Origin of the sequence: Streptomyces sp. NPDC050988, from assembly GCF_044456225.1 — a bacterium.
In the GTDB taxonomy this organism is placed as follows: domain Bacteria; phylum Actinomycetota; class Actinomycetes; order Streptomycetales; family Streptomycetaceae; genus Streptomyces.
The window spans coordinates 1-57,671 of the sequence record NZ_JBITFQ010000024.1; the positions used below are offsets into that span (position 1 = coordinate 1).

General features: G+C 70.3%; 47 protein-coding genes and 1 pseudogene (1 of these 48 running past the window's edge). 24 read left to right on the plus strand and 24 right to left on the minus strand.

The annotated features are described in order from the left end of the window. The 3 genes from ACIBEI_RS35415 to glgB all read left to right on the plus strand — a co-directional run. Positions 1 to 1,122 (plus strand): alpha-glucosidase C-terminal domain-containing protein (locus tag ACIBEI_RS35415; RefSeq protein WP_398894488.1); only part of this gene is annotated, 1,122 nt, incomplete at its 5' end. A gap of 127 nt (positions 1,123 to 1,249) precedes the next feature. Next, positions 1,250 to 2,653, plus strand: coding sequence for a phosphotransferase (locus tag ACIBEI_RS35420; RefSeq protein ID WP_398894489.1), 1,404 nt, complete (start codon positions 1,250 to 1,252; stop codon positions 2,651 to 2,653). A 61-nt stretch (positions 2,654 to 2,714) separates the two neighbouring features. Next, positions 2,715 to 5,153, plus strand: a complete 2,439-nt coding sequence (gene glgB, locus ACIBEI_RS35425; protein WP_398894491.1) for a 1,4-alpha-glucan branching enzyme — start codon at positions 2,715 to 2,717, stop codon at positions 5,151 to 5,153. Positions 5,154 to 5,512: 359 nt separating this feature from the next. Here the strand turns inward: glgB and ACIBEI_RS35430 are convergent, their stop codons facing one another. The 4 genes from ACIBEI_RS35430 to ACIBEI_RS35445 form a co-directional block, all read right to left on the minus strand. Further along, positions 5,513 to 7,756, minus strand: coding sequence for a HelD family protein (locus tag ACIBEI_RS35430; protein WP_398894492.1), 2,244 nt, complete (start codon positions 7,754 to 7,756; stop codon positions 5,513 to 5,515). A 176-nt stretch (positions 7,757 to 7,932) separates the two neighbouring features. Next, positions 7,933 to 8,268, minus strand: coding sequence for a thioredoxin (gene trxA / locus ACIBEI_RS35435; protein ID WP_398894493.1), 336 nt, complete (start codon positions 8,266 to 8,268; stop codon positions 7,933 to 7,935). Continuing rightward, a complete protein-coding gene (locus tag ACIBEI_RS35440) occupies positions 8,265 to 8,693 on the minus strand; it encodes a MerR family transcriptional regulator (protein ID WP_398894494.1) in 429 nt (142 codons plus the stop codon). Before ACIBEI_RS35440 ends, trxA begins: the two co-directional genes overlap by 4 nt. A gap of 29 nt (positions 8,694 to 8,722) precedes the next feature. Continuing rightward, positions 8,723 to 9,244: an Lrp/AsnC family transcriptional regulator gene (locus tag ACIBEI_RS35445; protein WP_398894495.1), complete on the minus strand. Its 522-nt coding sequence runs from the start codon at positions 9,242 to 9,244 to the stop codon at positions 8,723 to 8,725. 96 nt (positions 9,245 to 9,340) lie between these two features. Between ACIBEI_RS35445 and ACIBEI_RS35450 the strand changes: the two genes are divergently transcribed. Beyond that, positions 9,341 to 10,255, plus strand: coding sequence for an NAD-dependent epimerase/dehydratase family protein (locus ACIBEI_RS35450; RefSeq protein WP_398894496.1), 915 nt, complete (start codon positions 9,341 to 9,343; stop codon positions 10,253 to 10,255). A 1-nt stretch (position 10,256) separates the two neighbouring features. Then, the gene (locus ACIBEI_RS35455) at positions 10,257 to 11,204 is read left to right on the plus strand and encodes an aldo/keto reductase (RefSeq protein WP_398894497.1); all 948 of its coding nucleotides are present in this window, start codon (positions 10,257 to 10,259) and stop codon (positions 11,202 to 11,204) included. A 505-nt stretch (positions 11,205 to 11,709) separates the two neighbouring features. Here the strand turns inward: ACIBEI_RS35455 and ACIBEI_RS35460 are convergent. Continuing rightward, positions 11,710 to 13,095 carry a cation:dicarboxylate symporter family transporter gene (locus tag ACIBEI_RS35460; RefSeq protein WP_398894498.1) on the minus strand — a complete coding sequence of 462 codons (1,386 nt, stop codon included), beginning with the start codon at positions 13,093 to 13,095 and terminating at the stop codon, positions 11,710 to 11,712. Positions 13,096 to 13,239: 144 nt separating this feature from the next. Between ACIBEI_RS35460 and ACIBEI_RS35465 the strand changes: the two genes are divergently transcribed. The 5 genes from ACIBEI_RS35465 to ACIBEI_RS35485 all read left to right on the plus strand — a co-directional run bounded on the left by ACIBEI_RS35465 (position 13,240) and on the right by ACIBEI_RS35485 (position 19,217). Continuing rightward, complete coding sequence (locus tag ACIBEI_RS35465) at positions 13,240 to 14,976, plus strand: ATP-binding protein (RefSeq protein ID WP_398894499.1); 1,737 nt, start codon at positions 13,240 to 13,242, stop codon at positions 14,974 to 14,976. Beyond that, entirely contained in the window at positions 14,973 to 15,665 is a 693-nt protein-coding gene (locus ACIBEI_RS35470) for a response regulator (RefSeq protein ID WP_398894501.1), read from the plus strand. Before ACIBEI_RS35465 ends, ACIBEI_RS35470 begins: the two co-directional genes overlap by 4 nt. 293 nt (positions 15,666 to 15,958) lie before the next feature. Next, on the plus strand, positions 15,959 to 17,326 hold the full coding sequence (locus ACIBEI_RS35475; RefSeq protein ID WP_398894502.1) for an extracellular solute-binding protein: 1,368 nt from the start codon (positions 15,959 to 15,961) through the stop codon (positions 17,324 to 17,326). Between the two features lie 96 nt (positions 17,327 to 17,422). Next, the gene (locus tag ACIBEI_RS35480; protein WP_398894503.1) at positions 17,423 to 18,370 is read left to right on the plus strand and encodes a carbohydrate ABC transporter permease; all 948 of its coding nucleotides are present in this window, start codon (positions 17,423 to 17,425) and stop codon (positions 18,368 to 18,370) included. A gap of 1 nt (position 18,371) precedes the next feature. Next, the gene (locus ACIBEI_RS35485) at positions 18,372 to 19,217 is read left to right on the plus strand and encodes a carbohydrate ABC transporter permease (protein ID WP_398894504.1); all 846 of its coding nucleotides are present in this window, start codon (positions 18,372 to 18,374) and stop codon (positions 19,215 to 19,217) included. A 6-nt stretch (positions 19,218 to 19,223) separates the two neighbouring features. On the opposite strand, the gene ACIBEI_RS35490 is transcribed toward ACIBEI_RS35485, so the two are convergent. Then, positions 19,224 to 19,676, minus strand: coding sequence for a PPOX class F420-dependent oxidoreductase (locus ACIBEI_RS35490; protein ID WP_398894506.1), 453 nt, complete (start codon positions 19,674 to 19,676; stop codon positions 19,224 to 19,226). 202 nt (positions 19,677 to 19,878) lie between these two features. On the opposite strand from ACIBEI_RS35490, the gene ACIBEI_RS35495 reads away from it, so the two are divergent. Further along, complete coding sequence (locus tag ACIBEI_RS35495; protein ID WP_398894508.1) at positions 19,879 to 20,592, plus strand: helix-turn-helix domain-containing protein; 714 nt, start codon at positions 19,879 to 19,881, stop codon at positions 20,590 to 20,592. 178 nt (positions 20,593 to 20,770) lie between these two features. Here the strand turns inward: ACIBEI_RS35495 and ACIBEI_RS35500 are convergent, their stop codons facing one another. After that, positions 20,771 to 21,796 (minus strand): ATP-dependent 6-phosphofructokinase, encoded by a 1,026-nt coding sequence (locus tag ACIBEI_RS35500; RefSeq protein ID WP_055614533.1) that lies wholly within the window; start codon positions 21,794 to 21,796, stop codon positions 20,771 to 20,773. A 275-nt stretch (positions 21,797 to 22,071) separates the two neighbouring features. On the opposite strand from ACIBEI_RS35500, the gene pta reads away from it, so the two are divergent. The 3 genes from pta (at position 22,072) to pyk (ending at position 26,982) form a co-directional block, all read left to right on the plus strand. Continuing rightward, on the plus strand, positions 22,072 to 24,201 hold the full coding sequence (gene pta / locus ACIBEI_RS35505) for a phosphate acetyltransferase (RefSeq protein ID WP_398894509.1): 2,130 nt from the start codon (positions 22,072 to 22,074) through the stop codon (positions 24,199 to 24,201). Beyond that, positions 24,198 to 25,418 carry an acetate kinase gene (locus ACIBEI_RS35510; protein ID WP_398894510.1) on the plus strand — a complete coding sequence of 407 codons (1,221 nt, stop codon included), beginning with the start codon at positions 24,198 to 24,200 and terminating at the stop codon, positions 25,416 to 25,418. The genes pta and ACIBEI_RS35510 overlap by 4 nt, the downstream gene beginning before the upstream one ends. A 145-nt stretch (positions 25,419 to 25,563) precedes the next feature. After that, a complete protein-coding gene (gene pyk, locus ACIBEI_RS35515; protein WP_398894511.1) occupies positions 25,564 to 26,982 on the plus strand; it encodes a pyruvate kinase in 1,419 nt (472 codons plus the stop codon). A 230-nt stretch (positions 26,983 to 27,212) separates the two neighbouring features. Here pyk and ACIBEI_RS35520 read toward each other — a convergent pair whose 3' ends face one another. From ACIBEI_RS35520 to ACIBEI_RS35535, 4 genes are all read right to left on the minus strand, one after another. Then, a complete protein-coding gene (locus ACIBEI_RS35520) occupies positions 27,213 to 28,520 on the minus strand; it encodes a hypothetical protein (protein WP_398894513.1) in 1,308 nt (435 codons plus the stop codon). Next, complete coding sequence (locus ACIBEI_RS35525; RefSeq protein WP_307521349.1) at positions 28,510 to 29,049, minus strand: DUF6114 domain-containing protein; 540 nt, start codon at positions 29,047 to 29,049, stop codon at positions 28,510 to 28,512. Before ACIBEI_RS35525 ends, ACIBEI_RS35520 begins: the two co-directional genes overlap by 11 nt. A gap of 102 nt (positions 29,050 to 29,151) precedes the next feature. Beyond that, positions 29,152 to 29,787, minus strand: coding sequence for a DUF6230 family protein (locus tag ACIBEI_RS35530; protein ID WP_398894515.1), 636 nt, complete (start codon positions 29,785 to 29,787; stop codon positions 29,152 to 29,154). 620 nt (positions 29,788 to 30,407) lie between these two features. Beyond that, positions 30,408 to 31,397 (minus strand): tetratricopeptide repeat protein, encoded by a 990-nt coding sequence (locus ACIBEI_RS35535; RefSeq protein ID WP_398894516.1) that lies wholly within the window; start codon positions 31,395 to 31,397, stop codon positions 30,408 to 30,410. A gap of 257 nt (positions 31,398 to 31,654) precedes the next feature. Here ACIBEI_RS35535 and ACIBEI_RS35540 point away from each other — a divergent pair, with 257 nt between their 5' ends. Further along, on the plus strand, positions 31,655 to 32,284 hold the full coding sequence (locus ACIBEI_RS35540) for a TetR/AcrR family transcriptional regulator (RefSeq protein WP_398894517.1): 630 nt from the start codon (positions 31,655 to 31,657) through the stop codon (positions 32,282 to 32,284). Positions 32,285 to 32,519: 235 nt separating this feature from the next. Here the strand turns inward: ACIBEI_RS35540 and ACIBEI_RS35545 are convergent, their stop codons facing one another. The 4 genes from ACIBEI_RS35545 to ACIBEI_RS35560 form a co-directional block, all read right to left on the minus strand. Beyond that, entirely contained in the window at positions 32,520 to 34,220 is a 1,701-nt protein-coding gene (locus tag ACIBEI_RS35545; RefSeq protein WP_398894519.1) for a methylmalonyl-CoA mutase, read from the minus strand. A gap of 96 nt (positions 34,221 to 34,316) precedes the next feature. Further along, a complete protein-coding gene (locus ACIBEI_RS35550) occupies positions 34,317 to 34,655 on the minus strand; it encodes a DUF3817 domain-containing protein (RefSeq protein WP_189845567.1) in 339 nt (112 codons plus the stop codon). 86 nt (positions 34,656 to 34,741) lie between these two features. Next, the gene (locus ACIBEI_RS35555; protein ID WP_398894521.1) at positions 34,742 to 35,251 is read right to left on the minus strand and encodes a MarR family winged helix-turn-helix transcriptional regulator; all 510 of its coding nucleotides are present in this window, start codon (positions 35,249 to 35,251) and stop codon (positions 34,742 to 34,744) included. Positions 35,252 to 35,261: 10 nt separating this feature from the next. Next, positions 35,262 to 36,623, minus strand: coding sequence for an MFS transporter (locus ACIBEI_RS35560; RefSeq protein WP_398894523.1), 1,362 nt, complete (start codon positions 36,621 to 36,623; stop codon positions 35,262 to 35,264). An 86-nt stretch (positions 36,624 to 36,709) separates the two neighbouring features. Here ACIBEI_RS35560 and ACIBEI_RS35565 point away from each other — a divergent pair, with 86 nt between their 5' ends. After that, on the plus strand, positions 36,710 to 37,693 hold the full coding sequence (locus tag ACIBEI_RS35565; RefSeq protein WP_398894525.1) for a DUF5937 family protein: 984 nt from the start codon (positions 36,710 to 36,712) through the stop codon (positions 37,691 to 37,693). Between the two features lie 133 nt (positions 37,694 to 37,826). Beyond that, positions 37,827 to 38,843 (plus strand): glycoside hydrolase family 6 protein, encoded by a 1,017-nt coding sequence (locus ACIBEI_RS35570; protein WP_398894526.1) that lies wholly within the window; start codon positions 37,827 to 37,829, stop codon positions 38,841 to 38,843. 102 nt (positions 38,844 to 38,945) lie between these two features. Here the strand turns inward: ACIBEI_RS35570 and ACIBEI_RS35575 are convergent, their stop codons facing one another. The 4 genes and pseudogenes from ACIBEI_RS35575 to ACIBEI_RS35590 all read right to left on the minus strand — a co-directional run bounded on the left by ACIBEI_RS35575 (position 38,946) and on the right by ACIBEI_RS35590 (position 43,796). Beyond that, on the minus strand, positions 38,946 to 40,901 hold the full coding sequence (locus tag ACIBEI_RS35575; protein WP_398894528.1) for a galactose oxidase-like domain-containing protein: 1,956 nt from the start codon (positions 40,899 to 40,901) through the stop codon (positions 38,946 to 38,948). Positions 40,902 to 40,904: 3 nt separating this feature from the next. Continuing rightward, positions 40,905 to 42,746 (minus strand): glycosyltransferase family 2 protein, encoded by a 1,842-nt coding sequence (locus ACIBEI_RS35580; RefSeq protein ID WP_398894530.1) that lies wholly within the window; start codon positions 42,744 to 42,746, stop codon positions 40,905 to 40,907. A gap of 413 nt (positions 42,747 to 43,159) precedes the next feature. Next, complete coding sequence (locus tag ACIBEI_RS35585) at positions 43,160 to 43,453, minus strand: MTH1187 family thiamine-binding protein (RefSeq protein ID WP_398894532.1); 294 nt, start codon at positions 43,451 to 43,453, stop codon at positions 43,160 to 43,162. Continuing rightward, positions 43,450 to 43,796: pseudogene (locus tag ACIBEI_RS35590) on the minus strand (DUF3817 domain-containing protein). The gene ACIBEI_RS35585 and the pseudogene ACIBEI_RS35590 overlap by 4 nt, the downstream one beginning before the upstream one ends. Before the next feature lie 239 nt (positions 43,797 to 44,035). Here ACIBEI_RS35590 and ACIBEI_RS35595 point away from each other — a divergent pair. The 4 genes from ACIBEI_RS35595 (at position 44,036) to ACIBEI_RS35610 (ending at position 46,683) form a co-directional block, all read left to right on the plus strand. Further along, a complete protein-coding gene (locus ACIBEI_RS35595) occupies positions 44,036 to 44,668 on the plus strand; it encodes an AIM24 family protein (RefSeq protein ID WP_398894674.1) in 633 nt (210 codons plus the stop codon). 1 nt (position 44,669) lies between these two features. Then, the gene (locus ACIBEI_RS35600) at positions 44,670 to 45,320 is read left to right on the plus strand and encodes an AIM24 family protein (RefSeq protein WP_398894534.1); all 651 of its coding nucleotides are present in this window, start codon (positions 44,670 to 44,672) and stop codon (positions 45,318 to 45,320) included. Next, positions 45,317 to 46,114, plus strand: coding sequence for an AIM24 family protein (locus ACIBEI_RS35605; protein WP_360769019.1), 798 nt, complete (start codon positions 45,317 to 45,319; stop codon positions 46,112 to 46,114). Before ACIBEI_RS35600 ends, ACIBEI_RS35605 begins: the two co-directional genes overlap by 4 nt. Before the next feature lie 92 nt (positions 46,115 to 46,206). Beyond that, positions 46,207 to 46,683 (plus strand): MarR family winged helix-turn-helix transcriptional regulator, encoded by a 477-nt coding sequence (locus tag ACIBEI_RS35610; protein WP_398894536.1) that lies wholly within the window; start codon positions 46,207 to 46,209, stop codon positions 46,681 to 46,683. Between the two features lie 122 nt (positions 46,684 to 46,805). Here the strand turns inward: ACIBEI_RS35610 and ACIBEI_RS35615 are convergent, their stop codons facing one another. Then, a complete protein-coding gene (locus ACIBEI_RS35615) occupies positions 46,806 to 48,242 on the minus strand; it encodes an ATP-binding protein (RefSeq protein WP_398894537.1) in 1,437 nt (478 codons plus the stop codon). Continuing rightward, a complete protein-coding gene (locus ACIBEI_RS35620) occupies positions 48,239 to 48,907 on the minus strand; it encodes a response regulator transcription factor (RefSeq protein WP_398894539.1) in 669 nt (222 codons plus the stop codon). The genes ACIBEI_RS35615 and ACIBEI_RS35620 overlap by 4 nt, the downstream gene beginning before the upstream one ends. Positions 48,908 to 49,079: 172 nt before the next feature. Between ACIBEI_RS35620 and ACIBEI_RS35625 the strand changes: the two genes are divergently transcribed. Further along, entirely contained in the window at positions 49,080 to 49,781 is a 702-nt protein-coding gene (locus ACIBEI_RS35625) for a PepSY domain-containing protein (RefSeq protein WP_398894540.1), read from the plus strand. Positions 49,782 to 49,872: 91 nt separating this feature from the next. Here ACIBEI_RS35625 and ACIBEI_RS35630 read toward each other — a convergent pair whose 3' ends face one another. The 3 genes from ACIBEI_RS35630 to ACIBEI_RS35640 form a co-directional block, all read right to left on the minus strand. Continuing rightward, the gene (locus tag ACIBEI_RS35630) at positions 49,873 to 51,168 is read right to left on the minus strand and encodes an MFS transporter (protein WP_398894541.1); all 1,296 of its coding nucleotides are present in this window, start codon (positions 51,166 to 51,168) and stop codon (positions 49,873 to 49,875) included. 411 nt (positions 51,169 to 51,579) lie between these two features. After that, positions 51,580 to 52,536 (minus strand): methylmalonyl Co-A mutase-associated GTPase MeaB, encoded by a 957-nt coding sequence (gene meaB, locus ACIBEI_RS35635; protein ID WP_398894543.1) that lies wholly within the window; start codon positions 52,534 to 52,536, stop codon positions 51,580 to 51,582. A gap of 31 nt (positions 52,537 to 52,567) precedes the next feature. Continuing rightward, positions 52,568 to 53,770 carry an acetyl-CoA C-acetyltransferase gene (locus ACIBEI_RS35640; protein ID WP_398894545.1) on the minus strand — a complete coding sequence of 401 codons (1,203 nt, stop codon included), beginning with the start codon at positions 53,768 to 53,770 and terminating at the stop codon, positions 52,568 to 52,570. A 180-nt stretch (positions 53,771 to 53,950) separates the two neighbouring features. On the opposite strand from ACIBEI_RS35640, the gene mce reads away from it, so the two are divergent. After that, positions 53,951 to 54,391 (plus strand): methylmalonyl-CoA epimerase, encoded by a 441-nt coding sequence (gene mce, locus ACIBEI_RS35645; RefSeq protein ID WP_398894547.1) that lies wholly within the window; start codon positions 53,951 to 53,953, stop codon positions 54,389 to 54,391. 230 nt (positions 54,392 to 54,621) lie between these two features. Continuing rightward, positions 54,622 to 57,671 carry the 5' portion of a polarized growth protein Scy gene (gene scy, locus ACIBEI_RS35650; protein ID WP_398894549.1) on the plus strand. Its footprint extends 799 nt past the window's final position, so the window shows 3,050 of its 3,849 coding nt (coding positions 1–3,050); its start codon is at positions 54,622 to 54,624; its stop codon lies off the right edge, out of view.

Genomic DNA, 57,671 nt, shown 5'->3' on the forward strand with positions numbered 1-57,671 from the left:
CCCGCCGTCCAGGAAGAGATCGTCTCCGCGCTGCGGTTCTGGCTCGACCTGGGCATCGACGGCTTCCGCCTCGACGCCGTCCCCTACCTCTTCGCGGAGGAGGGCACCGACTGCGAAAACCTGCCCGCCACGCATGAGGTGCTGAAGCGGGTCCGGGCGGAGATCGACGCCCACTACCCCGACACCGTCCTGCTCGCCGAGGCCAACCAATGGCCCGAAGACGTCGTCGACTACTTCGGCGACTACAGCGCCGGCGGCGACGAATGCCACATGGCCTTCCACTTCCCGGTCATGCCGCGCATCTTCATGGCCGTGCGCCGCGAGTCCCGCTACCCGGTCTCCGAAATCCTCGCGAAAACCCCGGCGATCCCGTCCGGCTGCCAGTGGGGCATCTTCCTGCGCAACCACGACGAGCTGACCCTCGAAATGGTCACCGACGAAGAACGCGACTACATGTACGCGGAGTACGCCAAAGACCCGCGCATGCGCGCCAACATCGGCATCCGACGCCGGCTCGCCACCCTCCTGGACAACGACCGCAACCAGATCGAACTCTTCACCGCCCTGCTGCTCTCCCTGCCCGGCAGCCCGATCCTCTACTACGGCGACGAGATCGGCATGGGCGACAACATCTGGCTCGGCGACCGCGACGCGGTGCGCACCCCCATGCAGTGGACCCCGGACCGCAACGCCGGCTTCTCCTCCTGCGACCCCGGACGGCTGTACCTGCCGACGATCATGGATCCGGTCTACGGCTACCAGGTCACCAACGTCGAGGCGTCGATGTCGTCCCCCTCCAGTCTGCTGCACTGGACGCGGCGGATGATCGAGATCCGCAAGCAGAACCCCGCCTTCGGCCTGGGCTCCTACACCGAACTGCCCTCCTCCAACCCCGCCGTCATCGCCTTCCTGCGCGAACACGGCGACGACCTCGTCCTGTGCGTCCACAACTTCTCCCGCTTCGCCCAGCCCACCGAACTCGACCTCCAGGCCTTCAACGGACGCCACCCCGTCGAACTCATCGGCGGCGTCCGCTTCCCCGCCATCGGCGAACTCCCCTACCTCCTCACCCTCGCCGGACACGGCTTCTACTGGTTCCGACTCCGCAAGGACATGGCCTAGAAACAGGGAGAAGAAGCAGGTAGGAGTAGAACGGGGGCGGGGCGGTTTCCCCCGCCCCGCCTTGGGCACGCATCAGTAACACCCCGACTCACCCGGTTTCCGGGTCCTGGGGAAAGGACGCGACGCCATGTCGGAAGCCGTCACCCGTTCCGTGCACTCAGCTTCGACGAGTCCAGGCCTCCTTGCGTCCCTCGATCCGCTGCTTCGCGAGTGGCTGCCACGGCAGCGGTGGTTCGCGGGTAAGGGCCGTCCCGTCACCGGGTTCTCGCTGGTGGCGGCCACAGAAGTGCTGCCATGGGACTCGAAGCTGGGGCTGCTGCATCTGCTCGTGCGGGCGCACCAGCCGCTCGTACCGACGCAGAATGCCGCCACGCATCCGGCCGACTGCTACCAGCTCCTGATCGGTGTGCGCGAGACGCTGCCGCCACGGCTGGCGCCCGCGCTGATCGGTCGTCCGACCGAGGGACCGCTGGCGGGACGGACCGTGTACGAGGCTCTGTACGACGCACGGCCCGCCGATGTGCTCCTGGAGGCGTTGCGGTCGCGGGCGCGCGTCGGCGACCTGCGTTTCGAGCGGAACATGCGGCAGGAGATCCGGGACGGTCTGGTGCCGCGGCTGGTGACGGCAGAGCAGTCGAACTCCTCGATCGTCTACGGAGATACGTTCATCCTGAAGCTGTTGCGGCGGATCGTGCCGGGGGACAACCCCGACCTGGAGCTGCCGCTGGTGCTGTCCCGCGAGGGCTGCCCCCGGGTTCCGGCGCCCGCCGGGTGGCTGCTCGCGGACCTGGCCGACGAGACGTACGTACTGGGTGTGCTGCAGCCCTTCGTCCAGGGTGCGGCGGACGGCTGGGAGCTCGCGCTGCGGGAGCTCGCCAAGGGCGAGGACTTCAGCGGTGAGGCGCGGGCGCTGGGGCGGGCCACCGCCGAGGTGCACACGGCGCTGGCGCGGGCGCTGCCCACGATGACCATGGGTCGCGGGCAGCTGGAACTGCTCGTGGACGGTATGACCGAGCGGCTGGAGGCGGCCGCGCAGGCGGTGCCCGCGCTGCGGCCGTACGCACCCGGGCTGCACACCGCCTTCGAGGCGCTCGCCGATCTGGCGGGCGAGGGCGAGACGTGGACGGCCCAGCGGATCCACGGAGATCTGCACCTCGGGCAGTGTCTGCGGTCCCCGTCCGGTGAATGGTCGCTGATCGACTTCGAGGGCGAACCCTCCAAGCCGCTCGCCGAGCGGCGGATGCCGCAGCCGACCGCGCGGGACGTGGCCGGGATGCTCCGCTCCTTCGACTACGCGGCGCACTCGCACACGCCCGTCGTGCCCGGCTGGGCCGATGCCTGCCGGGCGGCCTACTGCTCGGGGTACGCCGAGGCGGGCGGGCGCGATCCGCGTACGGATCCGGTGCTGCTGCGCGCGTACGAGACCGACAAGGCGATCTACGAGGTCGTGTACGAGGCGCGGCACCGGCCCGACTGGCTGCCCGTGCCGATGGAGGCGGTCCGGCGCCTGGCCCTCTCTGGATCGTCGTAGGCGCCCGTACCTCCTTGCCCTCCCCCTCATCACCGTCGACTCCGCCGAGGAGGCTCCACCCGTGACGCCCCGCCCGAACCCGCCCGCCAAGAAGCCGAAGAGCGCGAAGGACAAGGCCGGCAACGGCAAGGCCGCCGCCAAGGCCAAGGCGAAGGCGAAGACCGAGCCCGCGGTCGCGGACCCCGCGGAGCCTGCACGCGATGTGGAGCCGACAGTGCAGGACGCGGAGCCCGTACGCGATGTGGAACCCGTAGAGGTAGAGGCTGCCGCGCCCGTACGTGACGTGGAGCCGCCCGTGCAGGATGTGCGGCCGCTGGCCGTGCTGGACCGGGGTGACCGGGAGCGGCTGCTCGGGGGCGCGCATCACGAGCCGCACTCCGTGCTCGGGGCCCATCCCGTGCCCGGTGGTGTGGTCTTCCGGGTGCTGCGGCCGTACGCGCTGTCCGTGACGGTCGTCACCGGGGAGCTGCGGGCCGAACTGCAGGACGACGGCGAGGGGTTCTTCTCGGCCGTGCTGCCGTTGCGGGAGGTGCCGGCGTACCGGCTGCTCGTGGAGTACGAGGGGACGGTTCAGGAGACCGAGGACGCGTACCGGTTCCTGCCCACGATCGGTGAGTTCGATCTGCATCTGTTCGGCGAGGGGCGGCACGAACAGCTGTGGAAGGCGCTCGGTGCCGAGCCGATGGTGCACGAGGGGGTGAGCGGCACCCGTTTCACCGTGTGGGCGCCCAATGCCCGTGGCGTACGGGTGGCCGGGACCTTCAACTTCTGGGACGCCACGGCCTTCCCTATGCGGTCGCTCGGCTCCTCCGGGGTGTGGGAGCTGTTCATTCCCGGGATCGGGGAGGGCGAGCTCTACAAGTTCGAGATCACCCGGCCCGACGGTTCCAAGACGATGCGGGCCGACCCGATGGCGCGGCGTACGGAGATCCCGCCCGCCACCTCCTCCATCGTGCACGCCTCGCGTCACGAGTGGCAGGACGGGGAGTGGATGGCACGGCGGGCCTCCGACCCGCCGGCCCATGAGGCGCCGTTCTCGGTGTACGAGGTCCATCTGGCGTCCTGGCGACCGGGGTTGACGTACCGTCAGCTGGCCGAGCAACTGCCGGTGTACGTCTCGGACCTGGGCTTCACGCACGTGGAACTGATGCCGGTGGCGGAGCACCCCTTCGGCGGCTCATGGGGCTACCAGGTCACGGGTTTCTACGCGCCCACGGCTCGGCTCGGCACGCCGGACGACTTCAAGTACCTCGTCGACGCGCTGCACCGGGCCGGGATCGGCGTGATCATGGACTGGGTGCCCGCGCACTTCCCGCGGGACGACTGGGCGCTGGCCGAGTTCGACGGCCGGCCGCTGTACGAGCACGAGGATCCGCTGCGGGCGGCGCACCCCGACTGGGGAACCCTGGAGTTCGACTACGGGCGCCGGGAGGTGCGCAACTTCCTGGTCGCCAACGCGGTGTACTGGTGCGAGGAGTTCCACATCGACGGCCTGCGGGTCGACGCGGTGGCGTCCATGCTGTATCTGGACTACTCGCGCGAGCCGGGCCAGTGGACGCCGAACGTCCACGGCGGCCGGGAGAACCTCGACGCGGTCGCCTTCCTCCAGGAGATGAACGCCACGCTGTACCGGCGTGAGCCGGGGGTCGTCACGATCGCCGAGGAGTCGACGGCGTGGGACGGCGTCACTCGGGCCACCCACCACATCGGGCCGGGCGGCTTCGGGGGGCTCGGCTTCGGGCTGAAGTGGAACATGGGCTGGATGCACGACTCGCTCGGCTATGTCTCGCACGAGCCGGTCCATCGCAAGTACCACCACCACGAGATGACGTTCTCCATGGTGTACGCGTACAGCGAGAACTACGTGCTGCCGATCTCCCACGACGAAGTCGTCCACGGGAAGCGGTCGTTGGTGTCGAAGATGCCGGGTGACTGGTGGCAGCAGCGGGCCACTCTGCGGGCGTATCTGGGCTTCATGTGGGCGCATCCCGGCAAGCAACTCCTCTTCATGGGGCAGGAGTTCGCGCAGGGCGCCGAGTGGTCCGAGGCGCACGGGCCCGACTGGTGGCTGCTCGATCCGTCGTACGGGGCAGCCGCCGACCATCAGGGGGTGCGTGATCTCGTCCGGGACCTGAACACCGTGTACCGGCATGCTCCTGCGCTCTGGGAGCGGGACATCGATCCCTCCGGGTTCGCCTGGATCGCGGGGGACGCGGTCGAGGACAACGTCTTCGCGTTCCTCCGCCACGCGGCGGACGGCTCGCCGTTGCTGTCTGTCTCCAACTTCTCTCCGGTGGTGCGGCACGAGTACCGGCTCGGGGTTCCGGATGACGTGCCTGCCTGGCACGAGGTCCTGAACACGGACGTCGGCCGCTACGGCGGGGCCGACGTGACGAACCCCGACCCCGTCAAGCCCGACGCCCAGCCCTGGCACGGCCGCCCGGCCAGCATCCGCCTCACGCTGCCGCCCCTGGCAACGGTGTGGCTCCGCCCGGCATAGCTTTTCTCGCCCCCGCCGCCCCTACCCATTCCCGTCCCAGACTCAGGGGCTCCGCCCCCGAACCCCCGCTCCTCACACGCCGGAGGGGCTGGGGGGAGGGGCTGATGGGGGTGGGTGGGTTGACCGTGGGTGGGTGGGGATCGGCCTGGCGGCCTCGTCCTCAGACGCCGGACGGGCTGATTCGTACGTGTGCGGATGCGCTGTGGCTGGTCGCGCAGTTCCCCGCGCCCCTAGGTCTTTAGGGGCGCGGGGAACTGCGCAATCTTTTAGCCCCTCCGGCGTTTGAGGAGCGGGGGTTCGGGGGCAGCGCCCCCGAGTAGTGACGGGAATGGGTAGGGGCGGCGGGGGCGAAAAGAGTTTTAGCTGCTCAGGGCCTTCGCCAGCGGCAGCGGCAGCGCACCCGTGTGCACGATCCCCAGCGCCTGGGTGGCCCGCGTCAGGGCCACATACAGGTCGCTCGTGCCATAGCGGGCCGGCTCGACCACAAGGACCGCGTCGAATTCCAGACCCTTCGATTGGCGAGGGTCCAGCAGCACGACCGCACGGGTCAGGTCGGGCGCCGCCCCGGCCGTGACCCCGTCGAGCCGAGCGGCCAGAGCCGCATGCAGGTCGCGCGGCGCGATCACCGCGAGCCGCCCCTCCGCGGGAGCCAGCTCCGCGACGGCCTTCTCCACGGCGCCGGGCAGCTCGGCGGCGTCGGCGGCCTCGCGAACCAAGGGACGTACGCCCGTCGAGCGGACCGAACTCGGCGGCTCGAAGTCCGGGTGCTCAGCACGCGGGACGGCCGCCGCCACGTCCATGATCTCGGACGGGGTGCGGTAGTTGACCGCGAGACGGGTGTGCTCCCAGCGGTCCTCGACGTAGGGGTGGAGGATGTCCGACCACGAGCCGACGCCCGCCGCGTCGGCCGTCTGCGCGGGATCGCCGACGAGCGTCATGGACCGCGTGGGGCTGCGGCGCATCAGCAGGCGCCACGCCATCGGCGACAGCTCCTGCGCCTCGTCGACGATGATGTGGCCGAACGCCCAGGTCCGGTCGGCCGCGGCCCGTTCGGCGGCGCTGCGGTGGTCGTCCTCCTCATGGCGCTCGGCCATCCGCTCGGCATCGATGATGTCGTGCGCGGAGAGCACCTCGGCGGCGTCCGGGTCACTGTCCTCCTTGTCCTCGAACTCGTACGTCCTGGAGGCGTAGGACACGTCCAGCACGCCCTGGGCGTAGGCGACCTGCTGGTTGCGTTCGCGCTCCGCGGCGGCCCTCGCCAACCGGTCGTCCTCTCCGAGGAGTTCGGCGGCCTCGTCGAGGAGGGGGACGTCGGCGGTGGTCCAGGCCCGGGTCACCGTACGGCGGATGGCGTTCGCGTCGGCCTCGCAGACGTACGCGTCGGGTTCGGCGAGGAAGTCCGCGATCAGCCGCCGCGGGGTGATGCGCGGCCACAACTGGTCGATGGCGGCCCAGACTTCGCGGTTCTCGGCCAGCTCGTCGCGGATCTGGGTGACGTCGCTCGGGTCGAGCAGGTTCGTGCCGTCGAAGGGGTCCGTGCCGATCCGCTCGGCGAGCATGTCGGTGAGGGTGTTGAGGATGTGGCCCTCGAAGTGCTCCCGGGCCGCGTTGTGCGGCAGGTTCAGCTCGCGGGTGCGGTCACGGGCGACGCGTACGAGACCGGCGTCGAGCATCAGGATGTCCCGGTCGTGCTCGATGGCGATCACCGGGTCGGGCAGCGCCTGACGGTCGCGTACGACCGCGGCGAGGTCGTCGGCCATCTCGGCGCGGCCCTTCACGGCGGCGGCCTCGGGGGTGTCGGACGCGGTCGCCCTCACCCCGGGGTACAGCTCGCCGACGGTCGCGAGCAGCACGCCCGTCTCGCCGAGGGAGGGCAGGACCTCGCCGATGTACCCGAGGAAGGCGGGGTTCGGGCCGACGATCAGGACGGCACGCTTGGCGAGCAACTCCCGGTGTTCGTAGAGGAGATAGGCCGCCCGGTGCAGCGCCACGGCCGTCTTTCCGGTGCCCGGGCCGCCCTCCACCACGAGCACTCCGCGGTGCGGGGCGCGGATGATGCGGTCCTGCTCGGCCTGGATGGTCTGCACGATGTCGCTCATGCGGCCGGTGCGCGCGGAGTTGAGGGCGGCGAGCAGCACGGCGTCGCCGGTCGGGTCCTCGTGCCCGGTGCGCTGCTGGTCCCCCAGGTCGAGGATCTCGTCGTGCAGGGCGGCGACCGAGCGGCCCTCGGTGGTGATGTGCCGACGGCGGCGCAGGCCCATCGGGGTGTGGCCGGTGGCGAGGTAGAAGGGGCGGGCGACCGGGGCCCGCCAGTCGATCAGGATCGGGGTGTGCTCGGTGTCGTCGGCGCGGATGCCGATACGGCCGATGTGGTGGGTGAGTCCCGTGGTCAGGTCGATACGGCCGAAGCAGAGCGAGCCGTCCACCGCGTTGAGCGCGGCGAGCAGGCCGGAGCGCTCGGCGACGAGGATGTCCCGCTCCAGGCGGGCCTGCATCGGCGTGCTGCCCTGCGCGAGCGCGTCCGTCACCGAGGCCTCGGTGCCGCCGCGCAGGGCGTCCACGCGCGCGTACAGACCGTCGATGAATTCCTGCTCGTGCCTCAATTCATCGTCGGTGAATTCTGTGTGTGATCCCCTGTTTGACAATTCCGCTCCCGGCCGGATATACTGCGCCTAGTGAACTTCTTCGCGACCAACTTTCTTGAAGTCGCGAACCATTCAATATACGCAAAGAAATCCCCCTCGGGCAATTGCCCGAGGGGGATTTCTTGTTGACCGGGTCATAGCATGACGTCGGCCAGTTCCTCCAGCAGCCGTCGCTTGGGCCGGGCGCCCACCATCGACTTCACCGGTTGCCCGTCGCGGAACACGATGAGCGTGGGCATCGACAGCACGCCGTACGCGTTCGTGGTCTCCGGGTTCGTGTCCACGTCCAGTTGCACCACCTTGAGCCGGTCGCGCTCCTCGGCGGCGACGGCGCTCAGCACCGGCGCGATCTGCCGGCACGGCGGGCACCAGTCGGCGGTGAACTCCACCAGTACGGGCAGCTCCGCCCCGATCACCTCCGCCTCGAAGTCGGCGTCCGTCACTTCCGCCACACCAGCTGCCTTGATCACTTGAAGGTCCCTCCCAGCTCGCACACCGGCTCCGGACCGCCCGGAACCTCCGCCCCGGCCGCCAGCTCGTCCCTCGACGCCTCCGCCCGCGCCAACTGCTCGCCGACGTGCACACGCACGGCCTGCAACTCGCTGATCAGCGCGTCGAGTTCGCCCAGCTTGCGCCGGTACACGGCGAGCGACGCCGGGCAGGAGTCGCCCTCCGGATGCCCGGCCCGCAGACACTCCACGAAGGGCCGCGTCTCCTCCAGGTCGAACCCGAAGTCCTGCAGCGTCCTGATCTGCCGCAGAAGCCTCAGGTCGTCCTCGTCATAGGTGCGGTACCCGTTGTTCCCCCGCCGCGCGGGCAACAGCCCCCGCGACTCGTAGTACCTGAGGGTCCGCGTGGTGGTCCCGGCCCGCGCCGCCAGCTCGCCGATTCGCATGCGTACGAACGTAGTCCTTGACCCTGGCGTCAAGGCAACGGCGGCGGCAGCAGCGGCTTCCGCTCCACCGGGGACGACAGGAGGATCGACGTCGTCGTACGGCCCAGTGCCGAGGTCTGTTCCAGGACCTCCTCCAGGTGGAGGGTGTCCACGACCGCGACCTTGAGGATCCAGCAGTCCTCGCCGACGACGTGGTGGGCCTCGGTGATCTCGGGGCGGGCGAGCAGCTCCAGGGTCCTCGGGTGCTTCAGCGTGTAGCCGCCGTGCGGGTTGACGCGGATGAAGGCCTGCATGCCGTAGCCGAGGCGCGACGGCGAGACATGCGCGCCGTAGCCGGTGACGGCACCGACGGACTCCAGCCGACGGACGCGTTCGGCGACCGCCGCCGGGGACAGCCGGACCCGGCGGCCCAGCTCGCTCAGCCTGATCCGGCCGTCGCTCTGGAGCAGCTCCAGGATCTGCCGGTCCAGGGCGTCGAAGGCCGCCGACGTTTCGTTGGCGGCGGCTCGCAGCTGCCGTGGTTCCTTCGGTATCGCGGCCGGATCTCCCATGACTCCCCCTTCAGACCTCACTCGTACACCGGAAGAATTATGACCACAGGGTCCACGGAACAGGACCGCGGTGAAGGGCATTACGGGAGGGGCGCCGTGCGCGAGGTGTGTGTCATTGGCGGAAACCGTTATTTCGGCAAGAGGCTGATAGCCAGGCTGATGGCCGCGGGAGACAGGGTCACCGTCATCAATCGCGGCTCGTCGCCGCCTCCCCCGGGAACGATTCATCTCGTCGCCGACCGCAATGACGAGAATTCCCTTGAGAAAGCGCTCGGTTCACGGACTTTCGACGTAGTCGTCGACCAGGTCTGCTACACACCGAGGCAGGCGGAGATCGCCCGCCGGGTCTTCGCGGGACGCACGCGCCGCTATGTGATGACCTCGACGGTCGAGGTGTACGAGTACGAGGACTCGGCGGACCTCGTACGCGAGGACGCCGTGAACCCGCGTACGGTCCCCGTCGATCTCGAACTCCCCTGGGACGACCCGGAGTTCCTCGACACCCACTACGGCGAGGGCAAGCGGCAGGCCGAGGCGGTCTTCGCGGCCGACCCCGAATTTCCGTACGTGACCGTGCGGGTCGCCCATGTGCTGGGCGGGGACGACGACTTCACCGGCCGGCTCGACCACTACACCGAGCGGATCCGCGCGGGCGAGGCGATCGCCGTCCCCGCCACGAACCACCCGGCGACGTACATCCACGTGGAGGAGATCGCCGACTTCCTGGCGTGGGCGGCGGGCGAGCAGTTCACCGGGCCGGTGAACGCCGCGTCCCACGGGGTGCTCACCACCGGGGAGTTGTGCGAGGCGTTGACGGAACACCTTTCGGGCGGGCGAACCGTGCATCAGGCCGTGTTCCGGGCCGTCGAGGTCGGGGAGTTCTCGCCGTTCTCCTTCGCGCGTTCGTACGGGATGGACAACGCGCGGGCCACGCGGCTCGGGTTCGCCTTCGGCAAGGCACGGGAATGGCTGCCGCGTGCGGTTGCGGAGACGCTCGGGAAGGTGAACTGACATGCGATACCGCACAGTTGGCGTGCTGCGGGTGAGTGCCGTGGGGCTCGGTGCGATGCCGTTATCCATCGAGGGCAGGCCGGACGAGGGGCAGGCCATGGCCACGGTTCACGCCGCCCTGGACGCGGGCGTCACGCTCCTGGACACGGCCGACTCGTACCACCTGCCCGGGGACGAGCCCGGGCACAACGAGCGTCTCGTGGCGCGCGCCCTGGCCACGTACGGCGGCGACACCGCCGACATCCTGGTGACCACCAAGGGCGGGCGCGGCAGACCGGCCGACGGGAGCTGGACGGTGACGGGGTCCCCCCGGCATCTGAAGTCGGCGGCGGAGGCCTCCCTCAAGCGGCTGGGCGTCGAGGCGATCGGCCTCTACCAGCTCCACAAGCCCGACCCCGCCGTCCCCTTCGAGGAGTCCGTGGGCGCCCTGCGCGACCTGCTCGACGAGGGCAAGATCCGCTACGCCGGCATCTCCAACACGGACGTCTGCCAGATCCGCCGGGCCCACGCCCTCCTCGGCGACCGGCTGGTCTCGGTCCAGAACCGGTACTCCCCCGCCGTCCGGGACAGCGAGCCCGAACTGCGGCTCTGCGCCGAGCTGGGCCTCGCCTTCCTGCCGTGGAGTCCACTGGGCGGGATATCGCGGAGCTCGCTGGACGGGCCGTTGACGCGGCTGCCGCCCGAAGACCCCGGCGACGCCACCCGCCGTCCCGGCCACTCCACCGGCCCGGGCCACGGCACCGGCTCCGATGCCTTCCACGCGGTGGCTCGTGAGCGGGGCGTCAGCCCTCAACAGGTCTGTCTGGCCTGGCTGTTGGCCCGCTCACCCGTGGTCGTCCCGATCCCGGGCGCCAGTCGGCCAGGCACGATACGGGACTCGGCGGGCGCGGCGGATCTGGAGCTGACGCCGGAGGAGGTGGCGCGGCTGGAGGCGAGGGTGGGCTCCTGAGGGCGTGTCGAGCCGCCCGCCCCGTCCAGGAGGCGCGCCCCTGAGGCGGCGCCCAGGCCGGTGCGTACGCCTCCGGCCGGTGTGGGTGGGCAGAGCGCGCCGTTCCCCGCGCCCCTGACGGGGCACCCAGGCCCGTGCCTACACACCCGGCCGGCCTGGGCTGAGCGCGCCGTTCCCCGCGCCCCTGACGGGGCACCCAGGCCGGTGCGTACACCTCCGGCCGTCGTGGGTTGCTCGCGCCGTTCCCCGCGCCCCTTACGGGGCGTGGCTGGGTAGTCGGTGTCTTTAGGGGCGCGGGGAACTGCGCGATCAGCCACGACGCGCCCGCACCCTGCCGACCACTCCCGCCCACCCAAAAGCCACCGGCCGGTGGGCCCGGTCGGGGAGAACCGGGACCACCGGCCGGTGGCCGGGGTACTGCGGGGCGAGCGGAGCGACCGGGCGGCTGAGCGGCGGGGGATCCACCCAGCCGCCCGGAGTTCTGGGTCGGGGACCGGGCCCGGGGCTAGGCCTTGGCCAGCGTCTTGTCCTCCGGCTGGTCCGGGACCTCCGCCGGGGCGGGAGCGGAACCGTGGCCGTCGTCCAGGAGCGTCGTCTCGTCGAAGGGCAGCTGCCCCGCGAGCACCTGGTCGACGCGGGCCTTGTCGATCTCCTTGGTCCACGTACCGATCAGAACGGTGGCGACCGCGTTGCCGGCGAAGTTCGTCAGGGCGCGCGCCTCGCTCATGAAGCGGTCGATGCCGACGATCAGGCCGATGCCGTCCACCAGCGCGGGCTTGTGGGACTGCAGGCCACCGGCCAGCGTCGCGAGCCCGGCTCCGGTGACACCCGCCGCGCCCTTCGAGGCGACCAGCAGGAAGAGGAGCAGCGGAATCTGCTCACCGATCGACATCGGCGTACCCAGGGCGTCGGCGATGAACAGCGAGGCCATGGTCATGTAGATCATGGTGCCGTCGAGGTTGAAGGAGTAACCGGTCGGAACGGTGATGCCGACGACCGGCTTGCTGACACCCAGGTGCTCCATCTTCGCGATGAGCCGCGGGAGCGCGGACTCGGACGACGAGGTCGACAGGATCAGCAGGAACTCACGGCCCAAGTACTTGAGGAACGTGAAGATGTTGAGCCCGGCCACGATCCTCAGCAGCGCGCCGAGGAAGATGAAGACGAAGAGGAAACAGGTGACGTAGAAGCCGAGCATCAGGACGGCGAGGCTCTTGAGGGCGTCCAGGCCCGCCGAGCCGGTGACCGCGGCGATCGCGCCGAAGGCGCCGATGGGCGCCGCCCACATCACCATGGCGAGGATGCGGAAGACGAGACGCTGGATGTGCTCCACGCCGCGCAGGATCGGCGTACCGGCCGAGCCCATGGCCTGGAGGGCGAACCCGGCGAGCAGCGCGACGAGCAGGGTCTGCAGGACCTCGCCGCCGGTGAAGGCGGAGACGATCGTCGTCGGGATGATCCCGAGCAGGAACTCCTCGGTGTTCTTGGCCTCGGTGACCTGCTCATGACCGGCGTCCTTGATCGCGTCGGTCACCGCGAGGCCCGTGCCGGGCTCCAGGATGTTGCCGACGACCAGGCCGATGGCGAGGGCGACGAACGACATGACCACGAAGTAGCCGAGCGCGATGCCGCCCACCGCGCCGACCTTGGCGGCCTTCCGTACCGAGCCGATGCCCAGCACGATCGTGCAGAAGATGATCGGCGAGATCATCATCTTGATCAGGTTCACGAAGCCGGTACCGATGGGCTTCAGCTCGACCGCGAAATCGGGAGCGATCAGGCCCACGGCGATGCCGGCGGCCACGGCGGCGATCACCGCGATGTACAGGTAGTGGGTGCGGTCCCGCTTGGCAGCGGGAGCGGCAGGTGCCGTACTCGATGTACTGGTCACGGCTGCCCTCCTTGACGACGTCGTCGGCATCATCCGGCGTGCGGCTCACGTCCGGGGGTTGTCGGTGACTATCTCCCGCCTTGTGAGGGCCGTCACCCTTCCGTTCATTTAGTTCGCGCTTATCCGGAGGGGCAGACTGTTTGCATGCGCCTCCCCCGTGCTCCACGCCCCCGCAGCCTGGCTGGTCAGCTCTTTGCCATGCAGGCTGTGCTCGTCGCGGTCGTGGTCGCGGGCTGTGCGCTCTTCACCTACATCAGTGACCGGAGTCAGGCGGAGGACGCGGCGGGACGCCAGGCCATGGCGGTGGCCCGGTCGGTCGCGGACTCCCCGTCCGTGCGGGAGGCCATCCGTACGGACGATCCGACGAAGACGCTCCAGCCGTACGCGACGTCGGTGCAGCGCGACGCCCAGGTCGACTTCGTCACGATCATGAACCCCGACGGCATCCGCTGGACGCACCCCAACAAGGACCTGATCGGCAAGCACTTCCTCGGCAACACACAGCGCGCGCTCCTCGGCCATCCCTTCACCGAGACGTACACCGGCACCCTCGGCGAGTCCGTGCGGGCCGTCACGCCGATATACGACAACGACCGCATCGTCGGCCTCGTCAGCGCGGGTATCAAGGTCGACGAGATCAGTCAGCGGGTCGAGGGCCAGGTGCAGGCCCTGTTCGGCGTCGCGGCGGCCGCCCTGGCCCTGGGGGCCGTCGGTACGTACGTCATCAACGCCCGGCTGCGCCGTTCCACCCACGGGATGAACGCGGCCGAGCTGAGCCGGATGCACGACTACCACGAGGCCGCGCTGCACGCCGTGCGCGAGGGGCTGCTGATGCTGGACGGGCAGTTCCGGGTGGCGCTGATCAACGACGGCGGGCGCGAGCTGCTCGATGTGACCGACGACGTGGTGGGCCGCTCGGTGGCGGACATCGGCCTGCCCACGCCGCTGACGGGGGCCCTGCTGTCCGGGGAGCCGCGCGTGGACGAGGTGCATCTGACCGACTCGCGGGTGCTCGTCGTGAACACCTCGCCGGTGTCGGGCGGCGAGCGCCGGGGCACGGTCGTGACACTGCGCGATGTGACCGAACTGCAGTCCCTGATGGGCGAGTTGGACTCCGAGCGGGGCTTCACCACGGCCCTGCGCTCGCAGGCGCACGAGGCCGCGAACCGCCTGCACACCGTCGTCTCCCTGATCGAGCTGGACCGGGCCGAGGAGGCCGTCGACTTCGCCACGGCCGAGCTGGAACTGGCCCAGGCGCTGACCGACCAGGTCGTCGCGGCGGTCAGCGAGCCGGTACTGGCCGCGCTGCTGCTGGGCAAGACGGCCCAGGCGAACGAGCGCGGCGTCGAGCTGCTGGTCTCCGAGGACAGCAGCATCGACGACGGCCTGCTCCCGGAGTCCCTGCCCTCCCGCGACCTGGTCACGGTCCTCGGCAACCTCATCGACAACGCGGTGGACGCGGCGCAGGGCTCGGCCGGCGCCCGGGTCACGGTCACGGCGATCGCGGACGCGGACGGGCTGGTCCTGCGGGTCGTCGACACCGGTACGGGCGTGGACCCGGCCCACACGGAGGCGGTCTTCCAGCGCGGCTGGTCCACCAAGCCCGCGGGGCCCGGCGGGCGGGGGCTGGGCCTCGCCCTCGTACGGCAGGCGGTGGCCCGGCACGACGGGACACTGACCGTGACGGAGGCCCCGGGCGGCGGCGCGTCCTTCGAGGTACGGCTGCCGCTGCCGACGGCGGGGCGCGGGAGGACTAAGGTCCACGCCGGGCCCGAGTCCGGGTCAGGGGCCGTGGACGGGTCTGGGGACGGGTCCGGCGGCGGTCCTGGGCTCACGCATGAGCCCGCGCCCGAGCCGACGCCGCACGGAGGCACCGTATGAGCACGCCTTCCCCCTCTCGGGACATCCGCGTCCTGGTCGTCGAGGACGACCCCGTCGCGGCGGACGCGCATGTCCTGTACGTGGGGCGGGTGCCCGGTTTCACGGCCGTCGGCAAGGCCCACACGGGCGCGGAGGCCCGCCGGGCGCTGGACCGCCTGCCCGTGGACCTGATCCTCCTGGACCTCCACCTGCCGGACGTGCACGGCCTGCAGCTGGCCCGCTCGCTGCGCGCCGCCGGCCACCACGCGGACGTCATCGCGGTGACCTCGGCGCGCGACCTGACGGTGGTCCGGGAGGGTGTGTCGCTGGGAGTGGTGCAGTACGTACTGAAGCCGTTCACGTTCGCCACCCTCCGTGACCGCCTCGTGCGCTACGCCGAGTTCCACGCGGCGGCCGGCGAGGCCAGCGGCCAGGACGAGGTCGACCGCGCCCTCGCCACCCTCCGGGCCCCCGGTCCGGCGGCCCTGCCCAAAGGGCTGAGCGCCCCCACGCTGGAGCGGGTCACCCGCGCCCTGCGCGACTGCGACGAGGGCCTGACCGCGACAGGAGTCGCCGAGGCCGTCGGCATCTCCCGCATCACGGCCCGGCGCTATCTGGAACACCTGGTGGACGCGGGGAGAGCGGGGCGCAGCCCGCAGTACGGACAGGTGGGAAGACCTGAGCTGCAGTACCGGTGGGTGAAGGGCTAGCCCAACACCCCGGCGTACAGCACGACTTGCACCGTCGGCCCCACTCCTCCTTCGAGCACGGACAGCGTCAACTGCCCTGCGGTGACGTCCTGTTCCGGCACGTCACGATCCCCTTCCGGATGCCCGGCACACCCTGTCGGGCGGGCCCCTCGACAGCACCTTGAGTGTGCGCGGCCGTACGCACTGTGGCGGACTGCTCATGCAAAGTCATTGACCTGGCTGGAGGAGCCCTCTTAGGTTCTCGTGCAGCCCAACCCGGCCACAAAGACGTCGGCCAGCAGGAGGTTGTACCCGTGCGCCCCACAGCCGTTCCACTTCTCCTCGCCACCCTGCTCACCGCCACCGCCCTCAGTGCCTGCGGCAGCGACTCCGGAAGTGATCCGGACACGGTGAAGATCTCCTTCAAACAGTCGACGGACAACTCCGTCAAGGTGATGGACACGTACCTCGCCGACATCAAGGACCAGTTCGAGAAGGCCAACCCCGGCAAGAGGGTGGAGCTCGTCCCGATCAAGGCCCCGGACTCGGAGTACTACACGAAGCTCCAGCAGATGCTCCGCTCGCCGAAGACGGCCCCTGACCTGGTCTACGAGGACACGTTCCTCATCAACTCCGACATCACGAGCGGGTACCTCAAGCCGCTGGACCCGTACCTCGCCAAGTGGGACGACTGGAGCCAGTTCATCGACACGGCGAAGGAGGCGGCGCAGGCCGAGGACGGGAAGACGTACGGCGTTCCCGACGGCACCGACACCCGGGGCCTCTGGTTCGACAAGGCGATCTTCAAGAAGGCCGGGCTCCCCGCCGACTGGCAGCCGGCGAACTGGGCGGACATCCTCGACGCGGCCCGCGCGATCAAGGCGAAGGTCCCGGGCGTCATACCCATGAACATCTACACGGGCAAGCCCGCGGGTGAAGCGGCCACCATGCAGGGCTTCGAGATGCTCCTCTACGGGACGGCCAGCGGGGCCAACGAGAGTCCTCTCTACGACCCGGCGTCCAAGAAGTGGATCACGGGGAGCCAGGGCTTCAAGGACTCTCTCCAGTTCGTCGAGACGGTCTTCAAGGAGAAGCTCGGCCCGGACGTCTCGGACGCCCTCGACCCCAACATCGCGACCAGGGTCCGCGGCGAGTTCCTCCCCGAGGGCAAACTCGGCATCAACCTCGACGGCTCCTGGCTCCCGCAGGACTGGCTGGAGGGCAGCGGCCACGAATGGCCGGAGTGGTCCGAGAAGCTGGGCCTCGCGTACATGCCGACGCAGACCGGCCAGGCGCCGAGCAAGGTGAGCATGTCGGGCGGCTGGACCTGGGCGATCCCGAGCAAGGCGGGCAACCCCGACCTGGCCTTCGAGTTCATCAAGACGATGCAGACGAAGGCGAACGCCCAGAAGTGGTACATCGCCAACTCCGGCATCTCGGTACGCACGGACGTGGCCGAGGACCCGGAGTACGTGAAGGCACAGCCCGGCATCAAGTTCTTCACGGACCTGGTGGCCAGCACGCACTACCGCCCCGCGTATCCCGCGTACCCGAAGGTCTCGACGGCCATCCAGGAGGCGATGGAGGGCGTGACGACGGGCGACAGCTCGGTCGCGGAGGCGGCGAAGGGGTACGACGAGGAGCTGAAGACGGCCACGGACAACCAGGTCATCAAGAAATGACCGGGGCTCGGAAGCACCGGAGCCCTGAGCCCGGCCCGGCAGCATCTGAAGACGACCGGCCGCACCAGAGGATGAGTGAGAAATGATCAGTCGCTCATGACCTCCGCACCTCCGGCGGGCCCCGGCGTGGTGAAGACCGCGCCGGGCCCGGCCGCTCCACCGCCCCCGCCCGGCGGCCGCCGCGATGTCCGCCGTGCCCTGACGCGCGCGCTGCCCGTGTCCCCCGCCGTCGTCCTTCTGCTTCTGTTCCTCGCCGGCCCGATCGCGTACTGCGCGTACATCGCCTTCACGGATCTCCAGCTCACCGGCCAGGCCGAGTCGTCGTTCATCGGCTTCGACAACTTCAAGGCCGCGTTCAAGGACGACGCGTTCCTCAACGCCGTATGGCTGACGCTGGTGTTCACGGTGCTGAGTTCACTGATCGGCCAGAACACGCTGGGCCTGACCCTGGCCGTACTGATGCAGCGCGCGTCGAAGCCGGTCCGTACCGTCACCGGCGGCATCGTCATCGCCGCCTGGGTGCTGCCGGAGGTCGTGGCGGGATTTCTGCTCTACGCCTTCTTCCGCCGCGAGGGCACGCTGAACGCCGTTCTTGACTGGCTCCATCTCCCGTCCCAGAACTGGCTGTTCACGCTCCCGATCCTCGCGGTGTCCTTCGCGAACGTCTGGCGGGGGACGGCCTTCTCGATGCTGGTCTACTCGGCGGCCCTGAACGAGATCCCGAAGGAGATCACGGAGGCGGCGGAGGTGGACGGCGCGGGCGGCTGGCGGCGGATGTGGCACATCACGCTGCCGATGATCCGCCGTTCCATCGGTACGAACCTGATGCTGAACACCCTCCAGACCCTCTCGGTCTTCGGTCTGATCTGGGTGATGACGAGAGGCGGCCCGGGAAACCGCAGCCAGACGCTCCCGCTCTTCATGTACGAACAGGCCTTCCAGAAGAGCATGATCGGCTACGGAACGGCCGTGGCCCTGCTCCTCCTGGTGGTCGGCTCCCTCTTCTCCCTGGTCTATATGCGCCTGCTGCGGACGGAGGTCTGACATGCCCGGCAGTACGACCCTCGCGACCCGCCGCAACAGCCGCCGTTACGCCGCCGACGCGGGCCTTCTCTTCGTGGCGGCCGCGTTCGTCCTCCCCCTCGCCTGGGTCCTGCTCTCGTCGGTGGACCCGAAGGCCGATCTGAAGGTGAAGGTCCCCGACGGCGTCACCCTCGACAACTTCGACGCCGTCCTGAAGCCGGAGATCACGTTCACGCCCCTCCTCAACAGCCTGATCCTGTGCGGCGGGGCGACGCTGCTGACGGTGGTGTGCGCGGCCCTGGCCGCCTACCCGCTGTCCCGCTTCCGCTCCCGCCTGAACCGCCCCTTCCTCCTGACGATCCTCTTCGCGACGAGCCTGCCGATCACGGCGATCATGGTTCCCGTGTACGCCCTGTTCGTTCAGGTGGACCTGATCGACACGATGCAGGGCACGATCTTCTTCTTCGCCGCGTCCCAACTGCCCTTCGCCATCTGGCTGATGAAGAACTTCATGGACGGCGTGCCGAAGGAACTGGAGGAGGCGGCCTGGACGGACGGGGCGTCCTCGTTCCAGTCCCTCCTGCGGATCGTGCTGCCGCTGATGGGCCCCGGCGTGGCCGTGGTCACCGTCTTCTCGTTCGTGATGATGTGGGGCAACTTCTTCGTCCCCTTCATGCTCCTGCTGACCCCGGACCAGATGCCCGCGTCGGTGAGCATCAACGATTTCTTCGGAAACCGCGGAACGGTCGTGTACGGGCAGCTGGCCGCGTTCTCGATCATCTACTCGACACCGGTGGTTTTGTTGTACGTGCTGGTGGCCAGGCGGTTGGGTGGGGGGTTTGCACTGGGCGGGGCGGTCAAGGGGTGAGGGGCCTCACTCGGCGGGTTCGGAAACCTCGGGAAGCACCCCGGGGCGGAACTTCTCCACGCCCACCACATGCCGCACCCGCGTCGGCTCGATCAGGATCATCACGCGCCGTTCTCCCGGCAGCAGCCACGGGTACCGGTCCTCGCCGATGTACTTCAGAGTGAGCCGGTCCATGGCCCGCTCGGCCACCTCGCCCTCGACGAAGCGGACGACCCGCCCGCGGATCTCCACCCTGTCGTAGGGGTTCCCGGTGTCGTGATGGGACAAGGAAACGAACGGATTGCGCCGAAGGTTTTCCTCCTTCACGCGGCCCATCGACGTGTTGACCATGACGTACTCGTCTTCGAGGTCCGCCCACATGGGCGACACCTGCGGCGCCCCGTCCGCGCCGACGGTCGCCAGATGCCAGAAGTTCGGCGCCAGCAGTCGCTCGCGAATATGCCCTTCGATCCTGCTCACGGCGCTTGCCACCTTCGATCCGTCCGTCCGACTCGTCCGCACGAGCCCATGCCCGACATCCTGATCTCCACACCGCCCGGCCACCAGCTGATCTTCGGCCACCCCGAACAGGCCTCGGACAGACATCCGAAACCGTAGGTTCACACGATCCGTATTCCTGGCCGAACAGACCGTAGTCATCGCAGCCCCGCGCCCATACGTTGTGCGCGTGCACCAACCGTCGGCCCAACAGCCCACCCCGCCCTTCGACGCCCAGGCCGCCCGCAAACTGCGCCTCGCCCTGCGCATGGGGCCCGAGCATGTCGCGTACGGCATGCAGGCCTCATTCGGACTGCCCTATGTGACCCCGGACCTGGTCGTCGCCTGGGAGCGGGGCACAGCCGCGCCGAGCAACACCGAACTCACCGCGCTCGCGGGCGTGTTGTGGTGCTCGCCGGGCGATCTCATCGGCGCGCCGCGGACGTTGCGCGAGCACCGGATCGCGCGCGGTCTCGCGGCGGAGGACGTCGCGCGCGCCGTGGGGCTCGAACTCCTCGTGTACGTACGGATGGAGGAGGCCGACGAGTGGCGCGGAAACGAGCGGCAGTCCTCGGCGCTCGCCGAGGTGCTCGACCTCTCCCTGGCGGAGCTCGTCACGGTCACCGGCCGCGAGACGAAGCTGGCGGAGATGCTGCGCAACGCGGTGACGACCCGCTGGCAGGCGTACGTACGCCCGGTGGGCAAGCTGCTGCCGCTGGACCGGCGGCTCGTGGGTGATGTGCTGCGAGCGCTGCACACCGAGTACCAGGGGCAGATGGTGGCCACGCTGAGCTGGAGCGGCGGGGCGGCCGCCGGTGAGGCCGACGACGCGGGCCGGGACTTCCTGGACCGGATCGTCGACCGCTTCTGGTCGGTGGTCCAGCGCAACAGCGCCTGACAGCGCCGACCGGGAGGCCCCGGACCGGGCCCACTCGGCATGACCGTCGGGGCCAACTTGTCACGACCTTCGGGGCCAACTCGTCACGACCGTCCGGGCGGGCCCGTGACGACCGTTCGGGCAACCCGTGACGACCGCCCGGCCCGCCCCCGACGAGCCCCCCTGGAAGGCCCGCCCTCTAGAAGACCGACTCCGCCTCGTCCATCCGGTCCTTCGGGACCGTCTTCAGTTCGGTGGTCGCCTCCGCCAGCGGCACCATCACCACGTCCGTGCCGCGCAGCGCGGTCATCCGGCCGAAGTCGGACCGGTGCGCGGCCTCGACCGCGTGCCATCCGAAGCGCGTCGCCAGCACCCGGTCGTACGCGGTCGGCGTGCCGCCGCGCTGGATGTGGCCGAGGATGACCGGCTTGGCCTCCTTGCCGAGGCGGCGCTCCAGTTCGTAGGCGAGCGCCGTGCCGATGCCCTGGAAGCGCTCGTGGCCGAACTGGTCGATCGCGCCATGGCCGTAGTCCATGGTGCCCTCGGCGGGGTGGGCGCCCTCGGCGACGCAGACGACGGCGAACTTCTTGCCGCGCGCGAAGCGTTCCTCGACCATCTTGACCAGGTCGGCCGGGTCGAAGGCCCGCTCGGGCAGGCAGATGCCGTGGGCGCCGGCGGCCATGCCGGACTCCAGGGCGATCCAGCCGGCGTGCCGGCCCATGACCTCGACGACCATCACGCGCTGGTGGGACTCGGCGGTCGTCTTGAGGCGGTCCATCGCCTCCGTGGCGACACCGACGGCGGTGTCGAAACCGAAGGTGCGGTCCGTCGACGAGATGTCGTTGTCGATCGTCTTGGGGACGCCGACCACCGGCAGGCCCGCGTCCGACAGCATGCGCGCCGCCGTCAGGGTGCCCTCGCCGCCGATCGGGATCAGCACGTCGATGCCGAACTCGCGTGCCATGTCCTGCGCGTTCTCGCAGGCCTCGCGGAGGCGGTCGCGCTGGAGGCGGGAGGAGCCGAGGATGGTGCCGCCGCGGGCGAGGATGCCGCTGACTGCGTCCAGGTCGAGGCCCCGGTAGTGGCCTTCGAGCAGGCCCGCGTAACCGTCCTCGAAGCCGATGACCTCGTCTCCGTAGTTCGTGACGGCTCGGTGCACGACCGACCGGATCACTGCGTTCAGCCCCGGGCAGTCGCCGCCTGCGGTGAGAACTCCGATGCGCATCGTGCTGTGTCTCCTGCTCGCTGTTGGGCTGTTTCTCCTGTGGTACCTGTGAGCCAGTCCGATTGTTTCATGGGCGGCAGGGGGGCGCTGTCCGCGCCCGTCGCGCCTGCGCACGCCCTCGGCGCGCCCCTCACGCCCCCGCTCCCCCTTGGCGGAGCCGCCGTCCGCCCCCGCCGCAACGGGCGTCGTAACCAGGCCCGGAGGTATTGTCAAGAGGGCACAGCCGATGATAACGGCTGCCTTTTTACTGCTGTCGGAGGAAACGGAGAGCACGCGTGACGCGCAGCGTGTACGTGACCGGGATCGACCGAGGAGACGGCCGCCAGGTCATCGAGCTGGGAGTCATGGAGCTCCTGACCCGCCAGGTCGACCGGGTGGGGGTGTTCCGCCCCCTCGTCCACGACGGGCCCGACCGTCTCTTCGAGCTGCTGCGGGCCCGCTACCGGCTGGCCCAGGACCCGACGACGGTCTACGGCATGGACTACCACGAGGCGTCCGCGCTCCAGGCCGAGCAGGGCTCCGACGAGCTGGTCTCGCAGCTCGTCGACCGCTTCCACCGGGTGGCCCGCGACTACGACGTCGTCCTCGTGCTGGGTACGGACTACGCGGACACCCAGTTCCCCGACGAGCTGGCGCTCAACGCCCGGCTGGCGAACGAGTTCGGCGCCGCCGTGATCCCGGTCGTGGGCGGCCGCAACCAGACCTCGGAGTCGGTGCTCGCGGAGACCCGCAACGCGTTCCGCGCCTACGACGGCCTCGGCTGCGACGTACTCGCGATGGTGGTGAACCGGGTCACCCCGGCCGACCGCGCGGAGATACACGAGCGGCTCGACAACCGCCTCCCCGTGCCGTGTTACGTGCTGCCGGACGAGCCCGCGCTCTCCGCGCCGACGGTCGCGCAGATCACCCACGCCCTCGGCGGCAAGGTGCTCCTCGGTGACGACTCGGGGCTCGCACGCGACGCGCTGAACTTCGTCTTCGGCGGCGCCATGCTGCCGAACTTCCTGGGCGCGCTGACCCCGGGCTGCATGGTCGTCACGCCCGGCGACCGCGCCGACCTCGTGGTGGGCGCCCTCGCCGCGCACAGTGCCGGCACCCCGCCCATCGCGGGTGTCCTGCTCACCCTCAACGAGCGGCCGAGCGACCTCGTCCTGACCCTCGCTGCCCGCCTCGCGCCGGGCACGCCGGTGGTCGCGGTCGAGACCGGCTCCTTCCTCACCGCGTCCGAACTCTTCGGCATGGAAGGGAAGTTGAACGCCGCGACACCCCGCAAGGCGGAGCGGGCCCTCGGCCTCTTCGAGCGGTACGTGGACACGGGCGGCCTGCTGAAGCGGGTCTCGGCGCCCAGCAGCGGCCGGGTCACGCCGATGATGTTCGAGCACAAGCTGCTGGAGCAGGCCCGCTCCGACAGGCGTCGCGTCGTGCTGCCCGAGGGCACCGAGGCGCGCGTCCTGCACGCCGCCGAGGTGCTGCTGCGCCGCGGTGTCTGCGACCTCACACTGCTCGGCCCGGTCGACCAGATCCGCAAGAAGGCCGCCGACCTCGGTATCGACCTCGGCGGCGCTCAGCTGATCGACCCGCAGACCTCCGAGCTGCGCGACCGCTTCGCCGAGAAGTACGCCCAACTCCGGTCCCACAAGGGCGTATCCGTCGAGCTGGCGTACGACGTCGTCTCGGACGTGAACTACTTCGGCACGCTGATGGTCCAGGAGGGCCTGGCCGACGGCATGGTGTCCGGGTCCGTGCACTCCACGGCGGCCACCATCCGCCCGGCCTTCGAGATCATCAAGACCAAGCCCGAAGCGTCGATCGTCTCGTCCGTCTTCTTCATGTGCCTCGCCGACAAGGTCCTCGTGTACGGCGACTGCGCGGTCAACCCCGACCCGAACGCCGAGCAGTTGGCCGACATCGCCATCCAGTCGGCCGCCACCGCCGAGCAGTTCGGGGTCGAGGCGCGGATCGCGATGCTGTCGTACTCGACCGGCACGTCCGGCTCGGGCGCGGACGTCGACAAGGTGCGCACGGCAACCGAGCTGGTCCGCTCGCGCCGCGACGACCTGAAGATCGAGGGGCCGATCCAGTACGACGCCGCCGTCGAGCCGACCGTCGCGGCCACCAAGCTGCCGGGGTCGGAGGTCGCGGGACAGGCGTCCGTGCTGATCTTCCCGGACCTCAACACCGGCAACAACACGTACAAGGCCGTGCAGCGTTCGGCCGGCGCGATCGCCGTCGGGCCGGTCCTCCAGGGCCTGCGCAAGCCGGTCAACGACCTGTCCCGCGGCGCCCTGGTCGGGGACATCGTGAATACCGTCGCCATCACGGCGATCCAGGCCCAGGCCGCCCAGCAGGGCCCCTCGGCCGCCTCCCCCTCCACGTCCCCGACCTCGAAGGCTTCCACCCAGTGACCGCCACCCGCGTCCTCGTCCTCAACTCCGGCTCCTCGTCGGTGAAGTACCAGCTGCTCGACATGAGCGACAGCAGCCGACTGGCGGTGGGGCTCGTCGAGCGCATCGGCGAGGAGACCTCCCGGCTGAAGCACACGCCCCTCGCCACCGGCGAGTCCCGCGAGACGACCGGGCCGATCGCCGACCACGAGGCGGCCCTGAAGGCCGTCGCCGAGGAACTGGCCAAGGACGGGCTCGGCCTGGACTCCCCCGAGCTGGCCGCGATCGGCCACCGGGTCGTGCACGGCGGCAGGACCTTCACCGAGCCGACCGTCATCGACGACGCCGTGCTCGCCGAGATCGAGCGCCTCATCCCGGTGGCGCCCCTGCACAACCCGGCCAACCTCACCGGCATCCGTACCGCACAGGCGCTGCGCCCGGACCTTCCGCAGGTCGCCGTCTTCGACACGGCCTTCCACACGACGATGCCGGAGGCCGCGGCCCGCTACGCGATCGACGTGAAGACCGCCGACGAGCACCGCATCCGCCGGTACGGCTTCCACGGCACCTCGCACGCGTACGTGTCCCGCGCGACCGCCGAGCTGCTCGGAAAGGCGCCGGAGGAGGTGAACGTCATCGTGCTGCACCTCGGCAACGGCGCCTCGGCGTCGGCGGTCGAGAAGGGCCGGTGCGTGGACACCTCCATGGGACTGACGCCCTTGGAGGGGCTCGTGATGGGTACGCGGTCCGGTGACATGGATCCCGCGGTCATCTTCCATTTGATGCGTGTTGGCGGGATGTCCACGGACGAGATCGACAATCTTCTCAACAAGAAGAGCGGTCTGATCGGCCTGTGCGGCGACAACGACATGCGGGAGATCCGCCGCCGCATCGACGAAGGCGCCGAGGACGCCGCACAGGCCCGACTCGCCTTCGACATCTACATACACAGACTCAAGAAGTACATCGGCGCGTACTACGCGGTGCTCGGCCGGGTCGACGCGGTGGCCTTCACGGCGGGCGTCGGCGAGAACGCCGCCCCCGTGCGCGAGGCCGCGATCGCGGGCCTTCAGGCGCTGGGCCTGGCGGTCGACGACGAGCTGAACGCCGTACGGTCCGGCGAGCCGCGCCTGATCTCGCCCGAGGGCGCGCGGGTCGCGGTGGCCGTCGTACCGACCGACGAGGAACTGGAGATCGCCGACCAGACCTACGCACTCGTGGGGAACGGGAACGCCTGAGGAGGCGCCGGGGAGCAGCCGACGAGCCGCTCCAGGAGAGCACCGGGAAAGCCGGCCAGGCCCACGCCTGAGCGCGTACCCGCCCATTTGTATCTTCCACCAGACGGAATATTCCGTAGCGAAACAAACCGATAGGATCGCCCCCATGCGCCGTTCCAAAATCGTCTGCACACTGGGCCCCGCCGTCGACTCCCACGAGCAGCTCGTCTCGCTGATCGAGGCCGGCATGAGCGTGGCCCGATTCAACTTCAGCCACGGCTCGCACGCCGAGCACCAGGGCCGTTACGAGCGGGTCCGGGCCGCCGCCGAGGAGACGGGCCACGCCATCGGCGTGCTCGCCGACCTGCAAGGCCCGAAGATCCGGCTGGAGACCTTCGCCGAGGGTCCCGTGGAGCTGGAGCGGGGTGACGAGTTCACCATCACGACCGAGGACGTCCCGGGCGACAAGTCGATCTGCGGCACCACGTACAAGGGTCTGCCGGGCGATGTCTCCAAGGGCGACCAGGTCCTGATCAACGACGGCAACGTCGAGCTGCGGGTCGTCGCGGTCGAGGGCCCGCAGGTCAGGACGATCGTCATCGAGGGCGGTGTCATCTCGGACCACAAGGGCATCAACCTGCCCGGCACCGCCGTGAACGTGCCGGCGCTGTCCGAGAAGGACGTCGAGGACCTGCGCTTCGCCCTGCGGATGGGCTGCGACCTGGTGGCGCTGTCCTTCGTGCGCGACGCCCACGACGTGAACGACGTGCACAAGATCATGGACGAGGAGGGCCGCCGGGTCCCCGTCATCGCCAAGGTGGAGAAGCCGCAGGCGGTCGAGAACATGGACGCCGTCGTCGCGGCCTTCGACGGTGTGATGGTGGCCCGTGGCGACCTCGCCGTCGAGTACCCCCTGGAGAAGGTCCCGATGGTGCAGAAGCGCCTCGTGGAGCTGTGCCGGCGCAACGCCAAGCCGGTGATCGTGGCGACCCAGATGATGGAGTCGATGATCACCAACTCCCGCCCCACGCGCGCCGAGGCGTCCGACGTCGCCAACGCGATCCTGGACGGGGCGGACGCGGTCATGCTGTCGGCCGAGTCGAGCGTGGGCGCGTATCCGATCGAGACCGTGAAGACGATGTCGAAGATCGTCGTCGCGGCCGAGCAGGAGCTGCTCTCCAAGGGCCTGCAGCCGCTCGTGCCCGGCAAGAAGCCGCGTACGCAGGGCGGTTCGGTGGCCCGTGCCGCGTGCGAGATCGCGGACTTCCTGGGCGGCAAGGGCCTGGTGGCCTTCACCAAGTCCGGTGACACTGCCCGCCGTCTGTCCCGCTACCGCGCCGAGCAGCCGATCGTGGCCTTCACGACCGACGAGGGCACCCGCAACCAGCTCGCGCTGAGCTGGGGCGTCGAGTCCTACGTCGTGCCGTTCGTGCACAGCACCGACGAGATGGTCGACCTGGTCGACAACGAGCTGCGCAAGCTCAACCGCTTCAGCGAGGGCGACATCGTCGTGATGACCGCCGGCTCGCCCCCCGGCGTCCCCGGCACCACCAACATGGTCCGCGTGCACCACCTGGGCGGCTGATTCCGCCCGTACGGCCGCTCGTTGGCGTACGGCCGCCGGTGCCGCCTGTCGGCCCCGTGCGGCCGCATGTGCCGCCTGTCGGCCCCGTACAGCCGCTGTACGCCGCTGAGGGCGCCCCCTGCCGCGCAGGGGGCGCCCTCAGCGTGTTTTGCGGCTCCCGGAGGTCGTTTGCTCCGGTGGGCGCCCGGAGGGCCGCGTACGGCCCGTCCGTCGCGTCCGGGTCAGGCTGGTCAGTCGGTCGTGAACTGGTGCATGCCGGGGACGGTCAGCGTCCCGCCGAACTGGGCGGCCTGAATGACCTTCACCTTGGTGAAGTAGATCAGCGGGATGTTCAGCGGCGGCGGGTGCTCCGGGTCGAACGTGATCGGGATCAGGCCGAGCAGGTTGCCGGAGATGCTCTCCGTGTACATGACCGTCTTGCCGTCGCGGATGGTGGACGTGGTGCCCTTGCCCGCCTGCACGTGGTAGGTCTTGCCGGCCTGCTTGTCGGTGACGGTCTGGTGCAGGTCGCCGATGTCGGTGCCGTCGGAGATCACGTACTTGAGGACCTCCTTGACCTTGCCGCTGGCGGTCTTCACCTTGACGATGCCCTGGTAGTCGGCGCCCTTGAGCAGCAGCGAACTGGCCTCCAGCTGCCAGGGGTCGTCGGCCAGGGCGGGAATGCCCTGCTCGACACCGCCCTCGTCGTCCGTGGCGGCCGGGCAGTCGTCCGGGTCCGTGGTGGAGCTCGCGGACGGGCTGGGGGTCGGGGACGCGGTGGCGTCGTCGGCCGCCTCCTCCGCCTTCTCCGCGGTGTCCTCGGCCGCGTCCGTCGCCGCGTCGGTGACGTCCTTGACCGTGTCCTCGGCCTTCTCCACCGTGTCCTTGACCGGGTCCTCGGCCGTGTCCGCCGGCTTCTCGGCGGGCTTCTCGGCCTCGGGGGTCGACGCGGAGGGAGTCGGAGTCGGGGTCGCCGTCTCCTCCTCGTCGGGGGTGAAGATGTCCTTGATCGCCTCGCCGACACCCAGGGGGTCGAGCGGGTTCTTCGACTCGGACGCCGAGGGGGTGGGCGTCGGCGTCGGCTCGGTGTTCTCGGCGGGCGCCTTGGACTCCGAGGCGGACGGCGTCGGTTCGGGCTTGTCGTCGGAACCTGAATCCGACGAAGAGCCCGAGCCCGGCGTGTCCGAACCCGACGGGTCCGAGGCGCTCGGCTCGTCCTTGTCGTCGTCCGCGGGAGCGCTCGTCGAGGCGGAGGGCGACGGCGTGGCGGACGCGTCGTCCTTGGCCTCCTCGGTCTCCTCCTCCAGCGCGTCGACGCAGTCCTTGTACTCGTCGATCGTCAGGTTCTTCGCCGACGGCTTGTCCTCGGCCCGGGCGAGCGTCGGCGTGAAGCCCATGCCCATGAGGATGGCGGTCGGCATCGACGCGATGGCTATCGCCTTGCCCGCGGGCACGTGCAACCTGGTGAACAAAGGCTTCTTGGGGGCTGCGTGCCGCGGCCCGGTTCTCTCACGGACCTCGCCCGCGGGGCCCGCGTGTTGGACCTCGTCAGCCGGCACTGTGCCTCCCGTTCGCCCCGTTGGTCGGGCTCGTTCCTGACAGATCGTTCGGCTCGCTCGCGCCGTTGGCCAGTGCGGCCTCCGGGGCGTCTCCCTTGTCCGTACGGTCCGTCTCGGCCGGGCGCGCGGCGGGCTCCTCGCCCGGGGCCCAGGCCACGGCCATTCCGCCGCCCACGAGGGCCAGCAGGAAGCCGACGAAGAAGCCTCCGAAGTTGGACACCGGCAGCGACACCAGGCCCAGCAGGATCGCCGCGACACCGGCGAAGGTCCGGATGTGCTTCTGGTACCAGAGGCTGATTCCGAGAACACCCAGGAGCACGCCGATGATGAGAGACCCCGCACCCGCGGTCGTCGCCATGGCCAGCGTGAGATGCCCGATCTGCAGGTTCGCGTACGGAAGGTATGCGATCGGGAATCCGGCGATCAGGATGAACAGGCCCGCCCAGAACGGCCGGCCGCCCCGCCAGGCACGGAACCGCAGCCGCCAGATGTGGAATTGACCGCGCGCGGCAGGAGTCTCGGCGCTCATGGAAAACAGCTCCCTGGAACGGCGTTGCTGAGGGTTTCACGTACTACGAAAAGGGACGGGCGGGTGAGGCAGCGCAGGCTCCCTCACCCGCCCACGGAGTGCCTAGTAGCACTCCTTGACACCCTTGGACAGCGACATCTTCAGGCCGCTGAGCTTGAAGGTGCCGGCGGTGGTCGCCCACGCCGTCTGCTTCACGTCGGTCAGCGTGGCCGACTCGGCCTGCTGGGCGAAACCGTAGGGGTTCGCCTGCTCCTTGCCGCCCTTCATACCGGGACCCTTGTTGGCGTCTCCGGCGGCAACACCGATGTCGATGTTGCGGAAGGTGGCGTTGGCCTGGAGGTCCTCGACATCGATGTAGAGGTTCTCGGCCTCGACCGGCGTGCCACCGCCACCGGCCTTCAGCGTCAGGCTGACGGAACCGATCAACGGGATGTCCGGGGTGACCACGGACTGGCACATGTTGCTGATCTTGGCGCTCTTGAACGCCGACACCGCGACCGGGTGCGCCGTCTTCTCACCCTTGAGCGTGTAGCCCTGGTCGATGGCCCCGTACTGCGAGAAGCCAACACCATCGAGCCGGTCCGCCGTCACCTTGAACGACTGACCCGACACGCTGAACGACGCGGCGAGAGCACCCTGAGCCAGGGCGACACCTATCGCGGCGGTCGCGGCCACGCTGGGCACCATGACTACCGCGAACCGCTTCCATCTGGTCCCGCCACGCACCTGGGACTCCATATTTCCTCCTTCTCGGACGTACATCTCCGGCCCTGGCTGCCCCCAGACGGCGGCTCAGCCGGGCAGGGATGGGAGAAGTGCTACGTCCTCGGGAAGGAGAGCGCCCCAACCCGGAGGCGCGGAACGCACCCGAATCACCGGCGATCACCCCCGAGCGACAACCACTGGTCGCGCCTGAACACTTCACGCACAACCTGCCGGACAGGCTCCACCGAACGGCGAAGACCCCCCTGCCCAAGGGCCGGCGCCACTGTCGCCGTCCCTACTCGGTGGGGACCCAAGGAAACCCGCTGACCCGATTGGCTGTCGGGGAAGGGGAATGGACCGAGCGTCGCCGATCGTGGTGCATTCTCGCCGCCCGCACAAGGGGGTTCGTTACTGGCTAGTAACGGCCGGATAACCGAACAACGACCCGTCGGTATCGGCCGACAACTCTGGGTGGCACCAAGGGAGGTGACAAAGTGATCGAACATCGGACGGAATCCGACAGATCACCGCTCCTGACTTACTCGCAGTAACAGCGGCCGCGTTTACCAAGTTTTGGTAAAACGCGGCCACAGTGTCGCTCTGTCGCCAAATTCTTCACTCGGGCACCACGGGTCCCGACGTTTAGCGACTGGTCAGAACAGGGCCCGTGCCAGCGCCCGGCGCGCCGCGGCGACACGGGGGTCGTCGGCGCCCACAACCTCGAAGAGCTCGAGAAGCCGTACGCGCGCCGCGTCCCGGTCGTCACCCGCTGTGCGCGCCACCGCGTCGACGAGCCGCCCGAAGGCGTCCTCGACATGGCCGCCCACCAGATCCAGGTCGGCGGCGGCGATCTGCGCCGGCACGTCGCCGGGGTTGTCGGCGGCTTCCTTGCGCACCTGCTGCGGGTCGGCGCCCTGCACCCGCTGGAGCAACTCGGCCTGGGCCAGGCCCAGCTTGGCCTCCGTGTTGCCCGGGTCGTCACTCAGCACGTTCTTGTACGCCTGCACCGCGCCGCCGAAGTCGCCCGCGTCCAGGGCCTGTACGGCGGCTTCGAGCAGCGCGTCGTACGGACCGGCCGGGACCTGGGGCTCCGCGGGCTGCCCGCCCCGCGCACCCTGCTCGCCGTCCGGGTCGACGGTCAGGCCCGTCAGACCGAAGCGCTCCTCGGCGACCTGCACGAGCTGGTCGAGGGTGCCCCGGATCTGGGCCTCGGGGGCGGCGCCCTGGAAGAGCGGCAGGGCCTGCCCGGCCACCACCGCGAACACCGCCGGGATCCCCTGGATCCCGAACTGCTGCATCAACATCTGATTCGCGTCGACGTCGATCTTGGCGAGGACGAACCGGCCGTTGTACTCGGCGGTGAGCCGCTCCAGGAGCGGGCTGAGCTGCTTGCACGGCTCGCACCACTCGGCCCAGAAGTCGATGACGACCGGCACCTCGGTGGAGCGCTGCAGGACGTCCCGCTCAAAACCCGCCTCGTCGACGTCGATGACGAGACTCGACGGCGACACCGCGGAGACGGCTCCGCCGCCCTGCCGCGCCGCTTCCGCACGCGCCTGCTCCGCCTTCGCCTTGGCCTCTTGGGCCGCCTTCACCGCGGCGAGGTCGACGACTCCGCTCATGGACATGTTCCGTGGCTGCATGCGTCTATCCTCCCCCCTCCGCGCGCCTCTGTGAAAAGCGTTGTGAAAGCTGGTCGATTACGTGGTCCAGTACTGGTCACCGTCGGTCCTGGCGCCGGGTCCCCACCTGGCGCCGCGCGGTTGTCGCTCACGCACGAGCTTTCGCTACGGGTCGTAGCGTAACTCTCTCCGGGGAATCGCGGCAGACCCATTTCGGTGATCTCCCTCACGGCTCCGCCGAATCCCCGTACTCAGAGTCCCCGGATATGGTCACCGGCATGCAGAGCCGCACCTCCGCCCCTCGCACCGGGCGTCCCCGCAGCGCCGCCGCGGACACCGCGATCCTGGCGGCGACGCGTGCGGCTCTCGTCGAACTGGGCTGGTCCAAGCTGACGCTGGGCGATGTGGCAACGCGCGCCGGAGTCGCGAAAACAACCCTCTACCGTCGGTGGGCCGGCAAGAACGAGCTGGTGGTCGACGCGGTGGCGGCGCTCTTCGACGAGCTGGAGCTGCCCGACCGGGGGAGCCTCGCGGCGGACATCGAGGGCGTCGTCCTCCAGTTCGCGGCGATCCTCGCCCGCCCGGAGGCGAAGAGCGGGCTCATGGCGGTCCTCGCCGAGTCCACGCGGGACGACGCGCTGCGGGAGCGGATCCGGGCGTCCGTCGTGGACCGTCAGAAGCGGTTGGTGGTGGAGGGGCGGCGGCGGGCCCAGGTCCGTGGCGAACTCCCTCCGGAGTCCGACCCCTCGGCCGCCGCCCGCACGGTCGATCTCATCTTCGACATGGTCGCCGGCGCGGTCGTCCACCGCACCCTCGTCTGCGCCGAACCGGTCACCCCGACGTGGGTCCACGACTTCACCCGGGTCCTGCTCCTGGGCCTGTCCGGCGCGGCGACGACGGAGCCTTGAACCCTTTTCTCGCCCCCGCCGCCCCTACCCATTCCCGTCACTACTCAGGGGCTCCGCCCCCGAACCCCCAAAAGATTGCGCAGTTCCCCGCGCCCCTAGGGGGCCTTTAGGGGCGCGGGGAACTGCGCGATCAGCCCCCACCGGCCCGCACCCGAAAACGCACCCCCCCACGGGGTCTGGGGCGGAGCCCCAGAGGGACGGGAATGGGTAGGGGCGGCGGGGGCGAGGAAAACGGCTAGAACCCCGCCGGTTCCGTGTACTCGCCCCACTCCTCCCGGAGGGCGTCGCAGATTTCGCCGAGGGTGGCCTCGGCCCGCACCGCGTCGAGCATCGGCACGATCATGTTGGCCCCACCCCGCGCGGCAGCGAGCACCGCAGCCAGAGCCTCACGCACAGCCACGTCATCCCGGCCGGACCTGCGACCGGCCAGCACCCGAACCTGCTCCCGCTCCACCTCATGCCCGACCCGAAGAATCTCCAAGTCACCAGTGACAGAGCCGCGGTGGACGTTGACACCCACGACCCGCTTCTCCCCCTTCTCCACAGCCCGCTGGTACCGGAACGCCGACTCCGCGATCTCCCCGGTGAACCACCCGTCCTCGATCCCCCGCAGAATCCCGGACGTGACGGGCCCGATCGGATGCACCCCGTCGGGATGCGCCCGCTCCCCCCGCTCCCGGATCCGCTCGAAGATCCGCTCCGCATCGGCCTCGATCCGGTCCGTCAACTGCTCGACGTACCAGGAACCGCCCAACGGATCCGCGACGTTGGCGACCCCGGTCTCCTCCATCAGCACCTGCTGCGTACGCAGCGCGATCTCCGCGGCCTGCTCGGACGGCAGGGCGAGCGTCTCGTCGAGGGCGTTCGTGTGGAGGGAGTTCGTGCCGCCGAGCACCGCCGCGAGCGCCTCGACGGCCGTACGTACGACGTTGTTGTACGGCTGCTGGGCCGTCAGCGAGACGCCCGCCGTCTGCGTGTGGAAGCGGAGCCACTGCGCCTTCTCGGACCGTGCCCCGTACACGTCCCGCATCCACCGCGCCCAGATCCGCCGCGCGGCCCGGAACTTGGCGATCTCCTCGAAGAAGTCGACGTGCGCGTCGAAGAAGAAGGACAGCCCGGGCGCGAAGGCGTCGACGTCGAGCCCGCGCGACAGCCCCAGTTCCACGTACCCGAACCCGTCCGCAAGCGTGTACGCCAGTTCCTGCGCGGCCGTGGAGCCGGCCTCGCGGATGTGGTAACCGGAGACGGACAGCGGCTTGTACGCGGGGATCGACGAGGCGCAGTACTCCATGAGGTCGCCGATGAGGCGCAGATGCGGCTCGGGCCGGAAGAGCCACTCCTTCTGCGCGATGTACTCCTTGAAGATGTCGGTCTGGAGCGTGCCGTTGAGCGCCCCCGGGTCCACGCCCTGCCGCTCGGCCGCCACCAGGTACATGCAGAAGACCGGGACGGCCGGTCCGCTGATCGTCATCGACGTCGTCACGTCGCCCAGCGGGATGTCCTGGAACAGGACCTCCATGTCGGCCGCGGAGTCGATCGCGACCCCGCAGTGGCCGACCTCGCCGAGCGAGCGCGGATCGTCGGAGTCGCGCCCCATGAGCGTGGGCATGTCGAAGGCCACGGAGAGCCCGCCCCCGCCGTCGGCGAGGATCTTCTTGTAGCGCGCGTTGGTCTGCTCGGCGTTCCCGAACCCGGCGAACTGCCGGATGGTCCATGTCCGCCCGCGATAGCCGGTCGCGTAGAGCCCCCGCGTGAAGGGGTACTCCCCCGGCCAGCCGATCCGCTCGAACCCGTCGTACTCGTCCCCGGGCCGCGGCCCGTACACGGGCTCGACCGCATCCCCGGAGAGCGTCGCGAAGTCGGCCTCACGCTTGTGCGAGGCGTCGTACCGGGCCTGCCAGCGACGGCGGCCCTCCTCGATGGCGTCAGCGTCCATACCAACAAAATTACTAGGACGCCCTAGTAATCGTCGACGGCAAACCGCCACAGATCGCACCTGTGGCGGTAGTGACCCGGGGGGGCTAAGGCGTTGTCACGCCTTGGCGACCGCGCCCGCGTCCTCCGTGACCTTGGACTCCAGCTCGCGGCTGACCTTGCGCTCCACGAAGAAGGCGGCCGTGGGGACGGTGCCCGCGAGCAGCACCCACAGCAGCTTCGGGACCGGCCACTTGGCCTTGGAGCCCAGGTCGAAGGCGAAGACCAGGTAGACGACGTACAGCCAGCCGTGCGCGACGCTGACGACACGCGTGAAGTCCGCGGCGCCGTCCAGGTCGAGCACGTACTTGCCGATCATCCCGAGGACCAACAGGACCAGCAGGACACCGGTGACGTAGGCCATGACGCGGTAGCGGGTCAGCACGCTCTTTTTCATGGCTACGAGCGTAACCACCGGTTTCGCACGATCTTCGGGCACCCCCGGACCCGTACAGCCCCGGTCCCCTGCTCGTCCGTTCCTCGTCACTCCTCGTCGAAGTCGTGCGCCGCCACCCTCAGCGGACGCAGCATCGCGAAGATCTCCCGGCACTCCTCGGCGTCGTACACACCGAGGCCGAAGTCCATCGACATCAGGTCGCGGGTGGCGGCGTCGCAGACCTCGCGGCCCTTGTCGGTGATGGAGGCGAGGGTGCCCCGGCCGTCGTTGGGGTTGGGGCGTTTGTCGACGAGTCCGGACCGGGCGAGCCGGTCCACGGTGTTGGTCACCGACGTCGGGTGCACCATCAGCCGTTCGCCGATCTTGGACATCGGCAGCTCGCCGGCCTTGGAGAAGGTGAGCAGCACCAAGGCCTCGTAGCGCGCGAACGTCAGCTCGTACGGCTTGACGACCGCGTCGACCTCGGCGAGGAGGATCTGGTGCGCGCGCATGATGGAGGTGATCGCGCCCATGGACGGCACGGATCCCCAGCGTTGCTTCCAGTGCTCGTCGGCACGGGCGATGGGATCGAAGGCAAGACTGAGCGGCTTCGGCACGGCAAAGACCCTACCGGCCGGTCATATCGTGGTCAGCCCCGTCTCGCGTATCGATATCCGACCCCTTTGCCAAGGCCTTGCCCGGCCTCCTTCCCGGCCCCTTTCCCGGCCACTCGGCCGCCCCCTTCCCCTCACCCTCTCCGGTCCTTCCCGTACGCCGCACCTCCACCGCCAGGAGCACGCAGCACACGGTCCCCACCGCGCCGACGCCGCCCACGACCGTGCTGACCGCCCAGAACTCGGCGGCCGCGCCGGCGAGTGCCATGCCCACGCCCTGGATCGTCATCAGCCCGGCGGTGTGCACGGTCATGGCCCGCCCGCGCAGTTCCTCGGGCACGGCGTCCACGAACCAGCGGTCGAGCCCGAGGGTGTACGCGCCCGCCGACCCGGCGAGCACCAGCACGAGCAGGATCCAGCCGAGGCCGGGATGGAAGGGATAGAGGAGGAGCGGCAGCAGTCCGGCGCCGGCCAGGGGCAGCACGATCCGGGAGCGGGCCGCGGGCGACAGGGCGGCGCCGGCGTACAGCTCTCCCGCGATCGTGCCGACCGGCATCGCGCACATCAGCAGCCCGATCCAGGCCGTGCCGACCCCGGCCTCGTCCGCGTACGCGGCGGCCAGCGCCTCGGGTGCCACGACGAACATCGGCGGCACCCACAGGAGGAGCAGCAGCGCCCGGATCCGGCGGTCGGCGAGGACCTGCCGGGCGCCGGAGAGGGAGTACCGCACGAGCGCCCCGCCCCCGGCCCGGGCCGGTCGGCGCCGGGTCCCCAGCCGCAGGAGCAGCGCCGAGGCGAGGAACGTGCCCAGCGTGACGGCCAGTGCTCCGCGCGGCGGGACCACGGTGAGCAGGACCCCGCCCAGCCCGAAGCCCACGAGGACGGCGCTCTGCGACACGATCCGCAACAGGGAGCGGCCGAGCACGAACAGGTCGCCGTCGCCGAGGATGTCGGTCAGCGTGGCCATCCGTGTGCCGCTGAACACCGGTGACACGGCCGCGATGACGCACCGCAGCAAGAGCAGCGCGGCGACGGGCGTGGACGGCAGGGCCATCAGCGCCGCGCACCCGGCGCACACCAGGTCGCAGACGACGAGCACCCGCCGCGGCGGGAACCGGTCGGCCACCCCGGACAGCAGCGTGCCGCCGACGAGGTAGGGCAGGAAGCCCAGTGCGAACACCAGCGCGCTGAGCAGCGGCGACCCCGTCAGCCCGTACACGAGCACGGTCAGCGCGATCTCGCTGACGACGACGCCGAGCAGCGAGAGGGCGTGGGCGAGGAACACGGCACGGAACTCTCGTACGGCGAAGACGGGACCGTAACCAGTCCTCTCGGGGGTGGGCAGCGTCGTGGTGCCCCTGTTCTCTTCCGGCATGTCCGGCAGCGTGCCCGCGCACGGGCCGCCCCCGTAGAGTTTCGGTGTCAGCCGAATCTTCGCGACCGACCTCGGCGGGAGGGTCCGTGCCGTTCCATCTGCACTTCGGTGAGGACGACCTCCTCAGGTGCCGCTTCGCGGTGTCCCCGCTGTGGGAGACCCAGGCGGCGGTCCGCACCCTCGACCGCCCCGAGCGGCACGGGTATCACGCGCACTGGCTCCGGCGTACGCGTTCGGCTGCCGCGCAGCTCGACCTGACACCCCTGTGGCTGCTGATGCCCCAGCGCGGGCACACTCCGGACTGGCTGGGGCCTCCGCCGCTCGGCCCCTCGGCCACGTTCGACGAGGAGATCGCGGCGGTTCGCGGTGCCGACCCCGAGGCGGCCCGCGAGGACACCGCGCTGGCGCTCGCGGACACCCCGGGCGCCCTCGAATCCCCGCGCGGGCGCGCCCTGCTGGCCGACCCGGTCCGCATGATCCAGGAGCTGACCGACCTGCTGGCGGCGGCCTGGCGCGCCCTCGTAAAGCCCGACTGGCCGAGGCTGCGGGCCCTTCTGGAGGCCGACGTGGTCTTCCACTCGCGCCGCCTCGCCGAGGTGGGCCTGGGCGGGCTGCTGTCCGAGCTGGACCGGCGGTTCGCCTGGGACGCGGGCACGCTCACGATCGACGTGAAGGGCGAGCACGTCCGCGAACTCGGCGGCCAGGGCCTGGTGTTGATGCCCAGTGTCTTCTCCTGGCCGGATGTGGTGAGCGGCTTCGAACCGCCCTGGCAGCCGACGCTGGTCTATCCGGCGCGCGGCATCGGGGGCCTGTGGGCCGAGCCGTCCGACCGTACGCCCGAGGCGCTCGCAGCGGTCCTGGGCCGCGGCCGGGCCGCCGTCCTGGCCGCGCTCGACGACCCCGCCACCACGACGGGCCTCGCGCACCGCCTCGGCCTCGCGCCCTCGTCGGTGTCGGCGCATCTGTCGGCGCTGCGCGACGCGGGCCTGCTCGTCTCGCGCCGGTACGGACACCAGGTGCTGTACGAGAGGACGCCGCTGGGCATCGCGCTGGCGTCGGGCGGCGCCTGACGCCCCGACAGGAACCCCGCAGCAGCCCTACAGGAGGCGGCGGCCCACGGTGTCGCACCCCTGCCGGTCAAGTCCGTTATGTCACGATAGTTGGACATCGTCACTGACCGTCACCTTCGCCCAAGGGGGCAGGATGTTCCGGCAGACCCGTACCCGTACCCTCGCGGCGCTCGCCGTGCTCGGACTCGTGGCGGGCTGCTCGTCCGCGCCCGAGGCCGACACGGACACCGCTGCCCGTGAGACGTCCCCACCGGCGAGCCCCGCCGCCGGTTCGCCGTTCTGGGTCGACCCGGCGAGCCCCGCGGCCCAGCAGGTGCAGCGGTGGGAGCAGCAGGGGCGCGAGCGCGACGCCCGCCTCCTGAAGCTCATCGCGGACCGGCCCGCCGCGATCTGGCCCTCCGCCGAGCGCCCCGAGCCGAAGATCAGGGAGGCGACCGCGGCGGCCGCGCGGGAGGGGCGTACCGCCGTCTTCGTCGCGTACGACATCCCGCACCGCGACTGCGGGCAGCACTCGGCGGGCGGGGCGTACGGCGCGGACGCCTACCAGGACTGGATCGACCGGTTCGCGCGGGCCATCGGCGACAGCGACGCCCTGGTCGTGCTGGAACCGGACGCGGTCGCGCACATCGTGGACGGCTGCACCCCGGGCGAGTACCACGCCGAGCGCGAGCAGATGCTCACCGAGGCGATCGTGCGGCTGAAGCGGCAGCCGCGGACGAAGGTGTACCTCGACGCGGGCAATCCGGCCTGGATCCGGGAGTCGTGGAAGCTGGTCGAGCCTCTCAAGCGCGCGGGCGTCGCGAACGCCGACGGCTTCGCCCTGAACGTCTCCAACTTCCAGACGGACGAGACGACGAAGGAGTACGGCCGCCGCCTCTCGGAGGACCTCGGCGGCAAGCACTTCGTCGTCGACACCAGCCGCAACGGCAACGGCCCCCTGGACGGCGACCCCTCCCAGGCCTGGTGCAACCCACCGGGCCGGGCGCTCGGCACCCCTCCCACCAAGGACACCGGCGACCCCCTGGTGGACGCCTACCTCTGGATCAAGCGCCCCGGAGAGTCGGACGGCCAGTGCCGCGGAGGCCCGTCGGCGGGCCAATGGTGGGCGGACTACGCGTTGGCCCTGGCCCGCAACTCCAGCGCCCCGTAAGGGGCGCGGGGAACTGCGCAGCCTTTTGGCTTTCAGGGGCGCGGGGAACTGCGCGACCAGCCCCCACCGACCCGCAGACACAATCCGGCGCCCAGCGGAGCGTCACCGCACCTGGACCCACTTCGCCTCCGACGGCGTCCCGTCCGTGTCCGTCACGAACAGCATGTACCAGCCGGGCGGCACCAGCGTCCGGTCCTTCGGTACGTCCACGGTGACCGAGTCCTTCGTCTTCGTGACCCCGAGCGCGATGGACCGCTGCTCGACGTCCGTCGTGTGCGTGACCGCGCTCGGCCGCATCAGACGGGCGTTCACGATCCGGTCCGGATGCCGGGTGGCGAAGGTCGCGCGGCCCTCGCCGTCGACCTCCTGCGGACCGTCGCCGAGTACGGGACGGGTCTTGGCGTTCTTGTGCAGGGTGGGCGGGGTGTAGATCTCCATTCGCTGCTCGAAGTGGCCGAGCTTGGTGTTCTGCTGGTCGTCGAAGAGCGGGTCGGAGCCGAACGTGGCGACCCGGCCGTCGGGCAGCAGCAGCGCCTCCGAGTGGTAGTTGCGGCCGACCCTGGGCGAGGCGGCCGAACGGAACGAGTTGGACTTGGGGTCGTAGAACTGCGCCTTGAGGATGTTGCTGGCGCTGCGCCCGCGGTAGTCCGAGGAGCCGTTGGACGTGAACACCGAGTCGTCCGGCATGATCACGCTGTTCAGATAGCGGGTGCCCTGCGGCAGGTCGGGGCCGTCCTCGAAGACGGGGTTGTCCTTCTTGAGGTCGATGACCGCCGTGCGCGAGGTCGCCTTCTTGGACTCACCGACGCCTCCGCCGCCGAGGATCATCACCTTCTGGTCCTGGGCCGGGGGCAGCAGCAGGGACGCCGACGTCTCCGTCTGGTCGGTGTCGCTCAGCCCCGGCACCTTCTCGAACTTGTTGGTCTTCAGATCCCACAGACCGGGTTCGCGCCCCATGGTGGCGGGCCCGTAACCGGCGTTCGAGGCCGGGTAGAAGAGCTTGCCGCCCTTGGTGAGGAAGAGGGCGGGATAGGTCGGGAAGTAGTGCTTGGGCCCCGGGGTCCACTTCTTGGTCTTCGGGTCGTAGATCTCGTTGTCGCCCGGGTCGATCACCCCGACGTCGTCGAGCCCGGAGACCGCGAGCACCCGCCCGTCCGCCAGACCGACCAGCGTCGGATACCAGCGGGCCTTCTCCATCGGCGCGACGGGCACGTACTTCTCCGCCGTCGGGTCGAACTCGTAGGCCGCCTTGATCCCCTGGAAGTCCTGCTTGTCCATGGTGATCTTCTCGGAGAGGCCGTACGTGTTGGCCGCCTCCTTCCCCTTCAGGCCGAGGATCTCGTACTGGGCCTGCTTGCCCGTGACCGACCGGGGCCCCAGCTCGGCGGCCTCGACGAAGACCCGGGCCTCGCTCGCGGTGACCTTCGTCTTCCAGGGCTGCATCACACCGGCCCGGTTGTAGGTGATCTCCTGCGTGCGCTTGGCCTTGGGGACGGTGACGTCGAACCTGCTGACGTACTCCACCCCGGTCGGCGAGCGGAACCGGGTGCCCTTCTTGAGGACGACCGGCTTGTCGGGGTTCTCGTTCTTCACACGCATACCGCCGCCGGCCCGGTCGACCTCGCCGTCGAGCAGCTCGTAGCGGGCCGTACCTCCGGCCACCAGCATTCTGCCGCTGGGGAGTTGGGCGTGCCCGGCGCAGAAGAAGTCGTCCGGGGTGGGGATCTTCTTGAAGGTGTCGGTCCTCGGGTCCCACAGGACGGTGTCGAAGGAACCCTTGTCGAACTTCTTCTGCTCGTTGCCGGAGCCCGCGACGATCAGCACCTTGCCGGTGTGCAGGAGCGCCGCGTGGATGGCGTTGGTGCGGAACTCCTCGGGAATGTCCAGGTGCTTCCAGGAGCCGTACTTCGCCTTGTAGCCGGGCTGGGCGATCTTGTACTCGTAGTACTGCTCCGAGGCGAAGCCGATCGCGGCCGGGGCATTGAGTCCGGCGAGCAGCGCGACGCCGCCTATGCCGAGCAGCCTCTTCTGGGTCTTCTTCGAAGGGCGGTAGGCCATGGCCTAGTTACCTCCTGTCGTACCGCTGGAGACCGTCCCGCTGGAGACCGTCCCGCTGGGGAGCGAGCCACTGGGAAGCGTGCCGCCGGCGCTGAAGGCCGGCGCTGGTGCGGGCTCGCCGTCCGTGACCCGGGCGACGGCGGGGGTGGCGACGCGCTGCCGGGCCCGGCGTTCCTGGAACAGGGTGCCGAGCCACACGCCGACCGGGGCGAGGGAGATGGCCAGGGCGAGGACGGCCCAGGTGCGCATGGCCGCGTGCGTGTGCCCGAGGACGAACGACGCCACCAGCGAGGCCGTCAGGACGGCCGCCCAGAACAGGTGGATCCGGAAGGTCAGCACCCGGTCGGGGCTGGCGCCGCCCCCCTTCGGGGTGACCACGAAACGGCTGGGGCGGCGGACCACGGCCGCGCCGAGCGACTTGAGGTAGATCGGCGCGGAGAGCGCCGACATCGCCATACCGGCGAGGCCGCCCGAGCCTTCCGGTTCGTGCGGGGAGACGTTGTGCCGCCGGTTCCAGAGATAGAGGCCGATCTGGAGGGCGGCCGCGTCGCTGTAGAGCATCAGCCACACGGAGGCGGCGACCTGGGTGCCGGACGCGCCGAACCACAGGAACAGAACGCAACTGAGGATGCCCAGCAGCCAGTTGACGGCCGTCATCGGGTAGTAGACGAGCATCAGCGTGTACGAGAACAGCCGGCCGGGCGGCATCGTGAAGGGTGCCTTCCAGTACTGCTTGAACAGCGTCTCGTAGGTGCCGCGCGACCAGCGCATCTGCTGGGTGAAGAAGTCGGTCCAGGACTCGGGGCCCTCCCCCACGGCCAGCACGTCGGGTGTGTAGACCGACTGCCAGTGGTGACCGGTCCTCGGGTTCTTGTGCCGGTGCAGTTCGAACCCGGTGGCCATGTCCTCGGTGATGGAGTCGTACAGCCCGCCCACCTGCCGGACGGCCGCGATCCGTACGACGTTGTTGGTGCCGACGAACATGGGGGCGCGGTAGCGGTTGCCGGCCCGCTGGATCAGCGCGTGGAACAGGAACTGCTGGGACTCGGCCGCCTTGGTGACCGGAGTGGTGTAGTTGCCGTACACCTGCGGGCCGACGACGAACGCGACGTCCGGGTCGCGGAAGTAGCCCATCATCCGCTCCAGGAACTCGGGGAGCGGGACGTGGTCGGTGTCGACGGAGGCGAAGAAGTCGTACTCCCCGCCGTGCATCGCGATCCACGCGTTGTAGTTCCCGTGCTTCGTACGGGCCTTGTGGACGCCCTTGGCCCTGTTCCACTCGGGGACGCCGTGGCGGGTGAAGTGGCGTACGCCCAGTTCGACGCAGAGGGCCTTGGCCTGCTCGTCGTCGCCCTCGTCGAGGAGCCATACGTCGACGCCGTGGGGGCCGGGGTGGGTGACGCGGACGGCGCCCTCGAGGGTGGCGCGGACCATGGAGAGGGGCTCTTTGCCCGGGACGTACGTGGTGAGGAAGGCGACCCGGGTGCCGCGCTCGGGGGTCACCGGGACCGGGTCCCTGGCGACCATGGTCGCGTGGGCGATGGAGACCACGTTGACGACCATGAACAGCTCGATCAGGCCGATGGATATGAGCATCGCGATGTCGAGGCCTACCAGCCAGCGGGTGCCGCCCTCTCTGGCGACCCAGTGGGTCGGCCAGACCAGGTAGACGAGGAGCAGCCCCGTGAGCAGCGGGGCGAGCGTCATGAGCAGGACGGCTCGTATTCGGTGTGGCTCGCGCGACAGGAGCTTGGTGTACTGCACCCGGTACGCGGTGCCGGACGGCTCCGTGAGCGGTCCGGCCAGTTGGCTGTGTCTGTCGTAGTCGTAGCCCTCCGGCCGCACAGCGCCCTCCAGTGATCGAACGAGCCGATACCCACACAAAAGTGGCTTTCGGTCGGCGTGTCGAACGGAGGGGGTCCAGTTGGGGGTAGGGGGGCGAGGCGTTGTCGATTCACCTGCGGGCCGGTGGGGGTTGCTCGCGCAGTTCCTCGCGCCCCTAAAAGATTGCGCAGTTCCCCGCGCCCCTTAGGTGCTTGGGGGCGCAGGGAACTGCGCGGGCAACCCAAGACGGCGGTCACACGACAAACAGGCCCGAGCACCGGTTTTTTCAGGGGCGCGAGGAACTGCGCGAGCAACTCAAACCGACGGCCACTCGGCAAACGGGCCTCGGCACCGGGTTTTTCAGGGGCGCGGGGAACTGCGCACCCAGCACCGACCCACCCGCACCCACACATCCACCGCGGCAAGCGACACCGCTACTCCGACAGGTGTCGCTCCACCGTGTCGACCTTGGACGTCAGTCCGTCCGTGACCCCGGGCCGGATGTCCGCCTTGAGGACCAAGGACACCCGCGGAGCCCGCTCCTCCACCACAGCGACGGCACGCTTCACCACAGCCATCACTTCATCCCACTCCCCCTCGATCGAGGTAAACATCGCGTCGGTGCGATTGGGCAGCCCCGACTCCCGCACAACCCGCACGGCGTCGGCGACGTACTCGCCCACGTCCTCGCCGACACCCAGCGGCGTCACGGAAAAGGCGACGATCATGCGTTGACGATCCCTTCGTTGCGCGCGCGCGGGACGCGATCAGCGCGCTCTCCGCCTCACGCTTGAGCTTGCGCTCCGCGAAGAAACCGCCGGCCGGCAGCACCGAGAGCACGAAGTAGAGGGCCGCGGTCTTCAGGTCCCACTTGGCACGGTTCCAGGCGTCGGCCCAGAAGATCAGGTACAGGATGAAGAGGACGCCGTGGACCATGCCCATCACGGGCACCGCGTTGAAGTCCGTCGTCCGCTTCAGCACCGAGCAGACCAGCAGGAGAAGGAAGGAAACGGCCTCGGGGGCCGAGACCAGACGGAGACGACGGAGGGCGGAGGCGGTCTTGATGTCCACGAGTCACCTTCGGTGGGAGGAGTCTGGGGTGGATTCGGAAGGGGTGCCGGTGCCGTGCCGATGCTTTGTGAACGCACGCACAAGCTTTCCCATTGAAGCATCCGGGCCCCGGCCGCCCGGCCGCGGGGTCCCGGCCGGCGGCACCTGACGGACCGGACCCCGAGGTGTCCTCGGGGACGGATCATCCCGAAGGATCTGTTCGGCGACCAGGCCCGACGGCTACCGTCATCACCGTGGCGATGTTCCGACTGCAAGGCAGCAAGGTGCTGGCCGTCGACATGACCGGCGACGCCGTGAAGGCGAAGAACGGTTCGATGGTGGCGTACGACGGTCAGATGGCCTTCAAGAAGCTCAGCGGCGGTGGCGAGGGTATCCGCGGCATGGTGACGCGCCGGATCACCGGTGAGCAGATGACCCTCATGGAGGTGAAGGGGCAGGGGACCTGCTGGTTCGCCGACCGGGCCAGTGAGATCAACCTCGTGAACCTCCAGGGCGACAAACTCTTCGTCGAGTCGAGCAATCTGCTCGCGACCGACTCCGGCCTGCGTACGGGCACGTCCTTCACGGGACTCAGGGGCGCCTCGCAGGGCAACGGGCTCTTCACGACGACCATCGAGGGGCACGGCCAGGCGGCGATCATGTCGGACGGTCCTGCCGTGGTACTGCGGGTCAGCGCGCAGTACCCGCTGACCGTCGACCCGGGGGCGTACATCGCTCATCAGGGCAATCTGCGGCAGTCCTTCCAGTCCGGTGTGACGTTCCGCACGTTCATGGGCGAGGGCGGCGGCGAGGCCTTCCAGATCCGCTTCGAGGGCGACGGCGTCGTGTACGTACAGCCCAGTGAGCGCAACTCGATCGCGGGAGATGTGTGACATGCCCTTCCGTGAGATCAACTCGAAGATGATCGAGGCCACGGTCATGCCGGGGCAGCGGCTGTTCAGCCAGCGCGGCGCGATGCTCGCCTACAAGGGCGAGGTGTCCTTCACCCCCAACATGCAGGGCGGCCAGGGCGGGATCATGTCGATGATCGGACGGCGGGTGGCCGACGAGGCGACCCCGCTGATGACCGTCGAGGGCTCCGGCACGGTCCTGTTCGGGCACGGCGGCCACCACATCCAGGTGATCGGCCTGACGGGCGAGACCCTGTACGTGGAGGCGGACCGGCTGCTGGCCTTCGACGGCACCCTGGAGCAGGGCACGATGTTCATGGGCTCGCAGGGCGGGGTCATGGGCATGGTGCGCGGCCAGGTGACGGGTCAGGGGCTGTTCACCACGACCCTCAAGGGGCACGGCAGCGTCGCCGTCATGGCGCACGGCGGGGTCATCGAGGTGCCGATCAGCCCGCAGCGCCCGGTCCATGTCGACCCGCAGGCGTACGTCGCCCACCACGGGGACGTACGCAACAAGCTCTCCAGCGCGCTCGGTCTGCGCGATCTGGTGGGCCGCGGCTCGGGCGAGGCGTTCCAGCTGGAGCTGACCGGGAGTGGTGCGGTGTACGTGCAGGCGTCGGAGGAGAAGCTGTGACCACCTACCCGGGCACGGGCCCCGTGATCCACGACCCGTCGACGCTGCCGGTCGACGACAACGTGAACGCGTACACCTTCTGCGTGGAGCTCAAGGGGAGCGAGTGGTTCCTGCAGAAGGGCAAGATGATCGCGTACTACGGCTCGATGGAGTTCAACGGCATCGGGCACGGTCGTCTCGACCGGCTGGTGCGGACGAGTTTTCATTCGCCGTTGCACGCGAGCGACTGGGTCGTGGCCTCCGGCTCGGGCAAGATGCTCCTCGCCGACCGGGCCTTCGACGTGAACTCCTTCGACCTGGAGGAGGGCAACCTGACCATTCGCTCGGGCAACCTCCTCGCTTTTCAGCCAAGTCTCGCGCTGAAGCAGTCGATCGTGCCGGGCTTCCTCACGCTGATCGGGACGGGCAAGTTCGTGGCCGCGTCGAACGGTCCCGTGGTGTTCATGGAACCCCCGATCCGGGTCGACCCGCAGGCCCTGGTCGGCTGGGCCGACTGTCCCTCGCCGTGCCACCATTACGACCACGGGTACATGACAGGCCTGATGGGCGGTCTACGTGCGCTGACGGGCATGGGAGGGGCCTCCGGGGAGGAGCACCAGTTCGAGTTCGTGGGAGCCGGCACGGTGCTGCTCCAGTCCAGCGAGGCACTGATGGCCGAGCAGGCCGCGGGCGCGGTCCCGCACGAGCCCGGAGTGCCGGGTGGTGGCGGGGTACCCGGCCACCAGGGACAGCAAGCCGGCGCACCGCGCCTTCCCGGACAGCTGGGAGACCTCCAGCGTCGCTTCGGGCTGTGAGCGGTAGTCTGCGGAGTGTGACGTCGAACGTGTGCGCGCCGTCACGCAACCCTCACTAGTTCGCCTTTCAACATCTTAGGTAGAATTCATACATGGAGACCGAGACGGCCACTCGCTGGCTGACCGATGCGGAGCAGTGCGCCTGGCGCACCCACCTGGAGGTCAACAGGCTGTTGACGTATCAGCTGGAGAAGGACCTCCAACCGTTCGGCCTGACGATGAACGACTACGAGATCCTGGTGAACCTCTCCGAGTCGGAGGGCGTCCGGATGCGGATGAGCGACCTCGCGTCCGCCACCCTCCAGTCCAAGAGCCGCCTCTCCCACCAGATCACCCGCATGGAGAACGCGGACCTGGTCAGGCGCGAGAACTGCGAGTCCGACCGCCGTGGGCTGTACGCCGTGCTCACGGACCACGGCATGGAGACGATGAGGAAGGTCGCGCCTCATCATGTGGCGTCCGTGCGGCGGCACTTCATCGACCTCCTGTCGCCGGAGGCCCTGGAAGAGCTCCACAAGTCCCTGACCCCGATCGCGGAACACCTGCGGGGGCAGCGGGGGCGTTCGTGACACAAGGCGGCGCCCCATAGGGGCGCGAGGAACGGCGCAGCCTCTTAGGGGCGCGGGGAACTGCGCAATCTTTTAGGGGCGCGGGGAACTGCGCGACCAGCCCCCACCGGCCCGCAGGTTCATCACGGTCCTCCTGGCGGAGCGGGCAGACGGAGTTCGAACAGGGCTCCGCCTGTCGGCGCGTCCCGCACGGTGAGTGACCCACCGTGCCGGACGGCGACATCGCGGGCGATGGCGAGGCCCAGACCGGCTCCGCCGTCGTCGCGCGTACGGGCCTCGTCGAGCCGTACGAACCGCTCGAAGACCCGCTCGCGCTCGGCCGCGGGCACGCCCGTGCCGTCGTCGGCGACCCCGACGACCGCCCACTCCCCCGCGCGTCGCACGGTCACGGCGACCGAGGTCCGTGTGTGCCGCTGCGCGTTGTCCAGCAGATTGCCCAGCACGCGCGCCAGCTGCCCGCGCGACCCGGCCACCTCGGCGGACTCGGCGTCCACGGACACCACGACCCGGTCCCCGACCCGCTGGCCCGCCTCCTCGCGGACGAACGCCGCCAGATCCAGGCGCGCGTCCGAGGGCCGCTCCCCCGTGTCCAGCCGGGCGAGCAGCAACAGGTCGGCGGCCAGCCGCTGCAGCCGTACGGTGTCCTCGACGGCCCCGTCCACATCGAGCAACTCCGGGTGCGCGGCGCCCACTTCGAGCTGGGTGCGCAGCGAGGCGATGGGGCTGCGCAGCTCGTGCGAGGCGTCGGCGACGAACGCGCGCTGCCGCTCCACCGAGGCCTCCAGGGCGGCGAGCGTCTCGTTCGTCGTACGGGCGAGGCGGGCGACCTCGTCGTGGGTGGCGGGCTCGGGGACGCGCCGCGAGAGGTCCTCCGAGGCCGTGATGGCGGCCATCTCGGCACGGATCCCCTCCACGGGGCGCAGGGCCCGCCTGGTGACGACGTACGTCACCCCGCTGACCGTCACCAGCAGCAGGGGCAGGCCGATCAGCATGGCCGTCAACGCCGTGCCGACAGCGCCCTGTTCGGCGGAGAGCGGAGCGCCCGCGTAGACGGTGAGCGGGACACCCCCCTTGGTGACCACGTCGACCCCGGCGAACCGGTAGTCGGCCGTCTCCCCCTCGACGGTCGCGGTGCCCTCGCCGTACCAGGTCTCGTCGGCGATGTCGCCGGCCTCGAGAGCGTCCTCCTCGTCGGCCAGCCCCTCGTCCGTGTCGCCGGCGTCGTCGTTGGCGACGGAGTTCAGCCGGTCCGAGGCCTTGGCGGTCACGCTCATGCCCTCGACGTCCTCGCCGGAGGCGACGGCCTTCCCCTTGCGGTCCAGGACCTCGACAGGGTTCTCGTCGCCGTCCGGCAGGTCGAGATCGTTGTACGCGAGCCCGTTCGACAGTGCCGAGGCGGCGTTGCGGGCCACCGAGTCGGCCTCGGCGTCGGCCTGGCCGATGAGGCTGGCGCGCAGCGCGAGCAGCACGGCGGCGCCCGCGGCGACCAGGGCTATGGCGACGACGAGGGTCGCGGCGAGCGTGGCGCGGGCCCGTACCGACCGCATCCGCCGCCTCATGCCCGTGCCTCCAGTCTGTATCCGGCCCCGCGTACGGTCCTGATCAGCTCCGCGCCGAGCTTGCGGCGCAGGGTGCTGATGTAGACCTCGACGATGTTCGGGTCGCCCTCGTACGCGAAGTCCCAGACGTGCTCCAGGATGTCGGCTTTCGACACGACCTCCCCGGCCCGCACGACGAGCTGTTCGAGGACGGAGAACTCCTTGGTGGTCAGGGTGATCTCGTCGTCCGCGAGGAACACGCGCCGGGCGGCGGTGTCGACCTTCAGGTGCCCGATCTCGTGCACGGGCGAGGCCCCGCCCGACGGGCCGCGCCGCCGCAGGAGCGCCTTCACCCGGGCGACGAGGACGACGTACGAGAACGGCTTGGTCAGATAGTCGTCGGCGCCCGTGTCGAGGCCCTCCGCCTCGTCGTACTCGCCGTCCTTGGCGGTGAGCATCAGGATCGGCACGTCGTGTCCCGCGGCGCGCAGGGCGCCGCACACGCGGTAGCCGTTCATGCCGGGCAGCATGATGTCGAGGATGACGAGGTCGTACGAGCCCTCGCCGGCCATGTGCAGCCCCTCCAGGCCGTCGTGGACCACGTCCACGGCGTATCCCTCGGCCGTCAGGCCCTTGGCGAGCGACAGGGCGAGCCGCTTTTCGTCCTCCACGATCAACAGGCGCATGGGCCAAGAGTCGCAAACCCAACCTGAAGAAGCCTTCAGGAGGCTTCAGGTCCGCTTCAGCGTCGGTCGGCCAGATTGGTTCCCGTCGACAGCAGACGAGGCAGAACAAGCCACTGCAACCGGCGACACCATCCGTTACTGGTTGCAACCAGTCGCATTCTGGAGGAATCCCATGAAGCGCAACATCGTCATCGCCACCATCGCGGCCGCGGCCCTGATCGGCGGCGGCACCGCGACCGCCCTCGCGGTCTCGGGTGACGAAGAGGCGCCGGCGAAGAAGTCCGACGTGCAGGTGTCGAACGACGACACCGGCCGCGACGACGACGCCAATGTGAACGACACCGACGACGCCGACGACAACGACGCGGACGACAAGGCGGAGGACAGGGCCGACGCTGCCGAGGACAAGGCCGAGAACGCCGCCGACGCCAAGGTCGCGCAGGTCGACGCCGCCGACGCGATCAGGGCGGCGCTGAAGAACACGGCCGGTACGGCGGTCTCGGCCGACCTGGACGACGAGGGCACCAAGCACGTGTGGGACGTGGACATCCTCACCAACGGCGGCGCCTGGCACAGCGTCCAGGTCGACCCCGCCAACGGCAAGGTCGTCGGCTCCCACGTCGACCGGGACGACGACGGCGACGACGCCGCCGAGACCGCGCAGATCCGTGCCGCCCTGAAGGGCAGCTCCGTCACCGCCGCCGAGGCCGCGGAGGCCGGCGCCGCCAAGGGCACGGTGACCTCCGTCGACCTCGACGAGGAGAGCACGGACAAGGCCTGGGAGGTCGACACCACCGCCGCGAACGGCACCGGCAGCGACTGGAGGGTCGACTCCGGCTCCGGCAAGGTCACGGCGGACCGCTCGAACGACTGACGTCACCTCCTCCCACCCCAGGGACCACTAGGGACCACAGGGACCTCAGGAGCACAGGATCACAGGTAAGGGCACCCGGCACCGGGTGCCCTTACCGGCGTTCGGGGGCCTGTTCCGCCGCGCCGGCCTCCGTCTCCGCCTTCTGCTTCTGCTTCTGCTCCTGCTCCTGCTCCTGCTTCCGCTCCTGAGGCAGTGCGCGGGGATACCGGGTGCCCACGCCGACGGCGGCGGCCGCGAGCAGCGCCGCCCCGCCGGCCAGGGCGAATCCCGCCGCCAGGGGCAGGCGGCCCACCAGCAGTCCCGCGGCCGCCGCACCCGTCGAAATGCCCGCGTTCACCGCGGTGTTGACCCAGGCACCGGCCTGGACCCGGGCACCCGGCGCGGCGGACTCGTCGGCCACCAGATACGCGGTGGTCAGCGCCGGGGCGACGAAGAACCCGGCACACACGACAGCGGCGGTGAGCGTGGCGAGGCCCGGGGCGAGCCCGGCGACGGCCAGGGCCAGGCCGAGGCCCGCCGTCAGCGCCGGCAGTCGCACCCGGGTTCCGGTGCGCCACTCGACCGAGCCGTACAGCAGCCCGCCCACGGCGCTCCCGGCCGACAGCGCTGCGAAGATCCACGCCACGGTGTCGTCCCCGTGGCCCCGCTGCTCGGCGAAGGCCAGCACCAGCAGGTCGACGGCACCGAGCGCGAGCCCGATGCCCGCGGCCACGACGACGGGCTGGACGAGCCCGCGCCCGATCCGCGCCCGGGCCCGGACACGGCGGGCCCGTACGGCAACGCCCGTCACCGCGGGTGAGCTGACGAACGCCAGTGTGCCGATGCCCACCAGCAGAGCGCTGACCGCGACCCCCGCGGCCGGCGGCGCGAACCCTACGAGCACGCCCACCAGCAGCGGCCCCGAGACGAACAGCAGTTCCTCGGCGACGCCGTCCAGGCTGTACGCGCGCTGCAACAGCCGCCTGTCGGTGACGAGTTCGCCCCACACGGCCCGCATGGTGGCGCCGAGGGGCGGGGTGCAGGCGCCCGCCGCGACGGCGACCGCGCCCAGGACGGCCGCGGGTGCGCCGGGGCGCCAGGTCGCCGCGGCGAGTGTGCCGAGCAGGCCCGCGTACAGCCCGGCCATCGGCAGCAGTGCGCGGCGCGGGCCGTGGCGGTCGACCAGGGCCGCCCGCAGGGGCGACAGAAAGACACTCGCGGCGCCGAAGAACGCCATGACGACACCGGCCACGGCGTACGAGCCGGTGGCGCGGCTCACCGCCAGCAGCACGGCCAGCGAGACCATGCCGTACGACAGCCTGCCCACGAGGGCGGCTGTGAAGGTGTGGGTGGCGTGGGGCGTGCGTAGTACCGCGGCGTACGAGGGCCGCGTTGAAGACGCAGACATGCGAAGAGTTCCTCAGAATGGGGGCGCCGCCGGGGTGGGCGTGCGCCCGGGCAACGGGGACGCCTGTGCTCCGCGACGACCGCGCCTGGTGCGCTGCCGATCGCGGGCCGGGGCGGGCCCTATGCCAAGAGGAGGAACACGCCCCCGAAGCTACCAGCGCCCCCGGGGGACCAACAGGCCTTTTCTCGCCCCCGCCGCCCCTACCCATTCCCGTCACTAACTCAGGGGCTCCGCCCCCGAACCCCCAAAAGACTGCGCAGTTCCCCGCGCCCCTAGGGTTTTCAGGGGCGCGGGGAACTGCGCGACCAGCCACATCCGGGCCCGCACCCGACAACGCACCCCACGGGGTCTGGGGCGGAGCCCCAGAAGGACGGGAATGGGTAGGGGCGGCGGGGGCGAGGAAACCCAGGGTCAGCCCTCTGTCAGGCCCTTCACCAGGGAGTCCGCCGCCTGGTAGGGGTCAAGGTCGCCCGCGACGATGCGCTCCGCGAGGGCGCTGAGGCGCCGGTCTCCGTGGAGGTCGGCGATCCGGGCGCGAAGGGCCGTGACGGCGATCGTCTCGACCTCCCGGGAGGCCCGGGCGAGACGCCGCTCCGCGAGAACTCCCCGCTCCTCCATCCACGCCCGATGCTTCTCCAGCGCCTCGACGACCTCGTCGATCCCTTCCTCCCGCGCCGCGACCGTCTTCACGATGGGCGGCCGCCAGTCCCCGGGCCCCCGGGACTCCCCGAGCCCCAGCATGTGGTTCAGCTCGCGGGCGGTCGCGTCCGCCCCGTCCCGGTCGGCCTTGTTGACGACGTACACGTCACCGATCTCCAGGATCCCCGCCTTGGCGGCCTGGATGCCGTCGCCCATGCCGGGAGCCAGCAGCACCACACTCGTGTCGGCCTGCGAGGCGATCTCGACCTCGGACTGCCCGACGCCGACGGTCTCCACGAGGACGACGTCGCAGCCCGCCGCGTCCAGCACCCGGATGGCCTGCGGGGCGGCCCAGGCGAGCCCGCCGAGGTGCCCCCGCGTCGCCATGGAGCGGATGTAGACCCCGGGGTCGGACGCGTGGTCCGACATCCGCACCCGGTCGCCCAGGAGCGCACCGCCCGAGAAGGGCGAGGACGGGTCGACGGCGAGGACACCAACCCGCCTGCCCTGCCGCCGGTAGGCCGTCACGAGCGCCGACGTGCACGTCGACTTGCCGACACCGGGCGAGCCCGTGAGCCCCACGACGTACGCGTTGCCCGCGAGCGGCGCCAGTGCGGCCATGACCTCGCGGAGCTGCGGGGACGCCCCCTCCACCAGGGAGATCAGCCGGGCCACGGCCCGCGGCCTGCCTTCCCTGGCCTGGGTCACCAGCGAGGCGACGTCCTGCATCACAGCTCCGTTCATCGAGCGGGAAAACGCGTCAGACCTTGGGTACCCGCACGATCAGCGCGTCACCCTGTCCGCCGCCACCGCACAGCGCCGCCGCGCCCACCCCGCCGCCCCGCCGCTTCAGTTCGAGGGCGAGGTGCAGTACGAGCCGGGCGCCGGACATGCCGATCGGGTGACCGAGGGCGATGGCACCGCCGTTGACGTTCACCTTTTCCGTCGACACCCCGAGGTCCTTCATTGACTGGACCGCGACGGCGGCGAAGGCCTCGTTGATCTCGATCAGGTCAAGATCCTCGACGCCGATGCCCTCCTTCTTGAGGGCGTGCTGGATCGCGTTCGACGGCTGCGACTGCAAAGAGTTGTCCGGTCCCGCGACGTTTCCGTGGGCGCCGATCTCCGCGATCCAGTCCAGTCCGAGCTCCAGCGCCTTGGCCTTGCTCATGACGACGACGGCGGCCGCCCCGTCGGAGATCTGCGAGGCCGAGCCGGCGGTAATCGTCCCGCCCTTCGCGAACGCGGGCCGCAGCTTGCCGAGCGACTCGGTGGTCGTCTCGCCGCGGATGCCCTCGTCCTCGCTGAAGACGACGGGCTCGCCCTTGCGCTGCGGAATCTCCACCGGAGTGATCTCGGCCTCGAAGAGGCCGTTCTTCTGCGCGGCGGCGGCCCGCTGGTGCGAGAGGGCCGAGAAGTCGTCCTGCTCGGGCCGCAGGATGCCCAGGCGTGTGTTGTGCTTCTCGGTCGACTCACCCATGGCGATGTTCTCGAAGGCGTCGGTGAGCCCGTCGTACGCCATCGCGTCGAGCATCTCGATCGCGCCGTACTTGTAGCCCTCCCGGGACTTCGGCAGCAGGTGGGGAGCGTTGGTCATGGACTCCTGGCCGCCCGCCACGATCACGTCGAACTCGCCGGCGCGGATCAGCTGGTCGGCGAGCGCGACGGCGTCGAGGCCCGACAGACAGACCTTGTTGATCGTGAGCGCCGGGACGCTCATCGGGATGCCCGCCTTGACCGCGGCCTGGCGTGCCGGGATCTGCCCTGCCCCGGCCTGGAGCACCTGGCCCATGATCACGTACTGCACCTGGTCGCCGCCGATGCCCGCACGGTCGAGGGCGGCCTTGATCGCGAAACCACCGAGGTCGGCTCCGGAGAAGGACTTCAGAGAGCCCAGCAGCCGTCCCATCGGGGTGCGGGCACCCGCGACGATGACGGAGGTGGTGCTGTTCGTTCCAGACATGAGGAGCGATCCCCTTCCAGCTTGCACAGCTGAGGAGTGAACGAGTTGGGGGGGTCTGGGGGGATCCCCCCAGATGAGGGTGTACTGAAAATGTACTGAGCGGTACGCCCCCCGTCATCCGGCGCGGTGTGTGATCGCGCGCACGTTGCGTAACCGCCTCGGGAGCGCTGCACTGACACCATGCTGACGCGAATCGACCACATCGGGATCGCCTGTTTCGACCTCGACAGGACTGTCGAGTTCTACCGTGCCACGTACGGCTTCGAGGTCTTCCACACCGAGGTCAACGAGGAGCAGGGCGTGCGCGAGGCCATGCTCAAGATCAATGAGACGTCCGACGGGGGCGCCTCCTATCTCCAGCTCCTGGAACCCACCCGCGAGGACTCCGCCGTCGGGAAGTGGCTGGCCAAGAACGGTGAGGGCGTGCACCACATCGCCTTCGGTACGGCGGATGTGGACGCGGACGCGGCCGCCATCGGCGACAAGGGCGTACGCGTGCTGTACGACGAGCCGCGCAGGGGTTCGATGGGGTCGCGCATCACCTTTCTGCACCCAAAGGATTGCCATGGCGTCCTGACAGAACTGGTCACATCGGCGCCTGTTGAGTCACCTGAGCACTGACCCGCGTACATAAGGGCCGGTAGGGTTGGGGACGGCCGCCGCTTCTTCGGGGCGGTCCGGGTCCTCATCGTCAGGATCCGAGGGCCGGGGTCCAGGTTTCGGGGGCGAGTGGCGGAGCAGCAGCGTGTGCTCCGCCGTTGATCTGACACCATTCCCCGGGGGCCCCGTTCGGCGGATGGACGGTGCTCGTTTGGAGAGACTTGCGACCAGGGGACGGATGGGACCGCGCAGTGCGGGGCTACGAACGCCAGGAGCGAGAGCCGGCGGCTGACGTCGACCACCTCTCTCGGTTCGAGGCCGAGATGGAACGGCTGAAGACCGAGCGGGAGAAGGCCGTCCAGCACGCCGAGGACCTCGGCTATCAGGTCGAGGTGCTGCGCGCCAAGCTGCACGAGGCGCGCCGCAGTCTGGCGACCCGGCCTGCCTACGACAGCGCCGACATCGGCTATCAGGCCGAGCAGATGCTCCGTAACGCGCAGATCCAGGCCGACCAGCTGCGCCAGGACGCCGAGCGGGAGCTGAGTCAGGCCCGCGCGCAGACGCAGCGGATCCTCCAGGAGCACGCCGAGCAGGCCGCCCGCCTCCAGGCGGAGCTGCACCAGGAGGCGGTCACCCGTCGCCAGCAGCTCGACCAGGAGCTCTCCGAGCGCCGGCAGAGCGTCGAGTCGCACGTCAACGAGAACGTGGCGTGGGCCGAGCAGCTGCGCGCCCGCAGCGAGCAGCAGGCCCGCCGGCTGGTCGACGAGTCCCGTGGCGAGGCGGAGCAGGCCCTGGCCGCCGCCCGCGCGGAGGCCGAGCGGGTCGCCGCGGAGGCCCGTCAGCGGCTGCAGAGCGACGCGGAGCAGGCGCGCGCGGAGGCCGAGGCGCTGCTGCGCCGGGCCCGTACCGACGCCGAGCGGCTGCTGAACGCGGCGTCGACGCAGGCCCAGGAGGCCACCGACCACGCCGAGCAGCTGCGCAGTTCGACCGCCACCGAGTCGGACAGCGCGCGCCGTCAGGCCGGCGAGCTGAGCCGGGCCGCCGAGCAGCGCATAAGCGAGGCCGAGTCGGCGCTGCGCGAGGCGCGGGCCGAGGCGGAGAAGGTCCTCGCCGAGGCGAAGGAGGCCGCGGCCAAGGCGCTCTCCAGCGCGGAGTCGGCGAACGAGCAGCGCGGGCGTACGGCGAAGGAGCAGGTCGCCCGGCTGGTCAGCGAGGCCGTCAAGGAGGCCGAGGCGACCAAGGCCGAGGCCGAGCAGGTCGTCGCGGACGCCAAGACCGCCGCCGAGAAGATCGTCGCGGAGGCCGAGGAGCACGCGCGCAGCCTCACCGCCGAGGAGACCGCCTCCCAGCTCGCCAAGGCGGCCCGTACGGCCGAGGACGTCCTGAACAAGGCGTCCGAGGAAGCCAAGTCGACCACCAAGGCCGCGTCCGAGGAGGCCGAGCGGATCCGCGCCGGGGCCGAGGCGGAGGCGGACCGGCTGCGTGCCGAGGCGCACGACATCGCCGAGCAGCTCAAGGGCACGGCGAAGGACGACACCAAGGAGTACCGCGCCAAGACGGTCGAGCTGCAGGAGGAGGCGCGCCGGCTGCGCGGCGACGCCGAGCAGCTGCGCGCGGACGCCAACGCCGAGGGCGAGCGGATCCGTTCCGAGGCCCGGCGCGAGGCCGTCCAGCAGATCGAGGAGGCGGCCAAGACCGCCGAGGAACTGCTCGCCAAGGCGAAGGCCGACGCGGACGACCAGCGGTCGAACGCGACGACGGAGAGCCAGCGGGTCCGTACGGAGGCCATCGAGCGCGCCACGACGCTGCGCCGACAGGCCGAGGAGACCCTGGAGCGCACCCGCGCGGAGGCCGAGCGGCACCGGGCGGAGGCCGTCGAGCGGTCCGAGGGCATCATCGCGGAGGCCGAGCGTGCCGCCCGCGAACTGCACGAGGACACCGAGCGGGCCATAGCGGCCCGCCAGGCCGAGGCCGCCGAGGGGCTGACCCGGCTGCACACGGAGGCCGAGGAGCGCCTCGCGTCCGCCGAGGAGGCGCTGACCGACGCGCGCGCGGAGGGCGAGCGGATCCGCCGTGAGGCCGCCGAGGAGATCGACCGGCTGCGCGGCGAGGCCGCCGAGCGGATCCGTACGCTCCAGGCGCAGGCCGAGGCGGAGGCCGAGCGGCTCCGCGACGAGGCCGCCTCCGACGCGTCCGCCTCGCGTGCCGAGGGCGAGTCCATCGCCGTACGGCTGCGTTCGGAGGCCGCGGCGGAGGCCGAGCGGCTGAAGTCGGAGGCGCTGGACACCGCGGACCGCGTACGGACGGAGGCGCAGGCCGCCGCGGAGCGGCTCGCCACCGAGGCGGCCGAGGCGCTGTCCGCCGCCCAGGAGGAGGCCGCCAGGCGTCGCCGCGAGGCCGAGGAGCTGCTCGGCGCCGCCCGGCAGGAGGCCGACCAGGAGCGGGAGCGGGCTCGCGAGCAGAGCGAGGAGCTGCTGGCCTCGGCGCGCAACCGCGTGGACGAGGCCCAGACCGAGGCCCTGCGGCTGGTCGAGGAGGCGGACCGCCGGGCGACCGAGATGGTGTCGGCCGCCGAGCAGACCGCACAGCAGGTCCGGGACTCCGTCGCCGGGCTGCACGAGCAGGCCCAGGAGGAGATCACGGGTCTGCGCAGCGCCGCCGAGCACGCGGCGGAGCGCACGCGCACCGAGGCACAGCAGGAGGCCGACCGGGTCCGCGCCGACGCGTACGCGGAGCGGGAGCGGGCCGCCGAGGACGGCAACCGGCTCCGGCGCGAGGCGCAGCAGGAGTCGGAGGCCGCCAAGTCCCTTGCGGAGCGCACGGTCTCGGAGGCGATCACCGAGTCCGAGCGGCTGCGCTCGGATGCCTCGGAGTTCGTCCAGCGGGCCCGTACGGAGGCTTCGGACACCGTCGCGGCGGCCGAGCAGGACGCCTCACGGGCGCGGGCCGAGGCCCGCGAGGACGCCAACCGCATCCGGTCGGACGCGGCGACGCAGGCCGACACCCTCATCACCGAGGTGACGTCGGAGGCGGAGCGGCTCACGGCGGAGACCAACGCGGAGGCGGAGCGGGTCCGTTCGGAGTCCGTGGCGAAGGCCGAGAAGCTGATCTCGGACGCGACGGGCGACGCGGAACGGCTGCGCGCCGAGGCGGCCGAGACGGTCGGTTCCGCGCAGCAGCACGCCGAGCGGGTCAGGGCGGAGGCGGCGCGCGTCAAGAACGAGGCGGCCGCCGAGGCGGACCGGCTCATGTCGAACGCACGCGACGAGGCCGACGACACCCTGGACAAGGCGCGCAAGGA

Bases quoted from the DNA above. Each gene is read 5' to 3' on its own strand.
- ACIBEI_RS35600 (WP_398894534.1), top strand. From the start codon at position 44,670: ATGCCCTTCCGTGAGATCAACTCGAAGATGATCGAGGCCACGGTCATG.
- ACIBEI_RS35610 (WP_398894536.1), top strand. From the start codon at position 46,207: ATGGAGACCGAGACGGCCACTCGCTGGCTGACCGATGCGGAGCAGTGC.
- ACIBEI_RS35640 (WP_398894545.1), bottom strand. From the start codon at position 53,770: ATGTCTGGAACGAACAGCACCACCTCCGTCATCGTCGCGGGTGCCCGC.
- ACIBEI_RS35585 (WP_398894532.1), bottom strand. From the start codon at position 43,453: ATGATCGTCGCCTTTTCCGTGACGCCGCTGGGTGTCGGCGAGGACGTG.
- ACIBEI_RS35500 (WP_055614533.1), bottom strand. From the start codon at position 21,796: ATGCGCATCGGAGTTCTCACCGCAGGCGGCGACTGCCCGGGGCTGAAC.
- ACIBEI_RS35560 (WP_398894523.1), bottom strand. From the start codon at position 36,623: ATGCCGGAAGAGAACAGGGGCACCACGACGCTGCCCACCCCCGAGAGG.
- ACIBEI_RS35455 (WP_398894497.1), top strand. From the start codon at position 10,257: ATGCGATACCGCACAGTTGGCGTGCTGCGGGTGAGTGCCGTGGGGCTC.
- ACIBEI_RS35595 (WP_398894674.1), top strand. From the start codon at position 44,036: ATGTTCCGACTGCAAGGCAGCAAGGTGCTGGCCGTCGACATGACCGGC.
- ACIBEI_RS35485 (WP_398894504.1), top strand. From the start codon at position 18,372: ATGCCCGGCAGTACGACCCTCGCGACCCGCCGCAACAGCCGCCGTTAC.
- ACIBEI_RS35465 (WP_398894499.1), top strand. From the start codon at position 13,240: ATGCGCCTCCCCCGTGCTCCACGCCCCCGCAGCCTGGCTGGTCAGCTC.
- ACIBEI_RS35525 (WP_307521349.1), bottom strand. From the start codon at position 29,049: ATGAGCGCCGAGACTCCTGCCGCGCGCGGTCAATTCCACATCTGGCGG.
- ACIBEI_RS35615 (WP_398894537.1), bottom strand. From the start codon at position 48,242: ATGAGGCGGCGGATGCGGTCGGTACGGGCCCGCGCCACGCTCGCCGCG.
- ACIBEI_RS35535 (WP_398894516.1), bottom strand. From the start codon at position 31,397: ATGCAGCCACGGAACATGTCCATGAGCGGAGTCGTCGACCTCGCCGCG.
- mce (WP_398894547.1), top strand. From the start codon at position 53,951: ATGCTGACGCGAATCGACCACATCGGGATCGCCTGTTTCGACCTCGAC.
- ACIBEI_RS35575 (WP_398894528.1), bottom strand. From the start codon at position 40,901: ATGGCCTACCGCCCTTCGAAGAAGACCCAGAAGAGGCTGCTCGGCATA.
- ACIBEI_RS35420 (WP_398894489.1), top strand. From the start codon at position 1,250: ATGTCGGAAGCCGTCACCCGTTCCGTGCACTCAGCTTCGACGAGTCCA.
- pyk (WP_398894511.1), top strand. From the start codon at position 25,564: ATGCGCCGTTCCAAAATCGTCTGCACACTGGGCCCCGCCGTCGACTCC.
- ACIBEI_RS35530 (WP_398894515.1), bottom strand. From the start codon at position 29,787: ATGGAGTCCCAGGTGCGTGGCGGGACCAGATGGAAGCGGTTCGCGGTA.
- ACIBEI_RS35625 (WP_398894540.1), top strand. From the start codon at position 49,080: ATGAAGCGCAACATCGTCATCGCCACCATCGCGGCCGCGGCCCTGATC.
- ACIBEI_RS35545 (WP_398894519.1), bottom strand. From the start codon at position 34,220: ATGGACGCTGACGCCATCGAGGAGGGCCGCCGTCGCTGGCAGGCCCGG.
- ACIBEI_RS35620 (WP_398894539.1), bottom strand. From the start codon at position 48,907: ATGCGCCTGTTGATCGTGGAGGACGAAAAGCGGCTCGCCCTGTCGCTC.
- ACIBEI_RS35540 (WP_398894517.1), top strand. From the start codon at position 31,655: ATGCAGAGCCGCACCTCCGCCCCTCGCACCGGGCGTCCCCGCAGCGCC.
- ACIBEI_RS35630 (WP_398894541.1), bottom strand. From the start codon at position 51,168: ATGTCTGCGTCTTCAACGCGGCCCTCGTACGCCGCGGTACTACGCACG.
- ACIBEI_RS35480 (WP_398894503.1), top strand. From the start codon at position 17,423: ATGACCTCCGCACCTCCGGCGGGCCCCGGCGTGGTGAAGACCGCGCCG.
- meaB (WP_398894543.1), bottom strand. From the start codon at position 52,536: ATGCAGGACGTCGCCTCGCTGGTGACCCAGGCCAGGGAAGGCAGGCCG.
- ACIBEI_RS35570 (WP_398894526.1), top strand. From the start codon at position 37,827: ATGTTCCGGCAGACCCGTACCCGTACCCTCGCGGCGCTCGCCGTGCTC.
- ACIBEI_RS35445 (WP_398894495.1), bottom strand. From the start codon at position 9,244: ATGGGAGATCCGGCCGCGATACCGAAGGAACCACGGCAGCTGCGAGCC.
- ACIBEI_RS35440 (WP_398894494.1), bottom strand. From the start codon at position 8,693: ATGCGAATCGGCGAGCTGGCGGCGCGGGCCGGGACCACCACGCGGACC.
- ACIBEI_RS35470 (WP_398894501.1), top strand. From the start codon at position 14,973: ATGAGCACGCCTTCCCCCTCTCGGGACATCCGCGTCCTGGTCGTCGAG.
- ACIBEI_RS35550 (WP_189845567.1), bottom strand. From the start codon at position 34,655: ATGAAAAAGAGCGTGCTGACCCGCTACCGCGTCATGGCCTACGTCACC.